General features: G+C 56.2%; 42 protein-coding genes, 1 tRNA gene and 2 pseudogenes. 31 read left to right on the top strand and 14 right to left on the bottom strand.

Annotation, left to right across the window (positions count from 1 at the left end):
• The 7 genes from eptB to dppF form a co-directional block, all read left to right on the top strand.
• Positions 1 to 1453: kdo(2)-lipid A phosphoethanolamine 7''-transferase (gene eptB / locus P3C52_RS17090; RefSeq protein WP_275556136.1), on the top strand; the 1453-nt coding region annotated here is incomplete at its 5' end.
• 106 nt (positions 1454 to 1559) lie between these two features.
• Positions 1560 to 1636, top strand: a tRNA-Pro gene (locus P3C52_RS17085).
• 720 nt (positions 1637 to 2356) lie between these two features.
• Complete coding sequence (gene dppA, locus P3C52_RS17080) at positions 2357 to 3967, top strand: dipeptide ABC transporter periplasmic-binding protein DppA (RefSeq protein WP_275556135.1); 1611 nt, start codon at positions 2357 to 2359, stop codon at positions 3965 to 3967.
• 225 nt (positions 3968 to 4192) lie between these two features.
• A complete protein-coding gene (dppB, locus tag P3C52_RS17075; protein ID WP_275556134.1) occupies positions 4193 to 5212 on the top strand; it encodes a dipeptide ABC transporter permease DppB in 1020 nt (339 codons plus the stop codon).
• 9 nt (positions 5213 to 5221) lie between these two features.
• Positions 5222 to 6124: a dipeptide ABC transporter permease DppC gene (dppC, locus tag P3C52_RS17070; protein WP_275556133.1), complete on the top strand. Its 903-nt coding sequence runs from the start codon at positions 5222 to 5224 to the stop codon at positions 6122 to 6124.
• A gap of 12 nt (positions 6125 to 6136) precedes the next feature.
• Positions 6137 to 7123, top strand: a complete 987-nt coding sequence (gene dppD / locus P3C52_RS17065; protein ID WP_275556132.1) for a dipeptide ABC transporter ATP-binding protein — start codon at positions 6137 to 6139, stop codon at positions 7121 to 7123.
• Positions 7113 to 8117 (top strand): dipeptide ABC transporter ATP-binding subunit DppF, encoded by a 1005-nt coding sequence (dppF, locus tag P3C52_RS17060; protein WP_275556131.1) that lies wholly within the window; start codon positions 7113 to 7115, stop codon positions 8115 to 8117. The genes dppD and dppF overlap by 11 nt, the downstream gene beginning before the upstream one ends.
• A 605-nt stretch (positions 8118 to 8722) precedes the next feature.
• On the opposite strand, the gene P3C52_RS17055 is transcribed toward dppF, so the two are convergent.
• A protein-coding gene (locus tag P3C52_RS17055) for an IS1 family transposase (RefSeq protein ID WP_275556130.1) occupies positions 8723 to 9420 on the bottom strand; the annotation gives its coding sequence in 2 pieces (ribosomal slippage) (positions 8723 to 9171 and positions 9171 to 9420; 699 coding nt in all).
• Between P3C52_RS17055 and bcsR the strand changes: the two genes are divergently transcribed.
• The 9 genes from bcsR to P3C52_RS17010 all read left to right on the top strand — a co-directional run bounded on the left by bcsR (position 9340) and on the right by P3C52_RS17010 (position 25559).
• Entirely contained in the window at positions 9340 to 9615 is a 276-nt protein-coding gene (gene bcsR / locus P3C52_RS17050) for a cellulose biosynthesis protein BcsR (protein ID WP_275556129.1), read from the top strand. The genes P3C52_RS17055 and bcsR overlap by 81 nt on opposite strands.
• On the top strand, positions 9603 to 10334 hold the full coding sequence (gene bcsQ, locus P3C52_RS17045; protein WP_275556128.1) for a cellulose biosynthesis protein BcsQ: 732 nt from the start codon (positions 9603 to 9605) through the stop codon (positions 10332 to 10334). The genes bcsR and bcsQ overlap by 13 nt, the downstream gene beginning before the upstream one ends.
• On the top strand, positions 10331 to 12937 hold the full coding sequence (bcsA, locus tag P3C52_RS17040) for a UDP-forming cellulose synthase catalytic subunit (protein WP_275556127.1): 2607 nt from the start codon (positions 10331 to 10333) through the stop codon (positions 12935 to 12937). The genes bcsQ and bcsA overlap by 4 nt, the downstream gene beginning before the upstream one ends.
• 19 nt (positions 12938 to 12956) lie before the next feature.
• On the top strand, positions 12957 to 15317 hold the full coding sequence (bcsB, locus tag P3C52_RS17035; RefSeq protein ID WP_275556126.1) for a cellulose biosynthesis cyclic di-GMP-binding regulatory protein BcsB: 2361 nt from the start codon (positions 12957 to 12959) through the stop codon (positions 15315 to 15317).
• Positions 15317 to 16423, top strand: coding sequence for a cellulose synthase complex periplasmic endoglucanase BcsZ (gene bcsZ, locus P3C52_RS17030; protein WP_275556125.1), 1107 nt, complete (start codon positions 15317 to 15319; stop codon positions 16421 to 16423). The genes bcsB and bcsZ overlap by 1 nt, the downstream gene beginning before the upstream one ends.
• Positions 16405 to 19899 carry a cellulose synthase complex outer membrane protein BcsC gene (gene bcsC, locus P3C52_RS17025; RefSeq protein WP_275556124.1) on the top strand — a complete coding sequence of 1165 codons (3495 nt, stop codon included), beginning with the start codon at positions 16405 to 16407 and terminating at the stop codon, positions 19897 to 19899. Before bcsZ ends, bcsC begins: the two co-directional genes overlap by 19 nt.
• A 128-nt stretch (positions 19900 to 20027) precedes the next feature.
• On the top strand, positions 20028 to 22046 hold the full coding sequence (gene hmsP / locus P3C52_RS17020; RefSeq protein WP_275556123.1) for a biofilm formation regulator HmsP: 2019 nt from the start codon (positions 20028 to 20030) through the stop codon (positions 22044 to 22046).
• 266 nt (positions 22047 to 22312) lie between these two features.
• Positions 22313 to 23599 (top strand): dicarboxylate/amino acid:cation symporter, encoded by a 1287-nt coding sequence (locus P3C52_RS17015; protein WP_275556122.1) that lies wholly within the window; start codon positions 22313 to 22315, stop codon positions 23597 to 23599.
• A 472-nt stretch (positions 23600 to 24071) separates the two neighbouring features.
• Positions 24072 to 25559 (top strand): pitrilysin family protein, encoded by a 1488-nt coding sequence (locus P3C52_RS17010; RefSeq protein ID WP_275556121.1) that lies wholly within the window; start codon positions 24072 to 24074, stop codon positions 25557 to 25559.
• A gap of 309 nt (positions 25560 to 25868) precedes the next feature.
• Here P3C52_RS17010 and P3C52_RS17005 read toward each other — a convergent pair whose 3' ends face one another.
• The 3 genes from P3C52_RS17005 to P3C52_RS16995 all read right to left on the bottom strand — a co-directional run bounded on the left by P3C52_RS17005 (position 25869) and on the right by P3C52_RS16995 (position 28762).
• A complete protein-coding gene (locus tag P3C52_RS17005) occupies positions 25869 to 26759 on the bottom strand; it encodes an alpha/beta hydrolase (protein ID WP_275556120.1) in 891 nt (296 codons plus the stop codon).
• A gap of 379 nt (positions 26760 to 27138) precedes the next feature.
• Complete coding sequence (locus tag P3C52_RS17000) at positions 27139 to 27780, bottom strand: glutathione S-transferase family protein (protein ID WP_275556119.1); 642 nt, start codon at positions 27778 to 27780, stop codon at positions 27139 to 27141.
• A gap of 49 nt (positions 27781 to 27829) precedes the next feature.
• Positions 27830 to 28762, bottom strand: coding sequence for a sugar kinase (locus P3C52_RS16995; RefSeq protein ID WP_275556118.1), 933 nt, complete (start codon positions 28760 to 28762; stop codon positions 27830 to 27832).
• A 268-nt stretch (positions 28763 to 29030) separates the two neighbouring features.
• Here P3C52_RS16995 and pdeH point away from each other — a divergent pair, with 268 nt between their 5' ends.
• Positions 29031 to 29804 (top strand): cyclic-guanylate-specific phosphodiesterase, encoded by a 774-nt coding sequence (pdeH, locus tag P3C52_RS16990; RefSeq protein ID WP_275556117.1) that lies wholly within the window; start codon positions 29031 to 29033, stop codon positions 29802 to 29804.
• A gap of 59 nt (positions 29805 to 29863) precedes the next feature.
• Positions 29864 to 31927, top strand: coding sequence for an AsmA family protein (locus P3C52_RS16985; RefSeq protein ID WP_275556116.1), 2064 nt, complete (start codon positions 29864 to 29866; stop codon positions 31925 to 31927).
• A 171-nt stretch (positions 31928 to 32098) separates the two neighbouring features.
• Here P3C52_RS16985 and P3C52_RS16980 read toward each other — a convergent pair whose 3' ends face one another.
• The 3 genes from P3C52_RS16980 to P3C52_RS16970 all read right to left on the bottom strand — a co-directional run bounded on the left by P3C52_RS16980 (position 32099) and on the right by P3C52_RS16970 (position 35677).
• Positions 32099 to 33430 carry an MFS transporter gene (locus tag P3C52_RS16980; protein ID WP_275556115.1) on the bottom strand — a complete coding sequence of 444 codons (1332 nt, stop codon included), beginning with the start codon at positions 33428 to 33430 and terminating at the stop codon, positions 32099 to 32101.
• Positions 33431 to 33712: 282 nt separating this feature from the next.
• Positions 33713 to 34723 carry an inner membrane protein YhjD gene (gene yhjD / locus P3C52_RS16975; protein WP_275556114.1) on the bottom strand — a complete coding sequence of 337 codons (1011 nt, stop codon included), beginning with the start codon at positions 34721 to 34723 and terminating at the stop codon, positions 33713 to 33715.
• A gap of 54 nt (positions 34724 to 34777) precedes the next feature.
• Entirely contained in the window at positions 34778 to 35677 is a 900-nt protein-coding gene (locus P3C52_RS16970) for a LysR family transcriptional regulator (protein ID WP_275556113.1), read from the bottom strand.
• Positions 35678 to 35792: 115 nt separating this feature from the next.
• Here P3C52_RS16970 and P3C52_RS16965 point away from each other — a divergent pair, with 115 nt between their 5' ends.
• The gene (locus tag P3C52_RS16965; protein WP_275556112.1) at positions 35793 to 36551 is read left to right on the top strand and encodes an SDR family oxidoreductase; all 759 of its coding nucleotides are present in this window, start codon (positions 35793 to 35795) and stop codon (positions 36549 to 36551) included.
• Positions 36552 to 36712: 161 nt separating this feature from the next.
• Here the strand turns inward: P3C52_RS16965 and P3C52_RS16960 are convergent, their stop codons facing one another.
• Positions 36713 to 37564 (bottom strand): PhzF family phenazine biosynthesis protein, encoded by an 852-nt coding sequence (locus P3C52_RS16960; RefSeq protein ID WP_275556111.1) that lies wholly within the window; start codon positions 37562 to 37564, stop codon positions 36713 to 36715.
• Between the two features lie 116 nt (positions 37565 to 37680).
• Between P3C52_RS16960 and P3C52_RS16955 the strand changes: the two genes are divergently transcribed.
• The gene (locus tag P3C52_RS16955) at positions 37681 to 38304 is read left to right on the top strand and encodes a glutathione S-transferase (protein ID WP_275556110.1); all 624 of its coding nucleotides are present in this window, start codon (positions 37681 to 37683) and stop codon (positions 38302 to 38304) included.
• Positions 38305 to 38321: 17 nt separating this feature from the next.
• Here the strand turns inward: P3C52_RS16955 and P3C52_RS16950 are convergent, their stop codons facing one another.
• Positions 38322 to 39770: a PLP-dependent aminotransferase family protein gene (locus P3C52_RS16950; RefSeq protein WP_275556109.1), complete on the bottom strand. Its 1449-nt coding sequence runs from the start codon at positions 39768 to 39770 to the stop codon at positions 38322 to 38324.
• 134 nt (positions 39771 to 39904) lie between these two features.
• Between P3C52_RS16950 and P3C52_RS16945 the strand changes: the two are divergent.
• Positions 39905 to 40144: pseudogene (locus P3C52_RS16945) on the top strand (LysE family translocator); the annotation flags it as partial.
• Between the two features lie 82 nt (positions 40145 to 40226).
• On the opposite strand, the gene P3C52_RS16940 reads toward P3C52_RS16945, so the two are convergent.
• A protein-coding gene (locus P3C52_RS16940; RefSeq protein WP_094106546.1) for an IS1 family transposase occupies positions 40227 to 40924 on the bottom strand; the annotation gives its coding sequence in 2 pieces (ribosomal slippage) (positions 40227 to 40675 and positions 40675 to 40924; 699 coding nt in all).
• A 41-nt stretch (positions 40925 to 40965) separates the two neighbouring features.
• Here P3C52_RS16940 and P3C52_RS16935 point away from each other — a divergent pair.
• Complete coding sequence (locus tag P3C52_RS16935) at positions 40966 to 41670, top strand: YetF domain-containing protein (RefSeq protein WP_275556108.1); 705 nt, start codon at positions 40966 to 40968, stop codon at positions 41668 to 41670.
• A gap of 25 nt (positions 41671 to 41695) precedes the next feature.
• On the opposite strand, the gene P3C52_RS16930 is transcribed toward P3C52_RS16935, so the two are convergent.
• Positions 41696 to 42253 (bottom strand): diguanylate cyclase, encoded by a 558-nt coding sequence (locus P3C52_RS16930; protein ID WP_275556107.1) that lies wholly within the window; start codon positions 42251 to 42253, stop codon positions 41696 to 41698.
• Between the two features lie 247 nt (positions 42254 to 42500).
• On the opposite strand from P3C52_RS16930, the gene P3C52_RS16925 reads away from it, so the two are divergent.
• A complete protein-coding gene (locus tag P3C52_RS16925; protein WP_275556138.1) occupies positions 42501 to 42827 on the top strand; it encodes a four-helix bundle copper-binding protein in 327 nt (108 codons plus the stop codon).
• A gap of 121 nt (positions 42828 to 42948) precedes the next feature.
• On the opposite strand, the gene P3C52_RS16920 is transcribed toward P3C52_RS16925, so the two are convergent.
• Positions 42949 to 43239: a hypothetical protein gene (locus tag P3C52_RS16920; RefSeq protein WP_275556140.1), complete on the bottom strand. Its 291-nt coding sequence runs from the start codon at positions 43237 to 43239 to the stop codon at positions 42949 to 42951.
• On the opposite strand from P3C52_RS16920, the gene P3C52_RS16915 reads away from it, so the two are divergent.
• From P3C52_RS16915 to P3C52_RS16905, 3 genes are all read left to right on the top strand, one after another.
• A protein-coding gene (locus tag P3C52_RS16915) for an IS1 family transposase (RefSeq protein ID WP_094106546.1) occupies positions 43159 to 43856 on the top strand; the annotation gives its coding sequence in 2 pieces (ribosomal slippage) (positions 43159 to 43408 and positions 43408 to 43856; 699 coding nt in all). The genes P3C52_RS16920 and P3C52_RS16915 overlap by 81 nt on opposite strands.
• 421 nt (positions 43857 to 44277) lie before the next feature.
• Positions 44278 to 47373 carry a beta-galactosidase gene (locus tag P3C52_RS16910; protein ID WP_275556106.1) on the top strand — a complete coding sequence of 1032 codons (3096 nt, stop codon included), beginning with the start codon at positions 44278 to 44280 and terminating at the stop codon, positions 47371 to 47373.
• A gap of 63 nt (positions 47374 to 47436) precedes the next feature.
• Entirely contained in the window at positions 47437 to 48699 is a 1263-nt protein-coding gene (locus P3C52_RS16905) for an MFS transporter (protein WP_275556105.1), read from the top strand.
• Positions 48700 to 48872: 173 nt separating this feature from the next.
• Here the strand turns inward: P3C52_RS16905 and P3C52_RS20965 are convergent.
• A pseudogene (locus P3C52_RS20965) lies at positions 48873 to 49169 on the bottom strand (type VI secretion system tube protein Hcp); the annotation flags it as partial.
• 248 nt (positions 49170 to 49417) lie between these two features.
• Positions 49418 to 50115, bottom strand: a protein-coding gene (locus P3C52_RS16895) for an IS1 family transposase (RefSeq protein WP_094106546.1) whose coding sequence is annotated in 2 segments (ribosomal slippage) — positions 49418 to 49866 and positions 49866 to 50115 — 699 coding nt in all. Because the reading frame shifts where the segments join, the coding sequence is not laid out codon by codon here.
• A 131-nt stretch (positions 50116 to 50246) separates the two neighbouring features.
• On the opposite strand from P3C52_RS16895, the gene flgM reads away from it, so the two are divergent.
• From flgM to lldR, 5 genes are all read left to right on the top strand, one after another.
• On the top strand, positions 50247 to 50543 hold the full coding sequence (gene flgM / locus P3C52_RS16890) for a flagellar biosynthesis anti-sigma factor FlgM (RefSeq protein ID WP_275556103.1): 297 nt from the start codon (positions 50247 to 50249) through the stop codon (positions 50541 to 50543).
• Between the two features lie 11 nt (positions 50544 to 50554).
• Entirely contained in the window at positions 50555 to 50998 is a 444-nt protein-coding gene (gene flgN / locus P3C52_RS16885) for a flagellar export chaperone FlgN (RefSeq protein ID WP_275556102.1), read from the top strand.
• Positions 50976 to 51182 carry a hypothetical protein gene (locus tag P3C52_RS16880; protein WP_275556139.1) on the top strand — a complete coding sequence of 69 codons (207 nt, stop codon included), beginning with the start codon at positions 50976 to 50978 and terminating at the stop codon, positions 51180 to 51182. The genes flgN and P3C52_RS16880 overlap by 23 nt, the downstream gene beginning before the upstream one ends.
• Before the next feature lie 291 nt (positions 51183 to 51473).
• Positions 51474 to 53120, top strand: a complete 1647-nt coding sequence (gene lldP / locus P3C52_RS16875; protein ID WP_275556101.1) for an L-lactate permease — start codon at positions 51474 to 51476, stop codon at positions 53118 to 53120.
• Complete coding sequence (gene lldR, locus P3C52_RS16870; RefSeq protein WP_275556137.1) at positions 53120 to 53872, top strand: transcriptional regulator LldR; 753 nt, start codon at positions 53120 to 53122, stop codon at positions 53870 to 53872. The genes lldP and lldR overlap by 1 nt, the downstream gene beginning before the upstream one ends.
• Positions 53873 to 53907 lie beyond the last annotated feature (35 nt).

The following is a 53907-nucleotide window of genomic DNA, read 5'->3' as shown; positions in this document are numbered from 1 at the left end:
GCTGGTGCTGATATCGGTGGCCGCCGCCTACTATATGGCTTTCTTTAACGTGGTGATCGGCTACGGCATTGTGGCTTCGGTGATGACCACCGATACCGATCTCTCTAAAGAGGTGGTGGGCTACCGCTTTATCCTGTGGATGGTAGTGGTCAGCACGCTGCCGCTGCTGATGATTTGGCGTAACCGTCTGCGTCTGACATTAATCGAACAGCTGAAAACTCCAGGTCAGCGCCTGAAACCGATAGGGATTATGCTGCTGGCGGTTGCGCTGGTCTGGCTGCCGATCCGCTATTTCGACAAGCTGCAAAAAACCAACGAAGAAGTGACCAATATCGATCTGCCAAGCTATGGCGGCGTAGTGGCGCACTCTTATCTGCCGTCCAACTGGCTGGCCGCGCTGGGCCTGTTCGCCTGGACGCGCATTGATGAAACCGTTGACGGCCAGGAACTGCTCGATCCGGCGAAGAAATTCACTTACGTGGCGCCGCCGGGCATTGATGATACCTACGTGGTGTTTGTGATTGGCGAAACCACCCGCTGGGATCATATGGGGCTGCTGGGTTACGAGCGCGATACCACACCGAAGCTCTCGCATGAGAAAAACCTGGTCGCTTTTCGCGGCGAATCCTGTGATACCGCAACCAAACTTTCGCTGCGCTGCATGTTTGTTCGCGAAGGCGGCACCGAAGATAACCCTGGCCGCACGCTGAAAGAAGATAACATCTTTTCCGTTCTGAAATCGTTGGGCTTCAGTTCTGAGCTGTTCGCTATGCAGAGCGAGGTCTGGTTTTACGATAATACCCATGCTGATAATTTCGCCTTCCGCGAGCAGATTGGCTCGGAGCCGCGTAACCAGGGCAAGGCGGTAGACGATATGCTGCTGATCCCGGAACTGAAGGCCTCGCTTGACCGACATCCAAAGGGCAAGCATCTGGTGGTTTTGCATACTAAAGGCTCACACTATCTCTATTCCCAGCGCTATCCGCGTAGCTATGCGCGTTACACGCCGGAATGTATGGGCGTGGATGACGAGTGCAGTAAAGATCAGCTGATCAACGCGTTTGATAACTCAGTGCTGTATACCGATACTGTGCTGGACAGCGTTTATGACCAGCTGCGCGATAAGAAAGCGATTGTGTTTTACGCCTCCGATCACGGCGAATCCATTAGCGACAATATGCACTTCCACGGTACGCCGCGTGAAATGGCGCCACCGGAGCAGTTCCGCGTGCCGATGATTGTCTGGGCCTCCGATAAATATTTGGCGGACTCGCATAATAAAGAGGCGTTTGAGCGCTTACAGGCCCAGCAGCGCATCGGGAAAACCCATCGTCACGTTGAGTTTTTCGATACCATTCTGGGTTGCCTGGGATATACCTCGCCGGACGGTGGTATAAAGGCGGCCAACAACTGGTGCCAGGCGCCGGAAGCGAAAGTCGCCGGCAAAAGCTGACGGAGAGGCGCGTGCCGCCTGAGTGAATGCTTTTCATGCAGTTGACCCGTGCGACGTGAAAAAGTCATTGACGCACGGCGGCGACCTCAGTAAGATGCGCCCCCATCGGCGAGTAGCGCAGCCTGGTAGCGCAACACGTTCGGGACGTGTGGGTCGGAGGTTCAAATCCTCTCTCGCCGACCAAATCCCAAGCCCCAGTCAGTAATGACTGGGGTTTTTACGTTTTAGCACGCCAGATTTTCATGCTTTTCGTCTTATCCCGCATGCTTTTTGCTGCTCAGACATTACTTACGGTTATGACCTGCTCGCCAGACATATCTTCTTCTTTTATCCCACTCGCCTGCACCAACGTTGTTAATCGTTATTATTTGCAATCTCAGTGAGATAGAGCGCGCCGTCGCTGGCTTTGCTGCTTATTTTGTAGCGCATCACTCTGGTGACCGATTGTGGTGCGCCGATGATTTCTTATTCTCTTAATGCAGCATTTTTAGCTAGCTCTCAGCCTGAACAGCTATCAAATCGTTCAGTTATGCAGCGTTCGACGATAAATTTTAAACGTTTTTTTGCGGTTGAACCTGCTGGGCGGTTGCTTTTTCACCCGTTAATTATCGGGTTATTTAGCAATGTAACCAATTATTCCGCTGGTTTTGTTAGTGGAAGGTTTTTTTTATGTTTGCTTGCTGTTTCTCACACTCTGTGTAAATACCTCATATCCGTATTGACCTTCTTTCATTCTGTTGACAAATTGATGTTTCACTGGAGTAAGGGAAGCGGATTCTTCTGATAGCTTTCACGTCGTCAGAATGAGCCGCCTCCTCTTAACTTACAGCCCGCACCGGTCGCACAAAAAAAACACAGGCCGGGCACACGCGCACAACACACATCACACATTGGAGCATAAGCATGAGTATTTCCTTGGCTAAATCAGGGGTGCTAAAGGTCGGCCTGAGCCTGATTGCAATGACCGTTGCCGTCAGCGTTCAGGCGAAGACCCTGGTTTATTGTTCAGAAGGCTCACCGGAAGGCTTTAACCCACAGCTGTTTACCTCCGGCACGACCTACGATGCCAGCTCCCGCCAGGTTTATAACCGTCTGGTGGAGTTCACAATCGGTACCACCGAACTGCATCCTGGCCTGGCCGAAAAATGGGACGTCAGCGCCGATGGCAAAACCTATACTTTCCATCTGCGTAAAGGCGTGAAGTGGCACACCACTAAAGATTTCAAACCGACGCGCGATTTTAACGCCGACGACGTGGTCTTTACCTTTGAGCGCCAGCTCGATAAGAACAACAAATATCACGGGGTTTCCGGCGGAAACTACGAATACTTTGAAGGCATGGATATGCCCAACCTGATCAGCAAAATCGAGAAGGTTGACGACTACACCGTGCGCTTTACGCTGACCCGCCAGGAAGCGCCGTTCCTTGCCGACTTAGGCATGGATTTCGCTTCTATTCTCTCCGCGGAATATGCTGACAAGATGCTGCAGGCGGGCACGCCGGAAAAAGTAGACCTGAACCCGGTCGGCACCGGCCCGTTCCAGCTGCTGCAATACCAAAAAGACTCGCGCATCCTGTATAAAGCCAATGCTGATTACTGGGGCACCAAGCCGAAAATCGATCGTTTAGTCTTCTCCATCACGCCGGATGCCTCGGTGCGCTACGCCAAACTGCAAAAAGGCGAGTGCCAGGTAATGCCTTATCCGAACCCGGCGGACATTGCCCGCATGAAGCAGGATAAAAACATCAACCTGATGGAGCAGCCTGGCCTGAACGTTGGCTATCTCTCATTCAACGTTGAGAAAAAGCCGCTGGATAACCTGAAGGTACGTCAGGCGCTGACCATGGCCGTGAATAAAAAGGCGATTATCGACGCCGTTTATCAGGGCGCCGGTCAGTCTGCGAAAAACCTGATCCCGCCGACCATGTGGGGCTATAACGATGAAGTGCAGGATTATCCTTACGATCCGGCCAAAGCTAAAGAACTGCTGAAAGAAGCGGGCATGGCTGACGGCTTCGCTATCGATCTGTGGGCAATGCCAGTTCAGCGTCCTTACAACCCGAACGCCCGCCGCATGGCGGAGATGATTCAGGCTGACTGGGCAAAAATCGGCGTGAAAGCCAAAATCGTGACCTACGAGTGGGGCGAATATCTGAAGCGCGCCAAAGATGGCGAACATCAGACGGTGATGATGGGCTGGACCGGCGACAATGGGGATCCAGATAACTTCTTCGCTACGCTGTTCAGCTGTGCGGCAGCCAAAGATGGCTCCAACTATTCGCGCTGGTGCGACAAATCTTTTGAAGATTTAATCCAGCCTGCGCGCGCCACGGACGACCACCAAAAACGCATTCAGCTTTACAAGCAGGCTCAGGTGGTAATGCACGATCAGGCGCCCGCGCTGATCATCGCGCACTCCACGGTCTATGAGCCGGTAAGTAAAAAAGTATCTAACTACGTGGTCGATCCGCTGGGCGGGCACTACTTCGTTAACGTCGATATCGCTGAATAATCAACGGGGCCGGTAACGTCTGGCCCGATTAATCACGTCACTGTCGCTGCCGGTAAGTTTTACCAGTAGCGACAGCCCGACGGCGTTGTCTGCGGCTGAAACAGCTTTTACCCGAACGAAAAATGGCGAAGGCGCAAATCTTTGCGTCGCGTCTGGCTTCACGCCAGCGCAGGATGTGAGCAAAACCTGCCCTTAGCGGCGGGATAAAAATAGAGAAACCGGATTATGTTGCAGTTCATATTCCGACGTTTGGGTCTGGTGATCCCAACGTTTATCGGTATTACCCTATTAACGTTCGCTTTTGTCCATCTGATCCCTGGCGATCCGGTGCTGATCATGGCGGGCGAGCGCGGGATCTCCCCGGAGCGTCACGCACAGCTTATGGCCCAGCTTGGGCTGGATCAGCCGCTGTGGAAACAATATTTCTCCTATATCAACGGCGTCCTGCATGGCGACCTTGGCATCTCCCTGAAAAGCCGCACGCCGGTGTGGGATGAGTTTGTGCCGCGTTTTAAAGCGACGCTGGAGCTGGGCATCTGCGCCATGCTGTTTGCCGTGATCGTTGGTATTCCGGTCGGCGTACTGGCGGCGGTAAAACGCGGCTCCATCTTCGACCATACCGCGGTTGGCATCTCCCTGACCGGCTACTCAATGCCGATTTTCTGGTGGGGCATCATGCTGATCATGCTGGTCTCGGTACAGCTGAACCTGACGCCGGTTTCCGGGCGGCTGGGTGACGCGGTGTTCCTCGACGATACGCAGCCGCTGACCGGCTTCGTGCTGATCGATACGCTGATCTGGGGCGAGCCGGGCGATTTCAAAGATGCCGTGATGCATATGATTCTGCCCGCTATTGTGCTGGGCACCATTCCGCTGGCGGTGATTGTACGTATGACGCGTTCATCAATGCTGGAAGTGCTGGGTGAGGACTATATCCGCACCGCGCGCGCGAAAGGGTTGACGCGTATGCGCGTCATCATCGTTCATGCGCTGCGCAACGCCATGCTGCCGGTAGTGACGGTGATTGGTCTGCAGATCGGTACGCTGCTGGCCGGCGCGATTCTGACCGAAACCATCTTCTCCTGGCCTGGCCTGGGCCGCTGGCTGATTGAAGCCTTACAGCGCCGCGACTATCCGGTGGTGCAGGGCGGCGTACTGATGGTCGCCACGCTGATCATTCTGGTTAACCTGCTGGTTGATCTGCTTTACGGCGTGGTTAACCCGCGCATTCGACATAAAAAATAAGGGGGCGCTATGTCTGTTGTTGATCCGGGCAGCGTCAGCGCTGCACCCAAGCCCATGACGCCGTTTCAGGAGTTCTGGCACTACTTTAAACGTAATAAAGGCGCAGTCGTCGGTCTGGGCTATATCGTCATTATGGTGACGGTGGCGATTTTTGCTGGCCTGCTGGCGCCGCACGGCCCGGCGGAGCAGTTCCGTGACGCGCTGCTGCGTCCGCCTGTCTGGCAGGATGGCGGTAGCTGGCAATATATTCTCGGCACCGATGACGTGGGCCGCGACGTGCTGTCGCGTCTGATGTATGGCGCGCGCCTGTCGCTGCTGGTCGGCTGTCTGGTGGTGTTGCTGTCGCTGATTCTCGGCGTCATTTTCGGCCTGCTGGCGGGTTACGTCGGCGGCGCGGTCGATGCCGCTATTATGCGTCTGGTCGATATTATGCTGGCGCTGCCGAGTCTGCTGCTGGCCCTGGTGCTGGTTGCGATATTCGGCCCTTCCATCGTCAATGCGTCGCTGGCGCTGACTTTCGTGGCGTTGCCGCACTATATCCGTCTGACGCGCGCGGCGGTGCTGGTCGAGGTGAATCGCGATTACGTCACCGCGTCCAACGTGGCGGGCGCGGGTGCGGTGCGTCAGATGTTCGTCAATATTCTGCCTAACTGTCTGGCGCCGTTGATCGTGCAGGCATCGCTGGGCTTCTCCAACGCGATCCTCGATATGGCCGCGCTGGGCTTTCTCGGAATGGGCGCGCAGCCGCCAACGCCGGAGTGGGGCACCATGCTCTCCGACGTATTGCAGTATGCGCAAAGTGCCTGGTGGGTGGTCACGTTCCCTGGACTGGTGATCCTGCTGACCGTTCTGGCATTTAACCTGATGGGCGATGGTTTGCGTGATGCGCTCGACCCGAAACTCAAGCAGTAAAGAGGCACCGAGATGGCGTTATTAAATATAGAAAAACTGTCGGTGCATTTCGGCGATGAAAAAGCACCGTTCCGTGCGGTTGACCGCATCAGTTACCAGGTAGAACAGGGGCAGGTTGTCGGCATCGTCGGCGAATCCGGCTCCGGCAAATCGGTCAGTTCGCTGGCGATTATGGGCCTGATTGATTATCCAGGCCGCGTAATGGCGGACAAGCTGGAGTTTAACCAGCGCGATCTGAAGCGTATCTCTGAGAAAGAGCGGCGTCAGCTGGTCGGCTCGGAAGTGGCGATGATTTTCCAGGATCCGATGACCAGCCTGAATCCGTGCTACACCGTCGGCTATCAGATTATGGAAGCGATTAAAGTTCACCAGGGCGGCAACCGCCGCACCCGGCGGCAGCGCGCTATCGATCTGCTGAATCAGGTGGGCATTCCCGATCCTGAATCGCGGCTGGATGTTTATCCGCACCAGCTTTCCGGTGGTATGAGCCAGCGCGTGATGATTGCTATGGCGATCGCCTGCCGTCCGCGCCTGTTGATTGCCGATGAGCCGACCACTGCGCTCGACGTGACCATTCAGGCGCAGATTATTGAGCTGCTGCTGGAGCTGCAAAAGCAGGAGAACATGGCGCTGATCCTGATTACGCACGATCTGGCGCTGGTGGCGGAAGCGGCGCAACACATCATTGTGATGTACGCCGGACAGGTGGTGGAGACCGGCAAGGCGAGCGACATTTTTAAAGCGCCGCGCCATCCTTATACCCAGGCGCTGCTGCGCGCGCTGCCGGAATTTGCGGCGGATAAAGCGCGGCTGGCCTCGCTGCCGGGCGTGGTGCCGGGTAAATACGATCGACCGACGGGCTGCCTGCTTAATCCGCGCTGCCCCTACGCCACCGACCATTGCCGTGTGGAAGAACCTGAACTCCGTGATATTCCGGGGCGTCAGTCCAAGTGTCACTATCCGCTGGATGATGCCGGGAGACCAACCTATGCGTCCTGAAACTCAAGAGCAGCAATATCTGCTGCAGGCTATCGATCTGAAAAAGCATTACCCGGTGCGGAAAGGGCTGTTCGGCCAGCCGCGACTGGTGAAGGCGCTGGACGGCGTCTCGTTTAACCTGGAGCGAGGAAAAACGCTGGCAGTGGTAGGCGAGTCGGGCTGTGGCAAATCCACGCTGGGCCGCCTGCTGACAATGATTGAAACGCCGACCGAAGGGCAGCTGTTCTGGCATGGCCAGGATTTGCTGAAACACGATCCGCAGGCGCAAAAGCTGCGTCGGCAGAAAATCCAGATTGTGTTTCAAAACCCCTACGGCTCGCTCAATCCGCGTAAAAAAGTGAGCCAGATTCTGGAAGAGCCGCTGCTGATCAACACCACGCTCAGCAAGGCGGAGCGCCGGGAAAAAACGCTGGAGATGATGGCGAAGGTTGGGTTGAAAACCGAACATTACGATCGCTATCCGCATATGTTTTCCGGCGGCCAGCGCCAGCGTATCGCTATCGCGCGTGGCCTGATGCTCGATCCAGACGTGCTGATCGCCGATGAGCCGGTTTCGGCGCTTGACGTGTCGGTGCGCGCTCAGGTATTGAACCTGATGATGGATTTGCAGCAGGATATGGGCCTTTCCTACGTCTTTATCTCGCACGATCTGTCGGTGGTAGAGCATATCGCTGATGAAGTGATGGTGATGTATCTGGGCCGCTGCGTGGAGAAGGGCAGTAAAGAGGCGATTTTCTCCAACCCGCGCCATCCTTATACGCAGGCGCTGCTTTCGGCGACGCCGCGCCTGAACCCGGACGATCGACGCGAGCGCATCAAGCTGACAGGCGAACTGCCCAGCCCGCTTAGTCCGCCGCCCGGCTGCGCCTTTAACGCGCGCTGCCGCCGCCGCTTCGGTACCTGTGTTCAGCTACAGCCGCAGCTGAAACAGTATGGCGAGCAGCAGATCGCCTGCTTCGCCGTTGACCAGGATGAGCAACAGAAAGTCAGTTAATACAACCATGAGCGGAGGACTTAACGCCTCCGCTCAATCAATAAAGAAAAATACTCTACAAATCAGGCGCTGTTATGGGCTTTAATTTACCGGTGCTAATCCCCTAATAACCGGCCATTAAATAATGTAATTCTCGTGTCTCACAGTATATCTCTTCGTGGCTTAAGCTTTTTTATCCCTGACGATATAGTCAATAATATTTCTTTATTATCGCCTGGCTATGTTTTGCAATAAAAACATTTTATCAATACGTGACGAGCTTCTGAATTGCATATTCCCCTTGCGGCCTGGTTGATGCCTGATTAATAAAAAGTTATTTTTCTGTTTGATTAATTCGCATTCCCCGATCGTTATTCTGTGCTTTTAAAAATTAGCGAGCATCCCAACAATTATCTTCATTATTATTAATTCAATTTATACGGCTGCGTCACAATTTGCTTCGCTTTGCACTTTTTTATTAAGCTGTTATGCAGAAAATCAACAATTATCCTAACGGGAGAAGAAAGAGCTTAAAGCTTTTTCTTTTAGTATAATTAATTTTCTATACATAACAGCCAATATACTTGCCGCATTTGCGGCATCGCTGTTATGGTAATGACTCCAACTTACTGATAGTGTTTTATGTTCAGATAATGCCCGATGACCTTGTCATGCAGCTCCACCGATTTTGAGAACGACAGTGACTTCCGTCCCAGCCTTGCCAGATGTTGTCTCAGATTCAGGTTATGTCGCTCAATGCGCTGAGTGTAACGCTTGCTGATAACGTGCAGCTTTCCCTTCAGGTGTGATTCGTACAGCGGCCAGCCATCCGTCATCCATACCACGACCTCAAAGGCCGACAGCAGGCTCAGAAGACGCTCCAGTGTGGCCAGAGTGCGTTCCCCGAAGACGTGCGCCACACCCGTCCTCCGTATCCTGTCATACGCGTAAAACAGCCAGCGCTGACGTGATTTAGCACCGACGTAGCCCCACTGTTCGTCCATTTCAGCGCAGACAATCACATCACTGCCCGGTTGTATGCGCGAGGTTACCGACTGCGGCCTGAGTTTTTTAAGTGACGTAAAACCGTGTTGAGGCCAACGCCCATAATGCGTGCACTGGCGCGACATCCGACGCCATTCATGGCCATATCAATGATTTTCTGGTGCGTACCGGGCTGAGAGGCGGTGTAAGTGAACTGTAGTTGCCATGTTTTACGGCAATGAGAGCAGAGATAGCGCTGATGTCCGGCAGTGCTTTTGCCGTTACGCACCACGCCTTCAGTAGCGGAGCAGGAAGGACATCTGATGGAAATGGAAGCCACGCAAGCACCTTAAAATCACCATCATACACTAAATCAGTAAGTTGGCAGCATTACCAGCTTGCTGAAGCCTTTTCTTTTTCTGCATTTCGCTATGTCGATATTGCTCGTGAAGAAAGGCTGGCGGCTATTCTGGCGCGCTGGCCATTGCTGAATGAATTATCTGTAGAGCAAAAGGAAAAGGCATGCCGGTCTTAGCGTTACAGGGCGTGCGGGGCGGCACGGGAACCACCTCGGTTACGGCGGCTTTGGCATGGGCTTTACAGCAGTTAGGAGAATCGACGATTGTTATCGACTGGTCGCCGAGCAATCAGCTACGCCTGCACTTTAATACGCCGCACAATGAAGGGCGCGGCTGGATGCGCGCGACGCTGGACGGCGACGATCCGCAGCATGTCGCGCTACGTTACCCGGACGGCCCCGATTTTATTCCTTTTGGTCAGCTCGACGGCGCCGAGCGGGCGCGTTTTTATCGCGATCCGGCGTCGTTCACTGCCGCCTGGCTGCCCAGGCTTGCCGGATTGAAAACACAGTACCGCTGGGTGTTGCTCGATCTGCCCGGCGGCGAACAGCCCTGGCTGCAACCGATTTACGCCGAGGCCGATCGGGTTATTCAGCTGCTGGTGGCCGACGGCAACTGTCATCTGCGGCTGCATCAGCCTTCCGCCGATTTCACGCCGCTCTATCTGCTTAACCTGTTTAATGCCAACAGCAAGGTACAGCAGGATTTACATCAGCTCTGGCTCAGCTCGCTGCGCAATCTGATTCCGCTGATGATCCATCGCGACGAGGCGATGTTCGAAGCGCTACTCAACAAACAGCCGCTGGGCGAGTATCGTCCGCTGGCGCTGGCCAGCGAAGAGATCACCACGCTGGCGAACTGGCTGATTATGAATATTCGCGAGGCGAGCGCATGAACCCGTTACGCTGGCTGATTGCGGCGCCCGCCTGGCAGGCATTGAGCGCGCGCTATGACGGCTATCGTCAGGCGGGCGCTTCCACGCTGGCGGCGGGCATCCATTGCTTCTGGCTGGTGCTGGGCTGGTCGCTGTTGCGTTTTGAATCCGCAGGCTGGCAGCGCATTATTGCGCAGCGCCGTACGCTTTATCCGCATATTTCGCCGGAACATCCGCGCCCGCTGGACATTATCCGTTTCCTTTCCCAAAGCCTGTGGCTGCTGCTGTTTCTGCCGCAGGATGGCAGCACCGTCAGTCAGCGTAAACGGTTTAACGCCTTTCATTCGCTGTTTGGCTGGCGTCAGCGGCTCTATGGCTGGCTGGATCGGTTGCCACAGCGCATTCAGCACGGCGACCGGCTGGAGCAGCGCGTGCGCCGCCTGCCGCCGACGCTACGTAAGCTGCTGTTTATCGGCTGCAGTATCGCCGCCGCGCTGCTGGCGCTGCTCTGTATTTCTCAGCCGCTGGATATGTTCACACAGTTTATTTTTGTGGTGATGCTCTGGGGACTGGCGATGATCGTGCGTCGCGTGCCGGGCAGGCTGGCGACCATGATGCTGATTGTGCTGTCGCTGACCGTCTCCTGCCGCTATCTCTGGTGGCGTTACACCTCGACGCTGAACTGGGACGATCCGCTGAGCCTCACTTTCGGCCTGCTGCTGATTGCGGCGGAAACCTACGCCTGGGTGGTACTGGTGCTGGGCTATTTCCAGACGCTGTGGCCGCTGCATCGTCAGCCGGTTTCGTTACCGGAAGATGTGAACCAGTGGCCTACGGTAGATTTGTTAGTACCCACTTACAATGAGCCGATGAGTGTGGTGAAACCGACCATTTACGCCGCGCTGGGTATCGACTGGCCGAAAGAGAAGCTCAATATTTATATTCTCGATGATGGCAACCGTCAGGAGTTCCGTGATTTCGCCGCCAGCGTTGGCGTTAAATATGTGGCGCGGCCGACCCATGAACATGCCAAAGCGGGCAATATCAACAATGCGCTGCGTACCGAATGCCAAAGCGAATTTGTCTCCATTTTCGATTGCGACCACGTGCCGACGCGCTCTTTCCTGCAGATGACGCTGGGCTGGTTTGTGAAAGATCCGAAGCTGGCAATGCTGCAAACGCCGCATCACTTCTTTTCGCCCGATCCCTTTGAGCGCAACCTGGGCCGTTTCCGCCGCACGCCGAACGAGGGCACGCTGTTTTACGGTCTGGTGCAGGATGGCAACGATACCTGGGACGCCACCTTCTTCTGCGGCTCCTGTGCGGTGCTGCGCCGCAGCGCGCTGGATGAGATCGGTGGCATCGCCGTTGAAACCGTGACCGAAGATGCGCATACGTCGCTGCGTCTGCACCGGCGCGGCCATACCTCCGCCTATATTCGCATACCGCAGGCGGTAGGGCTGGCAACGGAAAGCCTGTCGGCGCATATCGGCCAGCGTATTCGCTGGGCGCGCGGCATGGTGCAGATTTTCCGCCTCGATAACCCGCTGATGGGGCGCGGCCTGAAGCTGGTGCAGCGCTTATGCTATGCCAACGCCATGCTGCACTTTCTTTCTGGCATTCCGCGGCTGATCTTCCTGCTGGCGCCGCTCGCCTTTCTGTTAACCCATGCCTACATCATATTCGCGCCTGCGCTGGCGATTGCGATTTATGTGCTGCCGCACATGCTGCATACCAGCCTGACCAACTCGCGTATCCAGGGGCGCTATCGCCACTCGTTCTGGAGCGAAGTCTATGAAACGGTGCTGGCCTGGTACATCGCCCGACCTACCACGGTGGCGCTGTTTAATCCGCATAAAGGCAAGTTTAACGTGACGGCGAAAGGCGGCCTGGTGGAGGAGCAGCATCTCGACTGGGTGATCACCAAGCCCTATATGTTCCTGGTGCTGCTCAATCTGGCGGGCGTCTTTATGGCGGGCTGGCGTATCGCCTATGGTCCGCAGAACGAGGTGCTGACGGTGTTGGTCAGCCTGCTGTGGGTGTTCTACAACATGATTATCCTGGGCGGCGCGGTAGCGGTGTCGGTTGAGGCGCGCCAGATTCGCGAAGCGCATCGCGTCGAGATGGCGATGCCCGCCGCGATTGCGCGCCAGGATGGCCATATGCTGCCCTGCACGTTGCGCGACTATTCCGACGGCGGCGTCGGCGTCGAGCTGCGCGAGGCTGATGCGTTAAAAGATGGCGAGGATATTTATCTGCTGCTGCGGCGCGGTCAGCAGGAGTTCAGCTTCCCGGCGAAAGTGCAGCGCGTCTTTGGCCGACGCGCCGGTATTCGCCTGAACAACCTCACCACCGAAGAACATATTGAATTTATTCAGTGTACCTTTGCCCGTGCCGATACCTGGGCGCTGTGGCAGGACGGTTTCCCGGAAGATAAACCGGTTCAGAGCCTGGCCGACATCATGATCCTGGGCTTTAAAGGCTATATCCGCCTGGCGGAATATGGGCCAGTGCGGGTACGCCGAATGTTCTTAATGCTGACGACCTTCCTTTCGTGGCTGGCGTCGTTTTTTCCCAAAAGCGTGGGAAGCGCAGCGGCAGGCGTTGCCGCTGCAAAACAATGACTTAACTGATGATGCGACAATGACGAGAAAAATAAGCTGGATTACCGCAATGCTGATGGGGCTGCTGCCGCTAGCCCATGCCGCACCTGAATCGACGTCCGCCGCACAGCCGCCGGGTATCGCCCAGCCGGCAGAAGCCGCGGCAGGCGCTGACGCCGCCGCGCCTGCCGGTACGCAACCCGCCGTTGCTGGTGAGGTGGAAGCTGCCGCATCAGCCAATACGCCGCCCGCCGCGCCGGTACGCAGCAGCGAACTGCTGTTCAGCAACGTCGCGCCCGCGCCGGGAAGCTTTAAGCTGCAGGGTACGCGCCCGGACGGACAGATTGAGTTCGGCGTGCGCAGCGACGAGCTGGTCACCCAGGCGGTACTGCACCTGAGCTATCGTCCATCGCCCGCGCTGTTGCCGACGATGTCGCATCTCAAAGTCTATTTGAACGAGGAGCTGGCAGGGCTGGTCACCATAACGCCGGAACAGCTGGGCAAAGAGAATCAGGCCACGGTGAATATCGATCCGCGGTTTATTACCGATTTCAACCGCGTACGTTTCGAGCTGGTCGGCCATTACACCAACATCTGCGAAAACCCGGCCAACAGCAGCATCTGGGTCGATATTGGCAAAGAGAGTAAGCTGGATTTAACGCTGCAAAAGCTGCCGCTGAAAAACGACCTTTCCGACTTCCCGGAACCGTTCTTCGATAGCCGCGATAATCGTCCGCTGCAGCTGCCGATGGTCTTTGCCAGCTCGCCGGATTTGGGCGAACAGCACGCGGCGGCGCTGCTCGCCTCCTGGTTTGGCGTACAGGCGCAGTGGCGCGGGCAGTCATTCCCGGTGCTGTATAACCAGCTGCCGCAACAGCAGCACGCGGTGGTATTCGCCACTAACGATCGCCGTCCCGCTTTCCTGCAGGATTATCCGCCGGTAGATAAGCCGACGGTAGAAATCATCAGTCAGCCGGATAACCCTTATCAGAAAATGTTGCTGGTGCTGGGACGCAACGATGCGGATTTGCTGACGGCGGTGAAAGGCATTGCGCAGGGCGATGTGCTGTTGCGCGGCCAGTCTTCCACCATTGAGCAGGTGAAACAGCTGATGGCGCGTCAGCCTTACGACGCGCCGAACTGGGTGCGTACCGACCGCGAGACCAAATTCTCCGAGCTGCAACAGTATGAAAACCAGCTGCAGGCGGACGGCGTCCAGCCTTATCCGATCAGCCTGACGCTGAACCTGCCGCCGGATCTCTATCTGGTGCGCGCGCGCGGCATCAAAATGGACCTTGCCTACCGCTACACGTCGCCGCTGCAAAACGACGGTTCGCGCCTGGCGGTCAATCTGAATAACCAGTTTATGCAGGATTATCCGCTGCAGGTGAAAAGCGAAAGCGGCAAACAGCTGCTGCATATTCCGCTGGTGCAGGGATTACAGGATACCAGCGCCTCGCTGACCATTCCGGCGCTGCGCCTTGGCGTGGTTAACCAGCTGCGTTTCGACTTTGATTACTCCACCACCATTATCGGCGGTACCAGCCAGGATCGCTGTGAAACGGTGACGCCGGTGACCAATCATGTGGTGATTGACGGCAACTCCACCATCGATTTCTCCGGCTATCGTCACTACATGGAAATGCCCTCGCTGCGTGCGTTCGCCAATGCCGGTTTCCCGTTCAGTCGGCTGGCCGATCTGGCGCAAACGCTGGTGCTGGTTAACACCCGTCCGCAGCCCGATCAGGTGAGCGCGCTGCTGAATGCGCTGGGCAATATTGGCGCGCAAACCGGCTACCCGGCGCTCAACGTGCAGATCACCGATGACTGGACAAAAGCCAAATCGGCGGATGCCGATCTGTTAATGATCGGTCGTATTCCTGCCGATCTGCGCGAAGACAGCCGCATCAACCTGCTGGTAGAGCGGGCGAAAAGCTGGGTGAATAAGCCGGTGCGTCAGCCGGTGCTGGATAATGTCGATACGCCGCCTGGTGACCGCACGGCGGCCAGCCAGACCACCATTATTTCCGATGGCCCAATGGCGGCGATTATCGGCTTCCAGTCGCCGTTTCATGAACAGCGCAGTGTGGTGGCGCTGCTGGCGGACAGCCCGCACGCTTATCAGCTGCTTAATAACGCGCTGCTCGACACCGGCAAGCGCGCCGCGATCTACGGCTCTGCCGCCATTATTCGTGAATCGGGCGTGAACAGCCTGCGCGTCGGCGATCGCTACTTTGTCGGCCATCTGCCCTGGTGGGAACGCCTGTGGCATGGACTGGCAACCCATCCGGTGCTGATGGCGCTGTTTGCGGTCATCGTGGTGGTGCTGGTGGCGCTGATGGTCTGGCGGCTGATGCGGCTGGTGACGCGTCGTCGTCTCGGCAATGAGGATGACGAGTAATGATGCGGCGGCTGGGAATATTACTGCTGATGTTACTGGTCGCTGGGCGCGTCGGCGCGCAATGCGTTGACTGGCCAGACTGGGAACACTTTAAGCAAGACTACATCAGCGAAGAGGGGCGGGTGATCGATCCTTATGAAGGGAAAAATATTACCACCTCCGAAGGGCAGAGCTACGGGCTGTTCTTCGCGCTGGTAGCGAACGATCGACCCATGTTTGATCGGCTGCTGGGCTGGACGGAGAACAACCTGGCCGCCGGAGATTTGACGCAGCGCCTGCCCGCCTGGCTGTGGGGCAAAGAGGAAAAAAGCGGCAAGTGGCAGGTGCTGGATGAGAATTCCGCGTCCGATGCCGATCTCTGGATCGGCTGGACGCTGCTGGAGGCGAGCCGTTTATGGCAGAGCCGCAGCTACCAGGTAACCGGCACGCTGCTGTTGAACCGGGTTGCGAAAGAGGAAGTGGCTAATCTGAAAGGCTTCGGCCTGATGCTGCTGCCGGGTAAAACCGGCTTTAGCCAGCCCGACAGCTGGATGGTTAATCCCAGCTATTTGCCGTTGCAGTTGTTGACCCGCGTCAGCCAGCTTAAAGGGCCGTGGCCGGAAATTAACCGCAACGCGCTGCGCCTGCTGCAGGATACCGCGCCGAAAGGCTTCGCGCCGGACTGGTCTATTTGGCAGAACGGCAGCTGGCGTCCCGATAAAACCAAAGGGCCGACAGGCGGCTACGATGCGATTCGCGTCTATCTCTGGGCCGGTATGCTTAGCGATGAGGATCCGCGTAAAGCGACGCTGTTGGCGCACTTTGCCCCGATGGCGCGTCTGACGGAAGAGTCCGGCAATCCGCCGGAGCGGGTCAATATCGAAACCGGTCAGATGACTAACCACGGCAACGTCGGCTTTTCCGCCGCGCTGCTGCCGTTCCTGCAAGGCTCTTATGCGCTGACCGCACAGCAGCAGCGCGTAGAGCAGGAGCCGCCCGGCAGCGACGCCTATTACAGCAGCGTGCTGAATCTGTTTGGCAGCGGCTGGAACGATAACCGCTACCGCTTTACTGCCCAGGGCGACCTGTTACCGGCATGGGATTCTCAATGCGTAACTTCAGATTAAGCTGCCTGAGCCTTGTGCTGCCGGGCATGATCGGCCTTGGTAGCTTGCCCGCGCTGGCCGCTACGGAAAATGCGCGCGAAGTGGCGCCGGTTGAGTGGCTGCTGGAGCAGGTGCGCACCGGCGAAGCGACCAACAAATACGACCTAGTCGCGCAGGCGCTTTACCGGCTGGAAAAAATCGATCCCGATAACCCGGACGTTATCGCGGCGCGTCTGCGACTGGCGCTGCATCAGGGCGATCAGGCGAAGGCGCAGCAGTATATGGCGCAGTTAAAAAAGGTGGCGCCAGAATCACGTGCGACGCGTGAATCGCAGGCCAGCATGTTGTTGATTAGCCAGGAAGGGCGTCAGCAGTTACAGCAGGCGCGTCTGCTGGCGACCTCCGGCCATCTGCCGGAGGCGCGCGCCGCCTGGGATAAGCTGTTTAATGGCACCTTTCCTTCCGTGGATATTGCGCTGGAATACTGGAGCCTGGTGGCGCGCATTGAAGGCCAGCAGCCGGAAGCGCTGGCTAACCTGCAGGCGCTGGATCGGCGCTATCCGGGCAATATCGGCGTGCGTATGCAGCTGGCGCGGCTGCAGTTCCAGAATGACAACGCCGCGCAGGCGACCAACGAGCTGAAAACGCTGGCGGATAATCCGGCCGGACGCGATCAGGCCGCCGAACTCTGGCTCAGCCGTATTCAGGCGCAGCCGGTCAGCAATCAGACCGTGGCGCAGCTGCAAGAATATCTTCAGACGTTTACCAGCGGCGATGCGCGCAGCAATGGCGAGCAGGAGCTGGCGCGTCAGCAGAAAATGCTGGCCGATCCCGCTTTCCAGCAGCGTTCTCGTGGGCTGGCGCTGGTGGATAACGGCGCGGGCGCGGAGGCGATCCCGACGCTGGCGTCGGCGCTGAAACTCAATCCCGGCGATGCCGATCTGCTGGGTGCCATGGGACAGGCGCAGGCGCGCGCCAATCATCGCGCCGCGGCGGCTGATTACTTTGAACAGGCGATCAAGGCCGGACAGCAAAGCACCAATATCGGCATGTGGCAGAGCCTGTTGCAAACTAACCGTTACTGGCTGGCGATCGAAAATGGTGATAACGCGCTGGCGAAAGGCGATATTGCCGCCGCTGAGCAGCAATATCAGCAGGCGCGCACGCTGGATAACAGTGACAGCTATGCCTTAATCGGGCTGGGCGACGTGGCGCTGGCGCGTAAAAACACGGCGGAAGCGGAGCAATTGTTCCGCCAGGCGTGGCGGATGGATGCCACCAATACCACGGCGGTCAGACGGCTGGCGGGCCTGTATCAGCAACAGTCGCCGCAGAAAGCGATCGCCTTTATCAACGGGTTGAGCGGCGAGCAACAGCGTGTACTCGGCAGTACGCTGAACAGCTTGCGCAGCGATGTGCTGCGCGCCGAGGCGGATACGCTGGCGCAACAGGGAAGCTGGGCGCAGGCGGCGGAAAAGTATCGCGAGGCGCAGCAGAACGCGCCGGACGATATCTGGCTCAACTATCGATTAGCCGGTGCGCTGCGTAATGCGGGAGATCCACAGCAGGCTGACAGCCTGATGACGGCGATGGCGCGCCGTCAGCCGACCGATCCGACGCAGGTTTATGCTTACAGTCTTTACCTCTCCGGCAGCGATCGCGCCGATGAGGCGCTGCGTCAGTTGAACAGCCTGCCGCAGGCTCGCTGGGACCAAAACATGCGCGAGCTGGCCGAACGGCTGCAGCAGGATAAAGTTTACGCCGCAGCGGATGCGCAGCGGCTGGCGGGTAATAACAGCGCGGCGATTGCGCTGTTAAATCAACAGCCCGTGTCGCCGCGCCGCGATATTACGCTGGCTGACTGGGCGCTGGCGGACGGCTATCCGCAACAAGCGCTGGACGGTTACCGGCGCGTGCTGGCGCAGGATGCGAATAATCAGGACGCGGCGCTGGGGCAGATTGAAGCGCTGGTGGCGTTGAATCGTAAGACGGAGGCGCGCGATGCGCTGAACGCACTGCCCGCTGGCGCCGCAGAAGCAAGCCTTAACACCGGGCGCCGTCTGGCGAACGCCTGGCAGAGCGTTGACGATAGCGCGCACGCCCGTCAGCTTTATCAGCAGCTGAAGCCGCGCGCCCAACAGGAAGCGCCATCACAGGGCAGCGCGCTGGTATTCCGTGATGCGGCCCGGCTGGAGGCGCAGCAGCAGCCCGATCTGGCGCTGACGGATTATCGCCGGGCGATGGTCGCCAGCGGTATCACTTCCGCCCAGCCGAGCGATAACGCTACCTTTACCCGCCTGATGCGTAATAATCCGGCCGATGACTGGCTGAAACGCGGTATCCGCAGCGACGCCGCCGAGCTTTATCAGCGTCAGGACACTACCTTGATGCTGGAGCAGGATTACTCACGTAATAAAGGCACCGGCGGCATCTCCGATTTCACTGCGCATACCACCATGCTGCAGCTGAATACGCCACTCGCCAGCGGTAAAAGCTTTGTGCGCGTCGATCGCGTCGAGGTGTCGGCAGGCACCTTTGCCACTGAAAACGGCAGCCATACCGAAGTATTTGGCACCTGTGCCGATAACGGCAACGACGGCTGTAGCCGCGATCTGAAACAGCGCGCGGAAGGGGTCGCCGTTGGGGCGGGCTGGCAAAACGATCGCTGGTCGGCGGATATTGGCACCTCGCCGATGGGCTTTGAGGTAGTGAACTGGGTAGGCGGCGTCAGCTGGAACACCGATGTCAAAGATGTCGGCCTGACCTTTACCGCCTCGCGTCGTCCCATTTCCAGTTCGTTGCTGGCCTGGGCGGGCGCGCGCGATCCCAGCCCGCAGGGCGGACGCAGCTGGGGCGGCGTGGTCGCTACCGGCGGCTCCGTCGGGCTGAGTTACGATCGGGGCGGAGCGCATGGCGTCTGGGCCGATCTTAGCGCGCATCAGATTACCGGCAAAAACGTCGCCGATAACAGCCGCGAACGTCTGATGGCAGGCTATTATTACAAGTTAATAAATGAGGATAACCGGCGCGCCACCATTGGCTTAAACAGCATGCTGTGGCACTACCAAAAAGACCTCAGCGATTACGCCTTCGGGCAGGGCGGCTATTACAGTCCGCAGCAATACTTTTCGCTGGCGGTGCCGCTGGCCTATCGCCAGCGTACTGAAAACTGGTCATTTGATGTGGGCGGCTCGCTCTCCTGGTCGCGCTCAAAAACCCGTTCGCAGCAGCGCTATCCGGTCTATCCTGGTTTTGAGACGACAGCAAACCCTTCTTCAGAAGGGAGTTCCGGCAGCGGCTTCGGCTATACGCTGCGCGCAGCGGTGGAACGCCGGTTAACGGCGCACTGGACGCTGGGACTGGCGGTGGATATTCAACAGGCGAAAGATTACACGCCGAGCCACGGCCTGATTTATGCGCGCTATTCGCTGGCGGGCTGGGAAGGCGATCTCGATCTGCCGCCGCAGCCGTTAACGCCTTACGCTGATTTTAAATAGCCCCTGCCTGGAAAAACCTTAAACAGTTTCCTGCCGTCACTATCTTTACTTAAAAAACAGCAACCATGAGATATACTCCTGGTTGCTTTTATCGTTATTGCCCGCTTTCCAGGGCCTGGAGAATAGCTTTGCGCGTTAGTCGGTCACTTACGATCAAGCAGATGGCAACGGTTTCTGGCGTTGCGGTAGTGACTATCTGTATTTTTATCGTTATTCAGCTTTTCCATTTTGTGCAGCAGCGCAGGATAGATTATGCCCAGCAGATGGAAAACGTCGCGCATACGGTGCGTCAGCCGCTCTCTGAAGCGGTGCTGCGCGCCGATATTCCGCAGGCCGAACGCATTCTCAACTCATTAAAACCCGCCGGGATTCTTTCCCGCGCCGACGTGGTTTTGCCCAACGCTTTTCAGGCGCTGCATACCGATTTTGAAAATGAACGGGCGGTGCCGCGCCTGATTGCGCGGCTGTTTGAGCTACCGGTACAGATTACCGTGCCGCTCTATTCGGCCGAAAGCGCCGCCTCGCCGAAGCCGCTGGCCTACCTGGTGCTACAGGCCGATTCCTGGCGCGTTTACCAGTTTATCCTCAGCACCATGTCCACCATGCTGACTACTTATCTGCTGCTGGCGCTGATCCTCTCGGTCGCCATTAGCTGGTGTATTAATCGGCTGGTGATCCATCCGCTGCGTGATATGGCACGTGAGCTGCACGATCTGCCGCCACAGGATATTCTGACCCATAAGCTGTCCCTGCCGAAGCTGCATCAGGATGATGAAATCGGCATGTTAATCCGCAGCTATAACCGTAATCAGCAGGTGCTGGAGTCGGTGCATGACGAGATGAGCCGCCTGACCACGCACTATAAGCTGACCGATTTGCCCAATCGCACGCTGTTTCTGGCGCTGCTGGAGCAGCATCTGAAGGCCGCCGTCTATAGCGGGCCGTTTACCGTGATGATCGTGCGCGTGGAAACGCTGCTGGAAGCCAACGGCGTACTGACGGAAGAGCAGCGCGATACGTTGACCTTAACGCTGCTGGAGAAAATCCGCGCCACGATTGAAGATCGCACCGTGCTGGCTCAGCTGGGCGTTAGTGATTTCGCGCTGCTGGTGAAAACGGCGAAAAATCCATTTCGCGCCTATCGCCTGGCGCGTAATCTGATGAATCGCCTTAATCAGCCGGTCAGCCTGCAACAGGTGCAGTTGCGCCCGACGCTGAGTATCGGCATTGCTCAACGCGACGCCAGCAACCTGACCGCGCCGGAACTGCTGGGCCGGGCGATTTCCGCCATGATGTCCGCCCGTCACCAGGGCAAAAACCAGATTCTGTTTTTCGATCCGCTGCTGACCGAGCGCGCGCAGCGGCGGCTGACGCAGGAACACGATATTTTGCAGGGGCTGGAGCAGGAGCAGTTTGCGCTCTTTTTGCAGCCGCAGATTAATATGGCGACCGGCGAACTGGTAGGGGCCGAAGCGCTGCTGCGTATGCGCCAGCCTGACGGCAGTTACAACCTGCCGGAGGAGCTGATTACCAGCGCGGAAGAGATCGGCGTGATCGGCGCGTTAGGACGCTGGGCGCTGGAGGAGGCGTGCCGGGTGCTGGCCGCCTGGCAAAAACGCGGCATTGAATTGCCGCTAAACGTAAATATTTCCGCCGTACAGCTACGCGAGCCGGGCACCGTCTGGCATCTGCAGGAATTGCTGGAGCGGCATCGCATCCGCCCCGGCAGCCTGGTGCTGGAGCTGACGGAAACCGCCCAGATTGGCGATCCGGCCCAGGCGAAAATGCTGCTTGGCGGGCTGCAGGAAGCGGGCGTGGCGGTAGCGCTGGATGATTTCGGTACCGGCTATGCCAATCTCAGCTATCTCCATCAGTTCCGATCGTTACCGATCAGCAAGCTGAAGATGGATCGCAGCTTTGTCTCTGCGCTGCCCGATGACGACACCATGGTCAGAATTGTGGCGGCCATTTCCGAGATTACCGATTTGGACGTGGTGGCTGAAGGGGTGGAAACCGTGTCGCAGCGCGACTGGCTGTTGGCGCGCGGTATTACTATCGGCCAGGGCTATCTGTTTGACGGCCCGCTTTCGCTGAGCGATTTTGAAAAGTGGCTGGCGACGCTGCCGCGCACTCTGCCTGTCGAATAATTTTCTTAACCCGGAAATCGCCTTCCGGGTTCTTCCCCCATCAGCTGGCGCTTCCCTGCCAGCCGTTTAACCAGTATTTAATTCTGAATATTTGGTTATGGTTCTTTCTGCTGAAGCGTTTCAGTTCATAAATCCTGATTATGACCAGTTCGGCTGGTAACAGATTATATCAATCTTGTTAATGCGGTGTTATTTTTTCGCCCTGTTCCCTGATGATAAAAACCGCTAAATACTCGTTCCCCACGCCGTCAACGGATACGCTTTTTATGAAAACTTCCCTGTTTAAAAGCCTGTATTTTCAAGTACTAACTGCGATTGCCATCGGTATATTGCTCGGCCACTTTTACCCGGAGCTGGGCGCGCAAATGAAGCCGCTGGGCGATGCGTTTGTAAAACTGATCAAGATGATTATCGCCCCGGTGATCTTTTGTACGGTCGTTACCGGCATCGCTGGTATGGAAAGTATGAAGGCGGTCGGGCGTACCGGCGCGGTAGCGCTGCTCTATTTTGAGGTTGTCAGCACCATTGCGCTGATTATCGGGCTGGTGGTGGTTAACGTTATTCAGCCGGGCGCAGGGATGAATGTCGATCCCTCGACGCTGGACGCGAAAGCGGTAGCGGTTTATGCGCAGCAGGCGGAACAGCAGGGCGTCGTGGCTTTCCTGTTGGATGTAATCCCTGGCAGCGTCATCGGCGCCTTTGCCAGCGGCAACATTCTGCAGGTCTTGTTGTTCGCTATTCTGTTTGGCTTCGCGCTGCATCGTCTGGGCGATAAAGGCACGCTGATTTTTAACGTGATCGAAAGCTTCTCGAAAGTGATTTTCGGCATCATCAATATGATTATGCGTCTGGCGCCCATTGGCGCGTTTGGCGCGATGGCCTTTACGATCGGGAAATATGGCGTCGGTTCGCTGGTACAGCTGGGCCAGCTGATTATCTGTTTCTATATCACCTGTATTCTGTTTGTGGTGCTGGTGTTAGGCACCATTGCCCGCATTACCGGCTTTAACATCTTCAAATTTATCGCCTATATCAAAGAAGAACTGCTGATTGTGCTGGGCACCTCCTCGTCGGAATCTGCCCTGCCGCGCATGCTGGATAAAATGGAGAAGCTGGGCTGTAAAAAATCGGTCGTCGGGCTGGTTATTCCAACCGGCTATTCCTTTAACCTCGACGGCACCTCAATTTACCTGACGATGGCGGCAGTATTTATCGCGCAGGCCACTAACAGCCATATGGATATTCTGCACCAGATTACGCTGCTGGTGGTGCTACTGCTCTCGTCGAAGGGCGCGGCGGGCGTCACCGGTAGTGGTTTCATCGTGCTGGCGGCGACACTGTCTGCGGTGGGCCATCTGCCAGTGGCAGGGCTGGCGCTGATTCTGGGCATCGACCGCTTTATGTCCGAAGCGCGTGCGCTGACGAACCTGGTCGGTAACGGCGTGGCGACGGTGGTGGTCGCCAAGTGGGTCGATCAGCTGGATGAAAAACAGCTGCGTGATACGCTCTCCTCATCGAAAAAAGCGAAAAAGCTGCCGGACGCCTCCGTCTGATTATCGATGTAACGCGAAGCTGATAACCGTCGCGCTCAAGGGACGCTGCCTGCATAAGGCCGCGTCCTTTTTTATTGTTGGAATGCTTATCGAATCGGCCAGAGCCGGACGCTGGCTTTACTGATAAAAACATTAACCCGACAGCTTCTGAGCGGAATCAGTGGGGAAAAAAGCATTAAAGTTACAAAAGTTTGCAAAAAAAGTTTTTCTTCGTCCGTTGCCGCTTGCCCTTGTAGCAGGCATTTGCATAATAAAGCCCACACAGACTGTGTAAGGTCACTGCGCCCGGCACCGTTCCCGGCGTAACAGCACGTTTCACATTCATTTTTATAATAATTCGCTTCGTTGTGTGACAACCTCGCATTTGCGTGGTCAAACTAGCGGTGCGTCTGCTGAGCTATGCTCGTGGACGCCTTGCCCGACCATCGCACGTCATCAATGAGTTTAAGTTGGTAATTGAGTAGGGGTTCACATGCAGGGCACCAGAATTCGTTTGTTAGTTGGTGGGTTGTTGCTGGCGGCCGTCAGTGGCACATTGCAGGCTGAAACACTACAACCCGATCCTGCCTGGCAGCAGGGAAAATTAGATAACGGCTTTAAATGGCAGTTGCTTAGCACGCCGCAGCGCCCCAGCGACCGCGTGGAAATTCGCCTGATGGTGAATACCGGCTCGCTCATGGAAAATGCCCAGCAAACCGGCTTTAGCCATCTGCTGCCGCGCCTGGCAATGGTGCATAATACCGCGCTCGATCCGGCGCAACAGCGCGCGCTCTGGCAGCAGGCTATGGATCCCGGTCGCCCTTTGCCGCCCGCCGTCACCTCATATGAATTTACGCTGTACAATCTTAGCCTGCCCAATAACCGTCCTGAGCTGTTAAAAGATGCGCTAAGCTGGCTCTCCGCCACGGCAGGAAAAATGGCGATTAACGATCAGGTGGTCAATACCGCCATCGGCGCTGACGATCCCATCGCTAGCTGGCCGCCAAACCCGCGTGACGTCTGGTGGCGTTACCGGCTGAAAGGTTCCACCCTGCTGGGACACGATCCCGCCGAACAGCCGAAAGCGCCAATTGATGTCAATCAGCTCAGCAGCTTCTATAAACAGTGGTATACGCCCGATGCGATGACGCTGTTTGTGGTAGGCAACGTTGATAGCCGCTCCCTTAGCGAACAGATCAATAAAGCTTTTTCCTCGCTGGAAGGCCGACGCGAAACGCCTGCGCCGGTGCCGACGCTTTCTCCTTTGCCGCCGCAGCCGGTTACCCTGGTGAATCCCAGCCTGAAACAGGATCGGCTGTCGCTGATCTGGGATATGCCGTGGCAGCCAATTCGCGATTCGCAAAACCTGATTCGTTACTGGCAGAGCGATTTAGCGCGTGAGGCGCTGTTCTGGCACGTGCAGCGCGTCTTAAGCGACAGCAAAGCGCAGGGCGTACAGGTTGGGTTTGATTGTCGGGTACTTTATCAGCGCGCGCAGTGCGCGATCAGCATGGATTCCAGCGCCGAGACGCTGGAAAAGAATATGAACCTGATTGCGCGTGAGTTAGCCAGCGTACGCGATCACGGCCTGCCGCAGTCGGAGTTTGACGCGCTGATGGCGCAAAAAACCGTCGAGCTGAATAAGCTGTTTGCCACTTACGCGCGCACTGATACCGATGTGCTGATGAGTCAGCGCTTACGTTCGCAGCAAAACGCGGTCGTGGATATTGCGCCGGAGCAGTATCAGAAATATCGCCAGGATTTTCTTAACAGCCTGACGCTGGCGGCACTGAATCAGGAACTGCGTCAACAGCTCTCGCAGGAACTGACGATGGCGCTGATGCAGCCGCAGGGCGAGCCGGAAGCGAATATGAAAGCGCTGCATGAAAGCTGGCAAAAAATTATGGCGCCGCCGCCTGCGGTGATCGCGCCGGAAGAGGGCAAAGTCGAGGTATCGGATATACCGGCGCCGCAGTCGTAACTCTGCGCCGGAAAGATTATTGCCCTCGTTGCGGTTATAAACGCTGTATCAGAGCCGCTGTTGCCGGTGCCGTAGTCGTAAACCCGGCACCGATAATCTCTCTTGCTGGCGATTCGACAGCACGGCAAACGGATGGTCTTCAGCGCCTCTGTGGCGCTATCGACAGTTCCAGAGAATGTTTCTTAGCGTGCCTTGCTTTCTCCCCAGGCTGCCGTCAGGCAGCCTTTTGCTTGTCTGCTTTAAACTACCGACTTTGCCGGGGGAAATGGCTTGTTGCCCGGTAGTATCGCAGGCTAAAGAAAGTTGCCGTCAGGCCGCCGTGACAGCGGTTTTCTTCGCCCGCAGCCATTCCGTTACCAGCATCGGCCAGCTGGCCAGCGGTGAATCGGCGAGGTTGCGCATGCCGAAACCGTGGCCGCCGCGCTCATAAAAATGCAGCTCTACCGGCACCTTCTGTTCACGCAGCGCGCTGAAAAAAGCCATGCTGTGAGTGACTGGCACGCTCTCATCATCGACCGCATGAATTAACAGTACCGGCGGCGTTTCAGGCGTTACGCGCGTTTCCAGCGAGTAAGCCTCAAGCGTTTTATCATCCGGCCACTCTCCCAGCAGGCGCTGGCGTGATTCCGCATGCGCCATGCCGTCGCGCATGGTAATCACCGGATAGACCAGCACCAGCGCGTCCGGGCGTGCCGAAAGCTTGTCGGCATTATCCTGCGGCGGATAAAGCTTTTCACTAAAGCGGGTGCCAACGCTGGCGGCAACGTAGCCGCCGGCAGAGAAGCCCATCATCACGATGCGTTTACCGTTGAGACCACGGGCGGCACGGTCGCGCAGCACGCGCACCGCACGTTGTGCATCGGCTAACGGCGCATCGGCGCCTTCATGATGTCCATCGGTGGGCAGACGATAGGTCATCACTGCCAGCGTATAACCCATGGCGGTGAAAAACGTCGCCAGCGAGCTGCCTTCGGTATCGATCATAATGCGCGCAAAGCTGCCGCCGGGCGCCACCAGCAGCGTAGTGCCGTTGGATTCTTCTGGATACCAGATCGCCAGTTCAGGACAGCGCACACCGGAGGCCGCGCGGTTATAGGGTTCAAACTCTTTGGCTAAGTCGATGATTTGCGGTTTTGCCGTTGACTGGCTGGCTCCGGGCGCGTCGCCGTGCGGCCAGAGATTGAAAATTTCTGCTTTCATAACCTGTCCTGATGAGCGTGTGATTTGAGTGCCGGAGCCGTATCGCAATGGATAAAAGCCAGGCGGGCGTTATTAATGATTGGCGTTGGGAGGCATTCGCGTCCAGTGTTTACTGTGCGCTAACCGACAGAATCAGAATTAGCCTGGCGGCGGAAAAATGATTTGCCTTAGTGGTTAATAATCAATTGTTTTGATGTAAATGGCGGGGGATTTTGCGGGCGTGCAATCGGAGTGAGAACGGCTGGTTTTATTGAAAACAGTGGCACCTTGCCTGACTGTTTATCAGGCAATGCCTGATGGCGAGTTATACAAAGTCATGAAGTGCGGATCTAAAAACCGCCCCGGTTGGCGGAGCGGTTCAGGGAATAATAGTTCGTGGTTACCAGTTACGCAGCTCGTCGTAAGGCACCATCACATGCTCCTGATAGGCCGGACGCTGCGTTAGCCGCTGATAATATTTTTCCAGCGCGGGCAGGGATGGACGGGTAATCTCCAGCGTGTAATAGCGATAGAGCAGCGTACCAAACATAATATCCGCCACCGTCAGCCGGTCACCCGCCAGATAATCGTGCTGCGCCAGCCGATCGTCGGCAATTTTCAGCAGCTTCGTCAGATTTTCCAGCGCTTGCGCAATCGCCTGCTGATCACGATCCTGCGGCGCGACAACAAATACTGGCCAGAAAATCGGACGGATAAAGCTGACGTAAACGCTCGACTTCGCCCATTCAGCCCAGACATCGATCGCGGCCCGCTCCAGCGGCGCTTGCGGCCAGAAGGCGTCGCCGCCGTAGCGAGCCGCCAGATAGCGGACAATGGCGGCAGACTCAAACAGCGGCGGGCTGTCATCATCGCGCAGTACCGGCACCAGCCCGTTGGGGTTCATCGCCAGGAATTCCGGCGTATGGTTACCGCCATACTTATGACCGATGTCGATGCGCTGATAAGGCAGCCCCAGCTCGCCAATACACCACATGACGGCCTGTACATTTGACGACGTTTTACGACCCCAAACCTTAAGCATTGCTTTACTCTCCTGAGCGATAGCGGAGCGTACAGCATAAACCCGACTTTTAGCGCGGCATAGCGCTGAGCGGAATAATTGCGCCGCGATGCTGAATCACCGTGCTGGCGGTCAGATGTCCGCGCGCCGCCGCCTCTTCCGGGCTGCCGCCGCATAACCGCACCGCCAGATAACCGGCGCTGAAAGAATCCCCGGCGGCGGTAGTATCGACAATCTTCTCTTTTTCCAGCCGGACAGCCGGCACTTCCAGCAGCGATTCATCACTCAGCGCCACCAGACAGGCGTCCGCGCCGCGCTTAATCACAATCTCGCTAACGCCTGCGGCGCGCGTGCGGGCAATGACCTGCTCCGTCGGCGCGTCGCCCCACAGGACGGTTTCATCATCCAGCGTCAGGAAAGCAATATCGGTGCAGGCGAGCATCGCCTGATAAGCCTGTTGGGCTTCTTCGCGGCTCGACCAGAGACGCGGACGATAGTTGTTATCAAAGATCACTTTGCCGCCGTTGGCGCGGCAGGCGGTCAGCAAGTTCATCAGCTTTTGACGATCTTCCGCCGTCAGAATGGCCAGGCTGATCCCGCTCAGATAGAGATAGTCGAACTGCATCAGCTGCTGGCAGATCGCCTCCGCCTGCGGGCTTTGCAGCCAGAAGCGCGCGGCGGCCTCGTTGCGCCAGTAGCTAAAGGTGCGTTCGCCGTGCGCGTCGGTTTCAATCACGTACAGGCCGGGCAGGCGATTTTCCAGACGTTGTACCAGATCGGTGCGTACGCCTTCCTGCTGCCAGGCGGCGAGCATGTCATTGCTGAAGCTGTCGTTGCCCAGTGCAGTGACATATTCCACCGTCAGCTGCTCGGCTGACGTTTGTCGCGCAATATAGACGGCGGTATTCAGCGTATCGCCCCCGAAGCCGCGCTTCAGCGCTTCGCCCTGCTGGGAAAGCTCGATCATACATTCGCCGATTACCGCAATTTTTTTCCCTGCCATCCTGTTGACCCTCCTGTAATAAAAGACCTTAGTCTCCACCGAGCGCGACGGTGAGTCAATATTTTAAAACGGTGTTTTAATTTAGGTTAAGGCGCTAATTTGCTGATATAAGCGGCGATAAAACGATAAATCACCACGTTATTATTACGATTGAAAAGAATACCGGCTGATAAAGTGAAGGGCTTCAGCGTGGCGGCAGGCATCGAAAAACTCTTTTAGCACGCCGCGCCAGGCTAAGGAACAGAGCCTGACCACCAGGATACTAATAATGATGATGAATAAAATTAGTCATCGGCTTCCTTCCTCAATTGTCATGCAGCAACGTCAGGAACAGCGGCACTACTGGCTGTCATGCCAGCGTATTTACACCTTTCAACCGATTTATCAGGTTACGGGCCGCCTGATGGCAATTGAGCTGCTGACTGCGGTAACGCATCCTTCCGCGCCGGGTCAGCGTCTGTCGCCGGAGCGCTATTTTGCCGCATTAGAAACTTCCCAACGTTTACATGTCATTCGGGAACAGCTGGAGCTGCTAAGCCGCTGGACGCATTTTTTTGCCGATTCCGATATCGTCGCCTCGGTCAATATTGACGGGCCGACGCTGCTGGCGCTTCAGCATCATGCGCCGCTGCGCGCGCTCATTGCGCGTCTGCCCTGGGTGCGTTTTGAACTGGTCGAGCATCAGGTGCTGCCGCAGGAAGAAATGGTGGCGCAAATGCCGGAGCTGGGCGCGCTGTGGCTGGATGATTTCGGCGCAGGTATGGCGAACTTTTCGGCGCTGACGGAGCTGAGCTACGATTATATTAAGCTGGCGCGTGAGCTGTTTGTTTTGCTGCGCAACAGCGAAGAAGGACGCAATCTGTTTACCATGTTGCTGGCGCTGATTAACCGCTACTGCAAAGGCGTGATTGTCGAAGGCATCGAAACCGCCGAAGAGTGGGAGCAGGTGCGTAATTCGCCCGCATTCGCCGCTCAGGGCTATTTCTTCGCCCGCCCGCAGCCGTTCAACCAGCTGGAAACCCTGCCGTTTCAGCTTCCCTGACACCGTTTTTCTGCCGCTCTACTATCTTTACCAAATAGATTGCAGGTAAGGAGACGAAGATGTCACGTGCAGGAAAAATTACCAGCTGGGTGATTGGGATTTTTTGCTTGCTGGTTGTCGTGTTGGTGGTGATTATCGCCACCTTCGATTGGAATCGCCTGAAGCCAACCATCAATCAGAAAGTCTCAACGGAGCTGAATCGACCCTTTGCGATTCGCGGCGACCTGGGCGTGGACTGGGTACGCAACCGTGAAGAACCAGGCTGGCGCCGCTGGGTGCCCTGGCCGCAAATCCATGCTGAAGATATTGTGCTGGGCAACCCGCCCGATATTCCTGAGGTCACTATGGTGCATTTGCAGCGCGCCGACGCCACGATTTCTCCGCTGGCGCTGCTGCATAAAGAGATTTTTATTCCGTGGATTAAGCTACAGCGGCCGGACGCCAGGCTGATCCAAACCGCCGATAAAAAGAACAACTGGACCTTTAACCTCGCCAACAGCGACCAGCCCGAAGAGGCGAATCAGCAGCCTTCCGCCTGGTCATTCCGTCTGGATAATATCCTGTTTGACCAGGGCCATATCGCCTACCGCGATGCGGTGAACAAAGCGAACGTCAAAATGGAAGTAGATCCGCTGGGCAAGCCGGTGCCGTACGGTCAGGTAGCCGGCGGTGACGATAAACAGAAGGGCGCGGCGGATTTCGTTTTCGGCTGGCGTGCCAGCGGCACTTATAACAATCAGCAGCTCGAAGGAAGCGGCAAACTGGGCGGCATGCTGTCGCTGCGCAGTAAAACCACGCCGTTCCCGGTGCAGGCCGATGTGCGTAACGGCACCACGCGGGTGGGCATTACCGGCAGCCTGCAGGATCCGTTAAACCTTGGCGGACTTGATCTGCGCGTGCGTTTTTCCGGCGATACGCTGGCGAATCTCTACGAGCTGACCGGCGTGCTGTTGCCGGATACGCCGCCGTATGAAACCGACGGCCATCTGAAGGTGAAATTCGGTGAAAAAGATAATGCCGTTTACCGCTATGAAAACTTTAACGGTCATATCGGCGACAGCGATATTCACGGCACGCTGACCTATACGCAGGGCAAACCACGTCCGAAGCTGAGCGGCGAAGTGGTATCGCGCCAGCTACGCATGGCCGATTTAGGCCCGCTAATCGGCGTCGATTCCGGTAAGGGCAGCGAAAAAACTAAAAGCGGCGAAGCGAAACGCGGTGAAACGACCAACCAGCCAGCCGATCGCGTACTGCCTCACGACCGTTTTGATACCAAAAACTGGGACGTGATGGATGCTGACGTGAAGTTTAGCGGTAAGCGTATTGAACACAGCAGTTCGCTGCCGTTAAGCGATCTGTATACCCACCTGGAGCTGAAAAATGGCGATCTGCTGTTGGATCCGCTGCGTTTCGGCGTGGCGGGCGGCAACATTAACTCGACGATTCGCCTGGAAGGAAGCAAAACGCCGATGCGTGGCCGCGCCGATCTGCATGCGCGTCGGCTGCATTTGCGTCAGCTGTTCCCCGACGTTGAGGCGATGCGCAGCAGCATGGGCCAGCTGAACGGCGATGCGAAGCTGAGCGGCACCGGCAACTCGGTCGCCGATCTGCTGGCGACCAGCAACGGTGATATGAAACTGCTGATGAACGATGGCGTAATCAGCCGCAGCCTGATGGAGATTGTCGGTCTGAACGTGGGTAACTACGTGGTCGGCAAGCTGTTCGGCGATGACGAAGTGCGTATCAACTGTGCAGCGGCCAATCTGGATGTGCGCAACGGACTGGCGACGTCACGGCTGTTTGTGTTTGATACCACCAACGCGGTGGTAAACCTGACCGGCAACGTTAACTTCGCCAACGAACGTATGGATCTCTCCATTAACCCGGAAAGTAAAGGCGTGCGTATCGTTACCCTGCGTTCACCGCTTTACGTGCGCGGCACCTTTAAAAACCCGGATGCGGGCGTGAAAGCAGGGCCGTTGCTGGCTCGCGGCGCGGCCGCCGTCGCGCTGGGCACGGTGCTGACGCCAGCCGCCGCGCTGCTGGCGCTGATTTCACCCAGCGATAACGAAGATAACCAGTGCGTTAATGTGCTGCAGCAGATGAAAAACCAGAAGTAAACGACGGCTATTGCGGCTTAATGGCGTGACGGTGGAAAAGGCCAGCCGCCTTTTCCACCCTGCTGTCAGCTAACGGCCTGAAGAGTACGAAGAGATTTTATCGGGCTGAAGTGAATAAAAAAGGCGTCCTCAGGACGCCTTTTTACCATCAGTAAAATGTGGGTTGCCGTATCAGGCTTCATACAGCGTCTGATGGCGCGTCTCTTTACAGGCGATCAGCGCAATCAGCGTTAGCAGCGCCATGGAGGCCAGATAGAGTCCGACAGCAAACAGCCCGTAGTGCGCATTAAGCCAGGCGGCGATATAAGGCGCTACCGATGCGCCGAGAATCGACGACAGGTTGTAAGAGAAAGAGGCGCCGGTATAACGCACTTCAGTCGGGAACAGCTCCGGCAACAGCGCGCCCATCGGCCCGAAAGTCAGGCCCATAATGCTCAGGCCGAGCAGCAGGAACAGCATCATCATGGTCTGGCTGCCGCTTGCCATCAGCGTGGGGAACAGCAGGCCGAAAACCAGAATGCCGAGCGTAATGACAATCATGGTTTTACGGCGGCCAAAGCGATCGGCCAGCACGCCAGCAATCGGCACCATCACGCCAAAACCGATTACCGCCACCATCAGCATCCACAGCAGGCTGTTACGTGAGAAGCCGAGGCCCGCCGGAACCGGCGCGGTGCCGTAGCTCATGGAATAAACGGTCATAATGTAAAACAGCGTGTAGGTTGCCAGCATAATAAAAGTGCCGAGAACGGTCGCGCCCAGGTGTTTGGTCAGCAGCGTACCAATCGGGATGCGCACCTGTTTTTTCTCTTTTTGCACTTTGGCAAACACCGGACTTTCATGCAGCGAAACGCGTACGTACAGGCCGATAATCACCAGCACCGCCGACAGCACGAAAGGGACGCGCCAGCCCCAGTTCATAAACTGGTCGTCGGTCAGCAGCCAGGAGAGCAGCAGGAAGGTGCCGTTGGCAAAGAAAAAACCGATCGGCGCGCCGAGCTGCGGGAAAGAGCCGTACAGCGCGCGTTTTTTCGCGGGCGCGTTTTCCGTCGCCAGCAGCGCCGCGCCGCCCCATTCACCGCCGAGGCCCAGCCCCTGGCCGAAACGCGCCAGCGCCAGCAGCAGCGGGGCGAAAACGCCGATGGTGTCGTAGCTGGGCAGCAAGCCGATCACCACGGTAGAGATGCCCATCGTCAGCAGCGAGGCGACCAGCGTTGCCTTACGTCCCACGCGATCGCCGAAGTGGCCAAAGAGCGCAGAGCCGATAGGACGCGCGACAAAGGCGATAGCAAAGGTTGCCAGCGACTGTAGCGTTGCGACGGTCGCATCGCCCTGCGGGAAGAAAATATGAGGAAAGACGATAACCGCGGCGGTGGCGTAAATATAGAAATCAAAGAATTCAATGGCGGTACCCACCAGCGATGCAATGACCACCTTACTGCGCGAGTTAACCTGAGCGTTGTCGTTTTCACTGTCGAGTGTTGGAGCGATGGATGCTTGCATAATTGTTTCTTATTTGTAAACCGTGACAAAGAATCTTACGCACTGCATCAGGCGGGTTCAATGGTGAAAAGCCGCGCCGTAGCTGGCTTCAGCGGGCGAAAAGAGGATAATTTTTAACATTAAAGCTTTATCGGCGAATGGCAGGGCGAACGGACATTTTTCTGGCGAGAATCACTGCAAAACGGGGAAATAAAAGTGAGGCGTTAGTTATTCATGCTGGCTTCTGGTTAAATTTTGCGCACGGCGCGGCATTTTCCTCTACTATGCCGCGCCGTGCTTGTTCTACTTGTGGGACTTACGGCGTAAATCCAGCTGCGGATCGTTTTTATAATTGGCGGTGGCGATCCATGCGGCGCAAAACAGAATCAGGCGCGCAAAGAAGTAGAAGAACGCCATCAGCCCCAGCACCGAGCCAAAGGCGGCGCCGGAGGGCGAGGCGGCCAGTTTCGGCAGCGTCATGGTCATAATAAATTTAATAATTTCAAAGCCGATCGCGGCGAGCAGCGTACCGCGCAGCAGCGCTTTCTTATGAGGGCGATGGCGCGGCAGAATCCACAGGATCCACAGAAACAGCAGGTAGTTGGCGCAAATAGAAATTGAGATCGCAATCAGCGTCCACACCGGACGCAGCCATTCAATTCCATCCAGTCCCAGCGCCCGAACAATCGCATCCTGGGCGGAACCGGCAATGGAGGTGAGGGAGAGCGTAATAATCAGCGCCAGTACCAGGCCGGTCAGCGAGATAAAGTCGCGGGTGTATTTAAAATAGATTTTCTCCTTGTCCTCTTTGCTGCGCTCAAACTCATCCCGCGACTGGGCGCGAATCGCCTCGCGCAGGTTGCCCATCCAGCTGATCCCGGAATAGAGCGCCACCAGCAGACCGGTAATGCCGACGGTGGTGCGTTGCTCAACAGCGGTTTTCACCGTATTTTTCAGCGTGCTGGCTAAGGTCGGATCGCTGATGCTGTTGGCAATACGCTCAATCAGCTCATTCAGCAGCGTAGGATGCGAGGCCAGTACAAAGCCGACCGCCGCAAAAGAGACCATCAGAATTGGAATCAGCGACAGAAAAGAGAAATAGGTAATGGCGGCGCCAAACTGGCTGCCGAGGCGATCGTTAAAACGCTCCCCGGCGCGAATAAAGTGCGCCACCGCCGGAATCGCCTGAAACCAGCTGACAAAGCGCGACACGCGACTAATAGAGCGATCGACCGTATGGTTGCCGGTTTTAATATTAATCAGCGGTTTATCTTCTTTCTGCCGCTCAGGAGGCGGGTTATTGTTGTCCGTCATCAACCGGGATCATCCTTCTGTTTTAAGCTTCAGATTGTCATTATAGCTGCGCTGTTAAGCGGCGTAGCCTTTCATCACCTGCGTCAGCCATTCCATAAATACGCGTACCCGCTGGGCCAGATTGCGGCGATGCGGCCATAGCAGCGACAGCGGCATCGGGCGCGCATGAAAACCGGGCAGCACTTCCACCAGTTGTTGGTTCTCCAGCAGCGGCTGAATACCGTGGCGCGGCGCCTGAATAATGCCCAGCCCCGCCAGACAGGCGCTGCGATAAGCCTGCGTCGAATTTACCGTTAGCGTGCCGCCGGTCTGGATAAAGCGGCTATGCTGCCCGTCGTAATGCTCAAATCCGGCGGGTGCGCTGCCAAACTGCTGGCTGTAATGCACCATTGCATGCTGAGAAAGATCTTCCAGCCTGAGCGGCATGCCAAAGCGCATCAGATAGTCAGGACTGGCGCAGTTCACCATCGGCAGATAACCGAGCGTACGGCACATCAGGCCGGAGTCCTGCAGCTGGCCTACACGCACCACACAGTCGAAACCTTCACGAATCACATCTACCTGGCGATCGCTGCTGCTTAACTCCAGCTCCAGGCCGGGATAGTGCTGCAAAAACTGCGGCAGCTTTGGGATCACCACATCGGTTGCCATCGCTACCGGCATATCCACGCGCAAGCGTCCGCTAAGCGTAGCGGGTTCATTCTGAAACAGAGAATCCATCTCTTCCAGCGTGGCCAGCACATCGCGGCAGCGCTCGTAATAGACCAGTCCGTCCTGCGTAAGCTGTACGCGCCGCGTAGTGCGGTGCAACAGGCGTGTTCCCATGGCATCCTCCAGCGCCTGAATCTGGCGTGACAGGCTGCCTTTTGGCTGGCCCAGGCTGGCGGCGGCATGGGTAAAGCTTTCCATCTCGGCGACGGTCACAAACACCTTCATTGCGTGAATTTTATCCATTTATGCACCGTTTGTTATCAAAAATGAAACAATGAAGCGTTATCAGCATAGTTTATCGAATATTATGTTTGCAATATGCTGCTTTTATGTTCACTAAACAGACAGGGCACATAAAATGAGCGAGAAAATTGTACTGATTACCGGTGGAAGCCGTGGTTTAGGGCGTAACGCCGCCATGAAACTGGTAGAAAAGGGTGTTGATGTCATTATTACCTGGCGCCAACGGCAGGATGAAGCGGATAACGTGGTGGAGGAGATCCGCGCTCTCGGACGCCAGGCCGCTGCGCTTCAGCTGGATGTGGCAGAGGTATCAGGCTTTGCGCATTTTATCGAACAGTTGCAAGCGACGCTGCGAAGCCACTGGCAAAGAGAACGCTTCGATTATCTGTTTAATAACGCAGGCGTCGGCATGTATGGATCTTTTGCCGAAACCACCGAAGAACAGTTCGATACGCTGATGCTTACCCATTTCAAAGGGCCGTTTTTCCTGACCCAGAAGCTGCTGCCGTTGATTAACGATGGCGGACGCATTCTGAACGTCTCCAGTGGCCTGGCGCGCTTTAGTCCTCCAGGCTATGCCGCTTATGCATCGATGAAAGGCGCGATGGAAGTGCTGACGCGCTATCAGGCGCGCGAGCTGGGGCCGCGCGGCATCGCGGTAAATATTCTGGCGCCTGGCGCCATCGCTACCGATTTTGGCGGCGGCTCCGTGCGCGATAACCCGGAGGTTAACGCCTGGGTTGCCGCGCAAACTGCAATGGGACGCGCCGGAGAGCCGGATGATATTGGTCGCGCCGTGGCGGCGCTGCTCAGTGAAGATACCGGCTGGATTACCGCGCAGCGCATTGAAGCGTCCGGCGGCATGTTTTTGTAATCCGCACGTCGACAGGAGGCAGGCGTCGTGTTCCGGCAGCCCGCGCTGCCCGATTAACACAGGCGGCTGCCTTTGCTGACGTGGGTTTATGCCGTTAACGCGGGCGGCTGCCTTTGTCCTCCAGCCTTATGCTGTCAGCGTAGCCAGCAGCGACGGCGTAATTAAACGGCGAGCGTGCCGTCGATAACGGTCAGCGTTTTACCGCCTATCCAGATACCGTCGTCGCGGAACTGCACGCTTACCCGGCCGTTACGCTGAATCGCAGTGCCCTGGCGGGCAAGGTAATCATGAGATTGTCCCTGCGCTGCCAGGTAGCGCGCCAGGCAGGCGTTGGCGCTGCCGGTAATGGGATCTTCCGTCAGCGCGCCCTGTTCCACCAGCAGGCCGCGCACTTCATACTGCACATCGTCGTCGCTGGTCGGGCCAAACGGCATTACGCCGGTAACCTCAGCATCCTTCAGCAGCTGCGCCAGACGCGGCACATCAGGGCAAATATCCAGCACCGCCTGCGCCGACGCCATCGGCACCAGCAGCCAGCGAATCCCCATATCCACAATGGTCATCGTCTGCTGCATGTCGAAGGCTTCGCTGTTCAGCGCGGCAGCGGCGCCGGGATGTGCCCAGGCTTTCAGCGTGGCTTCCGGCGCGGCAAAAGCCAGTTCGCCGTTGGCGCTGACCCTGATATTTACCAGCCCGACGCCGCACTCCTGCACCATGCGGCCCGGCGTTTTACTCTGATGACCCGCCTCCAGCAGCGCATGCGCCGTACCTAAGGTGGGATGACCCGCAAAGGGCAGCTCGCCTTGCACGGTAAAAATGCGCACCCGATAATCCGCGTCAGGATGCTGTGGCGGCAGCACAAAGGTGGTTTCTGAAAGGTTGGTCCAGCGGGCGATAGTCTGCATTTGCGCATCGCTCAGCGCGCTGCCGTCAAGAATTACCGCCAGCGGATTGCCGCTGAACGGCGTGGTGCTGAATACATCGACCTGTTTAAACTGAATCGTCTGCGCCATCACTGCTCATCCCATGATGATGAAATTAAAGGCTGATACTGGCGCGTTTACGTTGCTAACGTCAATTGCGGCAACTATGAATAAGAGTATCTGGATAAAAATTCATGGCCGAAGATATGTTGAAAATTTTAGGACGCGCTTCTTCGATTAACGTGCGCAAGGTGCTGTGGCTGTGCGATGAGCTGGCGCTGCCGTACCAGCGGGAAGAGTGGGGCGAAGGTTTTAAATCGACGCACGATGCGCGTTTCCTGGCGCTGAATCCCAACGCGATGGTGCCGGTGATCAAGGATGACGATTTCGTGCTGTGGGAATCGAACACCATTATTCGCTATCTGGCGAACGCCTATGCCGGGGAATGGCTTTATCCCACGGCGCCGCGCCCACGTGCGCAGGTGGATCGCTGGATCGACTGGCAGGCGACCGAACTGAACACCGCCTGGCGCTATGCGTTTATGGCGCTGGTTCGCCAGTCGCCCGCGCACCAGAACGAACGGCTGCTGGCCGCCGCCTGCAAAGGCTGGACGTACACTATGGGCATTTTAAATCAGCAGCTGGAGAAAACCGGCCGCTATATCGCTGGCGACCACTTCAGCCTGGCGGATATTCCCATCGGCTTGTCAGTCAACCGCTGGTATGAAACGCCGCTGGAACACACTGATTATACGGCGATTCGCGCCTACTATGAGCGGCTAACCGCCAGAGAAGGCTATGTCCGCTGGGGACGCAACGGCACGCCGTAATCTACGCTGGCGGCGGTTCAACCGCGCCAGCGAGGCCGTTCATCGCAGGCCAGCGCGCCCGCGCGACTGATGGCGTAACGATAGCGATCGTCAAACGGATAGCAGCAGGAGAGACGCAGCGCATGGTTGGCGCGATCGCTTAAGGTGTAAAGCGCGCCGGGCGTCAGGCAAATCTTTTCCTGTAGCAGCCGATGAAACAGCGCCTCGCTATCAATGCCTTCCGGCAGCGTTATCCAGAAGACAAATCCGCCCTGCGGCCTGGTGGCGCGCGTGCCAGCCGGAAAATGGCGGGCGATCAGGGCGCGCGCCTCGTCGAGATTAGCCGCATAGCGACGGCGCAGCGTGCGAAGATGGCGATCGTAGCCGCCGGTCGCCAGAAACTGCGCCAGCGTTTCGCAGAGCAGCGCCGATTCCGCCATTGAGGAAAAGGCCTTCAGCCGGGCAATTTGCTGGCTGTAACGTCCCGCCGCCATCCAGCCGATGCGAAAATCGGGCGCCACGGTTTTGGTAAAGCTGGTGCAATAAATCACCCAGCCGTCGTGGTCGAAGGCTTTCACCGTCGGCGGTTGCGGCTCATGAAACTGCAGCTCGTCATACAGACCATCTTCAATCAGCGGAACGCGCCAGCGATTCATTAACGCCGCCAACCGCTTTTTGTTCTCCGGCGACATGCTGCAGCCCAACGGATTTTGCAGGCCGGGCATGGCGATCAACGCCTGAATCCGTCCTTCCTGCAACACCATTTCCAGCGCATCCAGCGACAGGCCGCTTTGCGGATCGGTCGGGATTTCCAGCGCCTTCAGACCAAGGCTGGCGAGTAGCGGAAACAGGAAAAAGTAGGTGGGCGTTTCCAGACCGACGCAGTCGCCTGGCCGCGTAGTAGCGCGCAGCGCCAGCTGAAGCGCCTCCATACAGCCGTGCGTCAGGGTAATATTGTCGGCGGTCAGCTTCATGCCCATATAGCTGGCGCGCCGCGCAATCTCTTTGCGCAGGGCTTCGCTGCCCGGCGGCAGCGCGTAGCGTCCAATCATTTGCGGATGGCGGCGCAATAGCGAGGCGGTAATACGCGCCAGCTTCGCCGCAGGATAAAACTCGCCGTCGCGCGGGCAGGCCAGGGAAATATTGATGTAGTCGGGATGATTCTGCGCGGCGAACACTGTATCGATCAGATCCAGCTTCGCCTGGCCCGGCGTGCTGACGGTAGCCTGATGGCCCGGCGTTTTTTCCGGCGCGGGCAGCACGCTGCGCACGTAATAGCCTGACTGCGGGCGCGACTCAATCAGGCCGCGATCTTCCAGCACCCGCCAGGCGCTGAGAACGGTATTAATGCTGACCTGCTGCGCCATTGCCACGCGCCGGATCGCCGGTAAACGGCTGCCGGGCAGCCAGGTGCCATCGTGAATGGCGCTGGCAAAATGATCGGCAAGCTGCTGGTAACGTCGGGTTTCAAGGGTATCTGTGGACACAGTTGCTCCGCGAATCGATGGGTACAATATCGCCCGGCCTGATTTGTACCCATGACAATACCCGTTTGCTGTCTCTGTTACCATTCGTAACCTCTGCATAACATAAAGCTTCTGTTTACCGGCCGGAGCTTGTCATGATCGATCCCACTTTTTTCAGCTATGTCACCGTAATGTCGATAACCCCAGGGCCCAACAATCTGTTGCTGGCGACGTCGGGCGTTAACTTTGGGCTGCGGCGCACGCTGCCGATGGTCGGCGGATTTGTGCTGGGATGCGTTATCCAGCTGTTATTGCTGGCGATGGCGCTGGAGTTGCTGCTGGGCTGGATGGCAGAGATCCGCAAGCCGTTGACGCTGCTCGGCTGCGGCTGGCTTAATTTATATAAAATAATTCCACTTTATGAAGATTAAATAATCTTGAGAGAGGCAAGGAAGCTGTTCAGGTAATGACTCCAACTTACTGATAGTGTTTTATGTTCAGATAATGCCCGATGACCTTGTCATGCAGCTCCACCGATTTTGAGAACGACAGTGACTTCCGTCCCAGCCTTGCCAGATGTTGTCTCAGATTCAGGTTATGTCGCTCAATGCGCTGAGTGTAACGCTTGCTGATAACGTGCAGCTTTCCCTTCAGGCGTGATTCGTACAGCGGCCAGCCATCCGTCATCCATACCACGACCTCAAAGGCCGACAGCAGGCTCAGAAGACGCTCCAGTGTGGCCAGAGTGCGTTCACCGAAGACGTGCGCCACAACCGTCCTCCGTATCCTGTCATACGCGTAAAACAGCCAGCGCTGACGTGATTTAGCACCGACGTAGCCCCACTGTTCGTCCATTTCAGCGCAGACAATCACATCACTGCCCGGTTGTATGCGCGAGGTTACCGACTGCGGCCTGAGTTTTTTAAGTGACGTAAAACCGTGTTGAGGCCAACGCCCATAATGCGTGCACTGGCGCGACATCCGACGCCATTCATGGCCATATCAATGATTTTCTGGTGCGTACCGGGCTGAGAGGCGGTGTAAGTGAACTGTAGTTGCCATGTTTTACGGCAATGAGAGCAGAGATAGCGCTGATGTCCGGCAGTGCTTTTGCCGTTACGCACCACGCCTTCAGTAGCGGAGCAGGAAGGACATCTGATGGAAATGGAAGCCACGCAAGCACCTTAAAATCACCATCATACACTAAATCAGTAAGTTGGCAGCATTACCCTCATTTGACTGGCATCGCTTTTTTCTTAATGATCTTCAGGCCTCTTTTTTAGGTGAAGTGGCTGTCAGGGTACTTATCGCCTACGTCATCGTATTCAGCTTTTTGAAAATATCTGGCCGACGCGGCATACGCCAGCTGTCACTGTTTGAACTGGTCATTATTCTGACGCTGGGTTCTGCTTCAGGCGATGTCACCTTTTACGATGATGTACCGGTTCTGCCGGTGTTGATGGTTTTTCTTGTCCTGCTGTTCCTGTACCGGTTTACCACCTTTCTGACGGCGCGCAGCCCTCGTTTTTCGCGATTGATAGAAGGCGATGTGGTCACGTTGATTAAAGACGGCCTCTATGAACTGGAGAGCCTGAACCGACATAACATCTCTGAAGACGAATTTTTTATGGAACTCCGCCTGAATGGCGTGGAGCATCTTGGTCAGGTTCGGCTGGCTATTCTGGAAATTGATGGTCAGCTAAGCATCTATTTCTTTGACCGTGACGACGTTCGACCCGGCCTCTCTGTGCTGCCACCCGCGCATCGTCAAGACTTTACGCGCGTACCTGCAGCAGGGCTTTATGCCTGCTGTCACTGCGGATTAACGCAGCACATTGCAGCACAGCGCGGCCTGCAATGCCCAAGATGCAACAACGACCTCTGGTCAGCGGCGCTGCGTACATATCGGGCTGGCGTTTAAGCCAGCCGGATTCGGCCCCGTCGGTTTAACTGGCCGCTTTTCTGGCTTTCTTCCCGCGCCAGTATTCTTCAAGGTAAGGCAGCATCTCCAGAACAAAAATGCCGGTAAGAACAGCAATGATGTAACCCGTCGGCAACGGATCCGCGCGCAGCTTCAGCTCAAAACGGGCTGGCTCGTCGCCGAAACCAAACAGCGCCAGGAACTGCGGCCAGTGTCGAGAAATAACCAGCAGGAGCGCCATCAGGGGAACCATCTCCAGGAAGCTGTGTACGTGCTGCTCAATCGGGGAAACCCGCCTTGCGGTGACGGCATAGCTGACATCCCATAAGGCGGTAGCTTCATGGCAGAAAAACAGCACCATCATAAATGCGATAACCAGCGCATTCACGTCCAGAAAAAGGGCCGAGAGTAAAGGCAGCCCCATCTCCAGAAACATCAGAATATGAATGTAGGTTTCTTTAAGGCCCGTTGTTGTTTCTATATCCGTTGCCCGGTGGCAAAGCCAGTCGGCGAAACCGGCAATAAGCCAGACCGGCAGTACAAAGTAGAGCAGCAACAACATTTGTGGATCGGAAGGATGCATAATCCTGTACCTCCAGGTCTGAAATAAAGAAGCATAGACTTATAGCGGTTATGTGTGCAGAAAAAGCAGGGAGCCAATGGAGAAATACCGTTTTTTGCGAGGAAAGTCATGCAAATATAATTAATCCCTCGAAAAAAATAAGATATCCGCCTCAGACAAGCAGCACCTTTCTCCTATCGCATTTGCAGCAATCCCTATTTTGTTCCAGGCTTATAACTTCTTTGCATTTAACGTCGGAGAGAAAATGATGTCTGAACAATATCGCAACTGCATTGAGGCCTGTTATATCTGTGCCGCTACCTGTGACTACTGCGCCACTTCATGCCTGAAAGAAGAAAATCTGGAGATGATGCGCGAATGTATCCGCACGGATATGCAGTGCGCCAGCATCTGTCGCCTGGCGGCAGAGTTAATGTCAATGGATAGCGAATTTGCAGTTCAAATTTGTAAAGTTTGCGCAGAAGTCTGCCAGCAATGTGGGGATGAATGCGCCAGACATGAACACGACCACTGTAAGAAGTGCGCTGAAGCCTGTTATCGCTGCGCTGAAGAATGTCGAAAAATGGCAGCCTGATATATAACAAAATTTATTTAGCTGCAGTTTACGGTAACGTTGTAGCCAGGCGTATGTTAATCGATGATTTTATATTCATCAGCCTGGCTGATAAAGGTTATTTTCTATATAAACTCCCGTTTTAAAGCCAGCAGAAAAACATCCTGTTGCTGAACAGGATATTTTCGCTGCTTTGCACCCGCTCTATTTGCTGTAAATATACCGTTCTGTTTTTCGAAGCAATAAAATCGTCTTTCAGCTTAACCATAAAAATACAGCTTAATAATATTGAACAGCGGTAATGCTGCCAACTTACTGATTTAGTGTATGATGGTGATTTTAAGGTGCTTGCGTGGCTTCCATTTCCATCAGATGTCCTTCCTGCTCCGCTACTGAAGGCGTGGTGCGTAACGGCAAAAGCACTGCCGGACATCAGCGCTATCTCTGCTCTCATTGCCGTAAAACATGGCAACTACAGTTCACTTACACCGCCTCTCAGCCCGGTACGCACCAGAAAATCATTGATATGGCCATGAATGGCGTCGGATGTCGCGCCAGTGCACGCATTATGGGCGTTGGCCTCAACACGGTTTTACGTCACTTAAAAAACTCAGGCCGCAGTCGGTAACCTCGCGCATACAACCGGGCAGTGATGTGATTGTCTGCGCTGAAATGGACGAACAGTGGGGCTACGTCGGTGCTAAATCACGTCAGCGCTGGCTGTTTTACGCGTATGACAGGATACGGAGGACGGTTGTGGCGCACGTCTTCGGTGAACGCACTCTGGCCACACTGGAGCGTCTTCTGAGCCTGCTGTCGGCCTTTGAGGTCGTGGTATGGATGACGGATGGCTGGCCGCTGTACGAATCACGCCTGAAGGGAAAGCTGCACGTTATCAGCAAGCGTTACACTCAGCGCATTGAGCGACATAACCTGAATCTGAGACAACATCTGGCAAGGCTGGGACGGAAGTCACTGTCGTTCTCAAAATCGGTGGAGCTGCATGACAAGGTCATCGGGCATTATCTGAACATAAAACACTATCAGTAAGTTGGAGTCATTACCTGATGTATTCCTCCCCCGTAGCCGCAACATTAGCTATGAGCTTAGAAAGATTTGTTTTTGTATCATAGAGATTCAGCTTTTGCATAAATCCTCCCTGCCCTGTTGGGTTGGTTTAATTTACTGCTCATTTTTCCTGCAAAGTTACACTAAGCGTACATTGGCAGTTATTCAACCTAATAGGTCCCAGGAATGATTAAGCTTTTGCTTAAGGCAATCATCCTGGGCGCGCTCCCTGTCAGGTGAATGATTAATATGCCGTCATCAATGCTGACGCCTGGCCATTCATATCCCCCACATTATTTGTGAGTCCCGTCACCGATTCCGGTTACGCGCCTTTACTTCACTGCAAGGCAAAACCATATTGCCTGTAAATGTGAGCGCATCGCAAAAACACAAGGAATCGGATATGATTGTAAAAGCAGGCACGCCCGCCGCCACTCCTGGCGCCATCCTCGCACGACGCGACTGGGAAAACCCGGCGATAACGCAGATAAATCAGCTTCCCGCCCATCCACCATTTTGCAGCTGGCGATCGCCGGAAGCCGCGCGCGACGACGCGCCCTCTTCCAGCCTGCGCAGCCTGAATGGACGTTGGGCCTTTAGCTATTTCACCCAACCGGAAGCGGTACCGGAAAGCTGGGTTCAGCACGATCTGCCTGACGCCGACGAAATTCAGGTGCCTTCTAACTGGCAGATGGCGGGTTACGATGCACCAATTTATACCAACGTTAACTATCCCATTCCGGTCAACCCGCCGTTTGTACCGGTAGAAAACCCGACCGGATGTTACTCGCTCACATTTGAGATAGATGAAAGCTGGCTGGCGTCCGGCCAGACGCGTATCATTTTTGACGGCGTTAACTCCGCTTTCCATCTGTGGTGCAACGGCCACTGGATCGGCTACGCCCAGGACAGTCGTCTGCCGTCGGAATTCGACCTGAGCGCCGTCTTGCAGCCGGGCGCGAACCGTTTGGCGGTAATGGTGCTGCGCTGGAGCGACGGCAGTTATCTGGAAGATCAGGATATGTGGCGCATGAGCGGAATTTTCCGCGATGTGTCGCTGCTGCATAAGCCGAAGACATCCATCAGCGATCTGCAGGTGGTTACCCATCTGAACGAAAACTTTAGCTATGCCGATCTCAACGCGCTGGTTGTGGTAAAAGACGCAACCCCGGATGTGCAGGTCACGATGCAACTCTGGTTCGGCGACGAGAAACTGGGTGAGCGTCAGCAACCGCTCGGCAGCGAGATTGTCGATGAACGCGGCGCCTGGAAAGATCGCACCACGCTGCGCCTGCCGGTTACCGCACCAAAACTCTGGAGCGCCGAAACGCCGACGCTTTATCGCCTGGTGGTGCTGCTGCACGACGGCAACGGCACACTGCTGGAGGCGGAAGCCTGCGATATCGGTTTCCGTAAGGTAGAAATCTCGCAGGGCCTGCTGAAGCTGAACGGCAAACCGCTGCTGATTCGCGGCACCAACCGGCATGAACATCATCCTGAAAACGGCCAGGTGATGGATGAAGAGACGATGCGCCGCGATATTCTGCTGATGAAACAGCATAACTTTAACGCTGTGCGCTGCTCTCACTATCCCAACCATCCGCTCTGGTATCGCCTGTGCGATCGCTACGGGCTGTACGTGGTGGACGAGGCGAATATTGAAACCCACGGCATGGAGCCGATGAACCGTCTCTCCAGCGATCCGGTCTGGTTGCCGGCAATGACCGAGCGCGTGACGCGCATGGTGCAGCGCGACCGCAACCATCCATCGATCATCATCTGGTCGCTGGGCAACGAATCGGGCCACGGCGACAATCACGATGCGCTTTACCGCTGGATTAAATCCAACGATCCGACACGACCGGTGCAGTACGAAGGCGGCGGCGCCAACAGCGCGGCGACCGATATCATCTGCCCGATGTATGCGCGCGTCGATCAGGATCAGCCGTTCCCGCAGGTGCCGAAGTGGTCGATTAAGAAATGGATCGGCATGCCGGACGAGCATCGTCCGCTGATCCTGTGCGAATACGCCCATGCGATGGGCAACAGCTTCGGCGGCTTCCATAAATACTGGCAGGCGTTCCGCCAGCATCCGCGTCTGCAGGGCGGCTTCGTCTGGGACTGGGTCGATCAGTCGCTGACTCGCTATGACGAAAACGGTCAGCCGTATGCCGCCTACGGCGGCGATTTTGGCGATAAGCCCAACGATCGCCAGTTCTGTATGAACGGCCTGGTGTTTGCCGACCGCACGCCGCAGCCGGCGCTGTTTGAAGCGCAGCAGGCACAGCAGTTCTTCCGCTTTACGCTGAAAAGCGAAGCGCCGGTTCAGCTGGAGGTCGCCAGCGAATACCTGTTCCGCCGCTGCGATAACGAACAGCTGCTCTGGACGCTGGCGCAGGAAGGCCGCACGCTGGCCAGCGGTAAAGTGGAGCTGGATATCGCGCCGGAAGGTACTCAGCTAATTACGCTGAACGATCTGCCCGCCATTACCGCCAGCGGTCAGGTCTGGCTGACGGTACAGGTCGCACAAATCAACGCCACCAGCTGGTCAGAAGCGGGACATATCTGCGCCTGGCAGCAGTGGCGGCTGGCCTCTCCGCTCACCCTGCCCGCAGCGCCAGACGCCAAAGGCGAAGCGCCGAAGCTGACCGTCAGCGATCGCGCTTTTGATATTCAGCTGGGCGAGCAACGCTGGCAGTTCAGCCGCGAAACCGGCCTGCTGACGCAGTGGTGGAAAGCCGGTGAAGCGGCGCTGCTTCAGCCGTTGCAGGATCAGTTCACCCGCGCGCCGCTGGATAATGATATTGGCGTCAGCGAAGCGGCGCGTATCGATCCCAACGCCTGGGTTGAGCGCTGGAAAGCGGCGGGCTTTTATCAGATGGAGCCGCAGCTGGAGCAGTGCGAAGCGGAGCGCCTGAGCGGTGGAGTTCAGCTGCGCACCCTGCACAGCTGGCGTTATCAGAATCAAATCCTGTTTATCAGCCGCAAAACTTACCGTATCGACAGTGCTGGCGAACTGCATATTAGCGTGGATGTGGATGTCGCTTCCGGCATTCCGGCACCGGCGCGCATCGGCCTGACCTGTCAGCTGGCGCAGACGCATGCCGGGGCAAGCTGGCTTGGTCTCGGCCCCCATGAAAACTACCCGGATCGCAAACAGTCCGCCCGTTACGACCGCTGGCAGCTGCCGCTGGACGCGCTCTACACGCCCTATGTTTTCCCCAGCGAAAACGGGCTGCGCTGCGATAGCGAGTGGTTACAGTATGGCGACAGCGAATGGCGCGGCCGCTTCCACTTTAATCTCAGCCGCTACAGTCAGGCGCAGTTGCGCGACGTCTCGCATCGCCATCTGTTACAGGAGGAGCCGGGCAGCTGGCTGAATCTGGACGGTTTCCACATGGGCATCGGCGGCGATGACTCCTGGAGCCCCAGCGTCTCACCGGAATATCTGTTACAGGACAGCCATTATCACTATGAAGTGAGCTGGATGCGTCGTTAACGCGCGGATTGTTAGTCGGGGCAGGTCTGGCCAGTCTGCCCCGCGACCCTTAAGGAAAACACCATGTATTACTTAAAAAATACCAATTTCTGGATGTTCGGGCTGTTCTTCTTCTTTTACTTTTTCATCATGGGCGCCTACTTCCCGTTCTTCCCGATTTGGCTGCATGATATAAACCACCTCACGAAAAGCGACACCGGCATCGTTTTCGCCTGTATCTCCCTGTTCTCGCTGTTGTTCCAGCCGATTTTCGGCCTGCTTTCCGATAAGCTCGGCCTGAGAAAGCATCTGCTGTGGATCATTACCGGTATGCTGGTGATGTTCGCGCCCTTCTTTATCTATGTGCTTGGCCCGTTGTTACAGGCCAATATCTGGCTCGGCGCGATTGTCGGCGGTATTTACCTCGGCTTTATCTATAACGGCGGCGCGCCAGCGATCGAAGCCTATATCGAAAAAGTGAGCCGTCGCAGCCAGTTTGAGTTTGGCCGCGCGCGTATGTTCGGCTGCGTGGGCTGGGCGCTATGTGCCTCGATTGTCGGCATTATGTTCACCATCAATAACCAGTTTGTCTTCTGGCTCGGCTCCGGCTGTGCGGTGATCCTCGCTATTCTGCTGTTTATCGCCAAACCGCAGGCGCAGCCTTCCGCTGAGGTGGCCGACTCGCTGGGCGCTAACCACTCGCCCTTCAGCCTGCGCCTGGCGCTGGAACTGTTTAAAAACCGCAAGCTGTGGTTCCTGTCGCTGTATGTGGTCGGCGTTTCCTGTACCTATGACGTGTTCGACCAACAGTTCGCTAACTTCTTTACCTCATTCTTTACCACCGGCGAACAGGGAACCCGCGTCTTTGGCTATGTCACCACGATGGGCGAACTGCTGAACGCCAGCATCATGTTTTTTGCGCCGCTGATTGTGAACCGCATCGGCGGGAAAAATGCACTGCTGCTGGCAGGCGCCATTATGTCAGTGCGCATTATCGGCTCTTCTTTCGCCACGTCGGCGCTGGAAGTGATTGTGTTGAAAACGCTGCATATGTTTGAGGTGCCATTCCTGATTGTCGGCTGCTTTAAATACATTACCAGCCAGTTCGAGGTGCGCTTCTCGGCCACGATTTATCTGGTCTGCTTCTGTTTCTTTAAACAGCTGTCGATGATCTTTATGTCGCTGTTCGCAGGCTATATGTATGACAGCATGGGCTTCCACGGCGCTTACCTGGTGCTGGGTCTGGTGGCGTTGACCTTCACGCTGATCTCGGTGTTTACGCTCAGCGGCGACGGCCCGTTAAGCGTGCTGCGCGCGCGCGGTAAGAAAGAGGTGAAAGCGGCCTGATTGATGTAACGCGGAAGCTGAATGTCGGTTGCCTGTGGCGACCGGCATTTTCGCGCGACGCTCAGAAGGCGAAGTCGTGTACGGTAAGCCTGTTTTTGAATGGGCTTTACTCTTGCAGCAGAACGCATATTCTGGCGAAGACTGAAACGGTTCGCTTCTGGCTGAAAAACGCATCAGCCAGTGCAACGATCATTCCATGTATCGCGGTAAATAATATTGCTCTCCGTATATTTCCAGGTAATCGCCTCATAACGTAATTCAAGCGTTTCCAGATGCGTGCTGCTCAGCCCGTTGGGAGAGAGGTAAGGTGAAACCGTCGTGATTTTGACGTTCTCCAGAATGATATTGAAATACTTAGATTCCATACCAGCGAGCCATTATGGATTTTCGCTGGCTATTTTTTTATATAGCTCGCTATTATTTTAAATCGCCTGGTATTTCATAAAATATGGCTGCCATTTTTATATTATGCCAATAGCCCGTGCCTGAACTTTAGTGGCAGCTATTAATTAAGCGCGTAAAAAGTTTATTGATTCAGACAGAAAAGGAGAAAAGTAGATCAGGAAGGATCATTGAGATCTAAAAAGCAGGATTTGTTGTCTGTTTTGCCCGAATTTATCTGCCGTTATGGCCGTTAAGCGAAGGGTTACTGGAACAGCAGCATAATCTGCGACAGGCGGGCAAAGATCAGTTCCATCAGGTGGGTAATGACTCCAACTTACTGATAGTGTTTTATGTTCAGATAATGCCCGATGACCTTGTCATGCAGCTCCACCGATTTTGAGAACGACAGTGACTTCCGTCCCAGCCTTGCCAGATGTTGTCTCAGATTCAGGTTATGTCGCTCAATGCGCTGAGTGTAACGCTTGCTGATAACGTGCAGCTTTCCCTTCAGGCGTGATTCGTACAGCGGCCAGCCATCCGTCATCCATACCACGACCTCAAAGGCCGACAGCAGGCTCAGAAGACGCTCCAGTGTGGCCAGAGTGCGTTCACCGAAGACGTGCGCCACAACCGTCCTCCGTATCCTGTCATACGCGTAAAACAGCCAGCGCTGACGTGATTTAGCACCGACGTAGCCCCACTGTTCGTCCATTTCAGCGCAGACAATCACATCACTGCCCGGTTGTATGCGCGAGGTTACCGACTGCGGCCTGAGTTTTTTAAGTGACGTAAAACCGTGTTGAGGCCAACGCCCATAATGCGTGCACTGGCGCGACATCCGACGCCATTCATGGCCATATCAATGATTTTCTGGTGCGTACCGGGCTGAGAGGCGGTGTAAGTGAACTGTAGTTGCCATGTTTTACGGCAATGAGAGCAGAGATAGCGCTGATGTCCGGCAGTGCTTTTGCCGTTACGCACCACGCCTTCAGTAGCGGAGCAGGAAGGACATCTGATGGAAATGGAAGCCACGCAAGCACCTTAAAATCACCATCATACACCAAATCAGTAAGTTGGCAGCATTACCAACTTTAGTTATCCCCAAAGGCACCGATATTATTATTAGCGTTAGACGTCAACATACAGGTTTCGGAGAATAAAACATGAGCATTAATCATACGCTGAAAACGCAGCCTGTTTCGCCAGCCCATATTCAGCAGGAAGTGAAGCTCAATCAACGGAACCTGGCGAACAGCGCGAAAAGCAGTACGGCCACGGCGGAAAAAGGCACCGATGTTAAACTCAGCGCCTTAACGCAGCAGATTAAAACTGACACGTCCCGCGATGTGGATATGGAACGGGTGCAGCAAATTAAAGCGGCGATCCGCAACGGCGATCTGAAGATGGATTATGAAAAAATCGCCCAGGCGCTGCTGCAAAATATCCTTGACGATCGATAACAGAAGCCACAATGGAAACCTTACGGACTACGTTACATAAATTGCAGGAGACCCTTACCGAGCTGGAAGCGGTCATCGCTGAAGAGATCAAACAGCTCAGCTATGCGCAGGTAAATCCGGTTGCGTTGCAGCAGCTCTCCGATACTAAAAGCCGCCTGTTATCCACCGTGGCCTATTACGACGAGCAGCGCAAACAGGAAGAAACGCGCCTGCAGCTGCTCGCGCCCTACAGCCAGCAGGCGGCGCTGGCGGCGCTCTGGGAACGACTGCAACAGTCCACCCAGAAAGCGAGCGAAATGAATCTGCAAACCAGCCATTTGCTGAATATGCATATGCAGAAAGTGCGCAATCTCAATCAGGTGATGGATAAAGCTGTCGCCTCACCTACGCTGTATACCGCTGGCGGCCAATCCGACGATAAAGGAAAGGCACGTGCGTACAACATTACAATCTAAAAAAAAGCAGTACGACTCTTCTTGTGTGACTTTGCCGGCTTTCTTAACAGAAAGCTTTTTTTTTGCTTCAATCGTACAGGCAGCGGCAATGATACGGCTGCCCGCATTGGCTCCAGCACCAGCACCAACACCAACACCAACACCAACAGCTAGCACCAACACCATTACCTGCATCAACACTTAGCGCTTGATAGTTGGCTCTTAGCCGTCAGGTAACAGCCCGCCGCTCCCTTTCTTTCCCTGCTTTCTTTCTGCCTCACAAAATTGGTCCTACCAAAACAATCTGTTTGTGATCACTCTTCCAGCCTTAAATGAAAGCGTTACGCAAAGATTGCATTCCGTTCACCGCCAGATAAACAATAATTTAACATCTGCGCGCCTTTTGGTCTGACCAGAATCGACATCGCCGTTAACCGACGGCGGGTCGGTACTGCGCGTTCAGGCTTAAGGCGTAACGTTCTGGAGAACAGGCCCCATGCAAAACTGGCAGCAACTCTACGATCCGCTCGATAACATTTGGCTGTCGAGCCTGATCGCCGCGCTCCCCATTCTGTTTTTCTTTTTCGCTCTGACGCGACTGCGTCTGAAAGGCTATATCGCTGGCACCATTACGGTGCTGATCGCGCTGGCCGTCGCGCTGTTGTTTTACCGGATGCCGATCGATCAGGCGCTGGCCTCTGCCGTTTATGGCTTTCTGTACGGGCTCTGGCCTATCGCCTGGATTATTATCGCTGCGGTTTTTGTTTATAAAATCACCGTAAAAACCGGACAGTTTGAAATCATCCGCAACTCCATTCTCTCCATTACCGAAGATCAGCGTTTGCAAATGCTGATCGTCGGCTTTGCCTTTGGTTCCTTCCTGGAAGGCGCTGCCGGCTTCGGCGCGCCGGTTGCGATTACCGCCGCGCTGCTGGTTGGCCTGGGCTTTAAGCCGGTATACGCTGCCGGACTCTGCCTGATCGTGAACACCGCGCCGGTTGCCTTTGGCGCGATGGGGATTCCGATTATCGTTGCCGGACAGGTCACCGGTCTGGACGCGATGGCCATCAGTCAGATGGCGGGACGCCAGCTGCCGTTCCTGACGATGATCGTACTGTTCTGGGTGATGGCGATTATGGATGGCTGGCGCGGCGTGAAAGAGACCTGGCCCGCAGTGCTGGTTTCCGGCGGCTCCTTTGCTATTGCCCAGTATCTCACCTCCAACTTCCTCGGCCCGGAACTGCCGGATGTCATTTCCGCGCTGGTTTCGCTGCTGTGCCTGACGCTGTTTCTGCGCGTCTGGAAGCCGGTACGTATTTTCCGTTTCGATAATCAGGATAATGCCGCCGCGCGCAGCCCCACGCGCTATAGCGCGAGGCAGATTATCCGCGCCTGGATGCCGTTTCTGTTTTTAACCATCACCGTCACGCTGTGGAGCATCCCGCCGTTTAAAGCGTTGTTCGCGCCCGGCGGCGCGCTTTACGACTGGGTGTTCAGCGTTAACGTCCCTTTCCTGCATCAGCAGGTAGTAAAAATGCCGCCGGTGGTGGCTACCGCGACGCCTTACGCCGCTATTTACAAGCTCGACTGGTTTTCCGCTACCGGCACTGCGATTTTTATCGCCGCGCTGTTGTCGATTGTCTGGCTGCGGATGCGCCCGGCACAGGCGGTCAGCGCTTTTGGCGAAACGCTGCGTGAGCTGGCGTTGCCGATCTATTCCATCGGCGCGGTGCTGGCCTTCGCCTTTATTTCTAACTACTCCGGCCTTTCCGCCACGCTGGCGCTGGCGTTAGCGCATACCGGCAACGCCTTCACCTTCTTTTCCCCGTTCCTGGGCTGGCTGGGTGTTTTCCTTACCGGTTCGGATACCTCCTCTAACGCGCTGTTCGCCGCGCTCCAGGCAACCACCGCGCAGCAAATCGGCGTGCCGGAGGTGCTGCTGGTCGCCGCGAATACCACCGGCGGCGTGACCGGCAAAATGATCTCGCCGCAGTCAATCGCCATCGCCTGCGCTGCGGTTGGGCTGGTGGGCAAAGAGGCCGACCTGTTCCGCTTCACCGTAAAACACAGCCTGATTTTCACCTGTATTGTCGGGGTGATCACCTCGCTGCAGGCCTGGGTTTTCCCGTGGATGATTCCATGATGTCGATGGAAAAACCGCTTATCGATCGGCTGCGTCAGTTTATTGCCGACCAGCAGCTTCAGCCCGGCGCACGGTTGCCGGCAGAGCGTCAGCTGGCGCAGCAGCTTACCGTTTCACGCTCGTCGCTACGTGAAGCGATTCAGACATTGATTAGCGAAGGGGTGCTGATCAGCCGACGCGGCGGCGGCAACTTTATTGCCGAACAGCGCACTGCCGACTGGTCGGCCAATCGGCTGGTAATGCCGCTCAGCACGCTGCTGGCGGACGATCCCGGCTACCGTTATGACGTGCTGGAAGCACGCATCGCCATCGAGTCCAGCACCGCCTGGCATGCAGCACGGCGCGCCACGCCGGAAGACAAAGCGCACATTCAGCGCTGCTATCAGATGCTGCTGCAGGTCAGCGATCGGGATGACCCCGATCTCGCAGCCCATTCCGATGTGCGTTTTCATCTGGCGATTGCCGAGGCGGCGCACAATCTGGTGCTGTTGCAGGCGATGCGCGGGCTGTTCGATCTGCTGCAATCCTCGGTGATGCAGAGCCGCCAGCGCATGTACACCGCGCCGGAGATCTTCCGCCAGCTGGCGGTGCAGCATGAAGCCATCTGTCAGGCGATTGTGGCGGGCGATGCCGATCGCGCGCGCAGCGCAACCATCCATCATCTTGAATTTGTCGATGCCACCATGCGCAACCTGCATGAAGAAGAGGCGCGACGGGCGCGCAGTATGCGCATTCCGAACAGTAAAGCGTAAGGAAGGACAATCGTGATTATCTCATCAGCAAAAGA

Source organism: Mixta sp. Marseille-Q2659 (genome assembly GCF_940807255.1).
Classification (GTDB): domain Bacteria; phylum Pseudomonadota; class Gammaproteobacteria; order Enterobacterales; family Enterobacteriaceae; genus Mixta.
The sequence above is the reverse complement of the archived record's forward strand: the minus strand, read 5'-3'. Positions and strand labels throughout refer to the sequence as shown.

Coding starts and splice junctions, on each gene's coding strand:
- bcsR (WP_275556129.1), top strand. CDS start 9,340: ATGTCCGGCAGTGCTTTTGCCGTTACGCACCACGCCTTCAGTAGCGGA.
- bcsZ (WP_275556125.1), top strand. CDS start 15,317: ATGATGCGGCGGCTGGGAATATTACTGCTGATGTTACTGGTCGCTGGG.
- P3C52_RS16965 (WP_275556112.1), top strand. CDS start 35,793: ATGAGCGAGAAAATTGTACTGATTACCGGTGGAAGCCGTGGTTTAGGG.
- P3C52_RS17010 (WP_275556121.1), top strand. CDS start 24,072: ATGCAGGGCACCAGAATTCGTTTGTTAGTTGGTGGGTTGTTGCTGGCG.
- lldP (WP_275556101.1), top strand. CDS start 51,474: ATGCAAAACTGGCAGCAACTCTACGATCCGCTCGATAACATTTGGCTG.
- flgN (WP_275556102.1), top strand. CDS start 50,555: ATGGAAACCTTACGGACTACGTTACATAAATTGCAGGAGACCCTTACC.
- bcsA (WP_275556127.1), top strand. CDS start 10,331: ATGAACCCGTTACGCTGGCTGATTGCGGCGCCCGCCTGGCAGGCATTG.
- P3C52_RS16960 (WP_275556111.1), bottom strand. CDS start 37,564: ATGGCGCAGACGATTCAGTTTAAACAGGTCGATGTATTCAGCACCACG.
- dppB (WP_275556134.1), top strand. CDS start 4,193: ATGTTGCAGTTCATATTCCGACGTTTGGGTCTGGTGATCCCAACGTTT.
- dppD (WP_275556132.1), top strand. CDS start 6,137: ATGGCGTTATTAAATATAGAAAAACTGTCGGTGCATTTCGGCGATGAA.
- lldR (WP_275556137.1), top strand. CDS start 53,120: ATGTCGATGGAAAAACCGCTTATCGATCGGCTGCGTCAGTTTATTGCC.
- P3C52_RS17015 (WP_275556122.1), top strand. CDS start 22,313: ATGAAAACTTCCCTGTTTAAAAGCCTGTATTTTCAAGTACTAACTGCG.
- dppC (WP_275556133.1), top strand. CDS start 5,222: ATGTCTGTTGTTGATCCGGGCAGCGTCAGCGCTGCACCCAAGCCCATG.
- bcsB (WP_275556126.1), top strand. CDS start 12,957: ATGACGAGAAAAATAAGCTGGATTACCGCAATGCTGATGGGGCTGCTG.
- pdeH (WP_275556117.1), top strand. CDS start 29,031: ATGATGATGAATAAAATTAGTCATCGGCTTCCTTCCTCAATTGTCATG.
- yhjD (WP_275556114.1), bottom strand. CDS start 34,723: ATGACGGACAACAATAACCCGCCTCCTGAGCGGCAGAAAGAAGATAAA.
- P3C52_RS16925 (WP_275556138.1), top strand. CDS start 42,501: ATGTCTGAACAATATCGCAACTGCATTGAGGCCTGTTATATCTGTGCC.
- P3C52_RS16995 (WP_275556118.1), bottom strand. CDS start 28,762: ATGGCAGGGAAAAAAATTGCGGTAATCGGCGAATGTATGATCGAGCTT.
- P3C52_RS16980 (WP_275556115.1), bottom strand. CDS start 33,430: ATGCAAGCATCCATCGCTCCAACACTCGACAGTGAAAACGACAACGCT.
- P3C52_RS16920 (WP_275556140.1), bottom strand. CDS start 43,239: ATGTCCGGCAGTGCTTTTGCCGTTACGCACCACGCCTTCAGTAGCGGA.
- dppA (WP_275556135.1), top strand. CDS start 2,357: ATGAGTATTTCCTTGGCTAAATCAGGGGTGCTAAAGGTCGGCCTGAGC.
- dppF (WP_275556131.1), top strand. CDS start 7,113: ATGCGTCCTGAAACTCAAGAGCAGCAATATCTGCTGCAGGCTATCGAT.
- P3C52_RS17005 (WP_275556120.1), bottom strand. CDS start 26,759: ATGAAAGCAGAAATTTTCAATCTCTGGCCGCACGGCGACGCGCCCGGA.
- P3C52_RS16930 (WP_275556107.1), bottom strand. CDS start 42,253: ATGCATCCTTCCGATCCACAAATGTTGTTGCTGCTCTACTTTGTACTG.
- bcsQ (WP_275556128.1), top strand. CDS start 9,603: ATGCCGGTCTTAGCGTTACAGGGCGTGCGGGGCGGCACGGGAACCACC.
- flgM (WP_275556103.1), top strand. CDS start 50,247: ATGAGCATTAATCATACGCTGAAAACGCAGCCTGTTTCGCCAGCCCAT.
- P3C52_RS16985 (WP_275556116.1), top strand. CDS start 29,864: ATGTCACGTGCAGGAAAAATTACCAGCTGGGTGATTGGGATTTTTTGC.
- P3C52_RS16955 (WP_275556110.1), top strand. CDS start 37,681: ATGTTGAAAATTTTAGGACGCGCTTCTTCGATTAACGTGCGCAAGGTG.
- bcsC (WP_275556124.1), top strand. CDS start 16,405: ATGCGTAACTTCAGATTAAGCTGCCTGAGCCTTGTGCTGCCGGGCATG.
- P3C52_RS16905 (WP_275556105.1), top strand. CDS start 47,437: ATGTATTACTTAAAAAATACCAATTTCTGGATGTTCGGGCTGTTCTTC.
- P3C52_RS16910 (WP_275556106.1), top strand. CDS start 44,278: ATGATTGTAAAAGCAGGCACGCCCGCCGCCACTCCTGGCGCCATCCTC.
- P3C52_RS16970 (WP_275556113.1), bottom strand. CDS start 35,677: ATGGATAAAATTCACGCAATGAAGGTGTTTGTGACCGTCGCCGAGATG.
- P3C52_RS17000 (WP_275556119.1), bottom strand. CDS start 27,780: ATGCTTAAGGTTTGGGGTCGTAAAACGTCGTCAAATGTACAGGCCGTC.